Raw genomic sequence first — 57,671 nt, 5'->3', positions numbered from 1 at the left:
CCACCACCGAGTCCTTTTTCAACAACGGGTAATTTTCATCGCGCATGACCGCCCCGCCACCGGTAGCCAGAACCGTTTCCGGCTCTGTCGACAATTCCGCCAGCATAGCCGTCTCGCGTTTGCGGAAGCCCTCCTCCCCCTCCACATCGAATATCCAGGGAATATTGGCCCCGCAGCGCTCTTCTATAATCCGGTCTGAATCCAGAAACCTGTACCCGAGTTCCCGGGCAAGTAACCGGCCAATCGTACTTTTACCTGCGCCCATGGGGCCAACCAGGACTATGCGTTTCGGCAAAGACATAACTTCCGCTCAATAATGTTCAGGCGAATGAGAATATCACAAAAAAACCGCCAGCTTTTCAGATGGCGGTTTTTCTGCCGGATTCCAGATTAGCGGATCAGGTCATTCTTGATGATCTTGGGTGTAATGAAGATCAGAAGCTCACTGCGTTCATTAATATTCTCCGTGCGCTTGAACAGACGCCCAAGGTAAGGAATATCTCCAAGGAACGGAGTCTTGGTGGTTTGTGTCGCAACCTCTGACTGGAAGATACCACCCAGAACAACCGTTTCACCATTGCCTACCAGCACCTGGGTTGTTACCTCATTGGTATTGATAGAGGGGATACCTGCGGTAACCTCACCCCGGGAATCCTGGTTTACCATCAAATCCATAATGATGTTGTCATCCGGAGTAATCTGCGGAGTCACCTCCAGTGACAACACAGCTTCTTTGAACGAAACCGATGTTGCGCCACTGGACGACGCTTCCTGATAAGGAATCTCTTCACCTGACTTGATCGACGCTGTTTGTCGGTCAGCCGTCACCACCCGCGGCTGGGAGACCACTTCTGCCTGGCCGTCGGTTTCAAGGGCCGACAACTCCAGATCCACCAGAAAATCACTACCGCCCCAGCCCAGTGCAAAGGACGATGCCCCTTCACCGGTTACACCAAGATCCACAGCCATGGAGTCGGAGAAGGAAATATCACCCGAGCCGCCGGTAGCCGCATCCCGGGCACTCTCAGATGCACTCTGGGAACCGCCGATAGAAAACACATTATCGCCACTCACATCGTAGGCTGCGCCACCCCAGCGAACCCCCAGATTTTCCGCTACGTTGGTCTGGGCACGCACAATGCGGGCTTCAATAGACACCTGACGCACGGGCACATCCCAGGTGGATACAAGGCGACGGATTTCCTCAAGCTTGGCAGAGGTTTCCCGGACACTGATCGTGTTCGTACGCACATCTGAAGACACAAACCCACGGTCCGTGATCAGCTCCTTGTCCGCCTCGATCAGTGTGACCACATCGGCAGCCTTGGCGTAATTTACCTGAATGATGTCCAGACGAACCGGTGCCAGCTCGGCAATCTGCTTGCTGGTTTCCAGCTCAAGCTTTTCACGGGCGGCAATTTCATCGGCCGGCGCCACCAGCAGAACATTACCAATCTGGCGCTTATCCAGCCCTTTGGTTTTCAGGATAAGATCCAGGGCCTGATCCCAGGGCACGTTCTGCAAACGCAACGTGATACTGCCACCCACAGTATCACTAGCCACCAGGTTTAGGCCGGTAAAATCGGCAATCAGCTGCAATACCGAACGTACTTCAATGTCCTGAAAGTTCAGGGAGAGCTTATCGCCGGTATACGGGAATTTCTCCTCACGACGGGTTTCTGCCTCTTCCTCGCTCAGCTGTTCAACACTGACGGTAAACTCACTGCCGGACTGATAGGCTATGTAGTCGTAATGCCCCTCCGGACGAATTTCCACCACGGCATTTCCGTCTTCCACAAAGGTGTCGATGCGGGTAACCGGAGTTGCAAAGTCGGTTACGTCCAGGCGACGGCGCAGGTCTGCCGGCACTGCGACGCCGTCCATTGTAAGGCGAATTTTGCCACCCAGCTCAGACAGATCCACAGGAGTCTGCGGGCTTCCCAGATCAACAATCACCCGGCCTTCGCCATCTTTACCACGGCGAAAGTCCACCCCGGCCAGTGTATCCGGTGCTGCCGCCGGTTGCGGAGCTCTGGTGGTGCCCGTGGGGCGGGCTACATCTGCATCTGTCCCAGACTCGGCGCCAATGGTCATAACCAGGGAATTGTTCTTACGAACGGTGTCGTATGGCGCAAGCTCAACAAGGTTGAAGATCAGGCGGGTGCGATCCTTTGTTTCAACAACGGTCATGCTTTGCGCGTTGCCCGACCCCAGGGGAATACTGCGGGCATCAAGCCCACTGGTGGTGTCTGCCAGATCAACCGCAATCCGCGCCGGCCGCTCGATGGTGTACCCCGAAGGCTCGGGTGGCTGATCATCAAACTCAAGCGTTACTTCCAGGCGCTCACCCGGCAACGAAGAGAAGGAAACATCTTCCAGTGTGACAGCGCTGGCCAGGCTGGAGAACAACGCAAAAGCAGTCACGCTTAAATATACATTGAGTTTTCTGAACATCGTTAGTCTCGACCCCGAACCTTTTGGTATTTGCATTTTTCTTTCAACTTTCATCCAGCCGCTCCTTAGCCTGCGTCTTCGTTCAGGGTCAGAGAGCGAGGTCGCTCTACCCAGCCGCCCCGGCCATCGGGAACAATTTCTATCAATTCTACCCGGGCTTCACTGATGCCGATAACCCGGCCATAGTTCTGCCCCATATAATTTCCGGTGCGAACCCGGTGAACGCCACCGGAATTATCCCGGATAAGCGCGAACAGGTTGCCCCCTGCTCCCTGGAGTGTTCCCACCATGCCCAGATTTTTCAGATCAAAATTTTCCAGCACTTGCCTGGGGCGATCCAGGTTCGGCTCAACATCACTGACAGGCTTCTGATCAACCATGGTCAGCTGCACATCCATGGGCGGCTCAAACGGTGCGCGCCGGTCTGCCGCGGAATAGCTGAAGGCCTCATAGGCGCTGAATTCCGGTAGCGGTTCCACGTGGCCCCGTGGCTTGGCGCGGGTATCCGCCATAAACTTGTCCAGATCAGAGTAGCCATTGCCCTGGGAGCAGGCCGTCAGGAGTGACACCAGACAAAAACCCAGCCAGGCCTTTCCTGCATGCTTTACCGCCATGCTCATTCTCCAGCCCGGTAGCGGTAGGTGCGGGCAACAACCTGCATATCAAGCTGTTCACCGTCTCCGCCTGTTGGTTTAATGGTTAAATCGTGCAACGTGACAATTCGTGGAAGACTGGCAACACTGCTTACGAAAGACGCCAGCTCATGATAGGAGCCGGATACGCGGATATTAATCGGCAGCTCGGAGTAAAAATCCCGCTTCTGCTCCGATTGAAGCTTCACTTCCTGCAAGGCAAGGCCGTTCCCCAGCGCTGTATTAGTAATGTCCTCCAGCAGCCCCGGCACCTCTGTCTCGCTCGGAAGCTGGCGTACCAGTGCGCCAAAGGTCTCTTCCATCTCAACCATCTGGGATTTGAAAACCTCCAGGTTTGCCACCTGGTAGGCTTTCTCCTCGTACTTTTTGCGCAGATCCTGTTCCGTTTTTTCGACTCTCTCGAGTTGCGCATACTGGTCTTTCACAAAAAACCAGTAACCACCGCCCAGAATCAGGCAGAAAACAATCAGAACCACAATCGCCTTGACTGGCGCAGGCCAGATGCCGGCATTATTGAGATCAAGATCATTGATATCGAATTCATTCAGGCTTTTAAGTGAGTCCGCGAGGCTCATTACTTATCCTCCCCTTCGGGCTCAGGTGTTTTTTGTTGCACGGTCATATTGAACTGGCTGTACCCTGCCCGCCGGCTGCCGGCCGACGATACGTTAGAAAGGTTGGGATCCTTAAACCAGTCAGAGTTTTCAAACTGGCGCATCAGTTCTGAGACCCGGCTGTTCGATTCTGCCATGCCTACAATACTGACCCGGTCCCCGGACTTTTTCAGATCGGTATAAAAAAGCCCATCGGGCAGTGTGCGAACCAGCTCGTCAAAGGTGCGCACAATCACCGGGCGCTTGCCCTGAAGATCCTGAATAACCTTCATACGGGCCAATAACTCATCGCGCTTGCGCTTGAGGTTCTCTATTTCCCGTATCTGGGTATCCAGTTTTTTCGTCGCCGTCTCAATATACGCGTTCCGGGACTGCTGATACGCAACTCTGCTGTCCAGGTCGGAACTCCAGAGAAACGCCAGCCCGGCGGCAATCACAGCCGCCCCAAGAACCATCACAGTGAATTCTTTCTGCTTTTCAGCCCGGAGCTCTTCACGCCAGGGCCTGAGGTTAATCTTTGCCATCAGTCGAAGCTCCTCATTGCCAGGCCACAGGCAATCATCAGCGAGGGCGCATCGTTACTCAGGGCGGACGCATTAACCCGGGGAGCCACCGCCATATCGGCAAATGGGTTGGCTATCACCGTGGGCGTTCCGGTTTTTTCTTCCACCATTTCCGCCAGCCCCTGTATAGATGCGGTGCCGCCGGCAAGAACCACATGATCTACAGCGTTGTACTGACTGGCTCCGAAAAAGAACTGAAGCGCCCGGGCAACCTGCTGAACCACGGCTTCCCGGAACGGCGTGAGAACTTCCGGCTCATAATCATCCGGTAACCCGCCCTGCTTTTTGGCCAGCCCTGCTTCCTGAACAGACAACCCGTAACGACGCTGAATTTCCTCAGTCAGCTGTTTGCCGCCGAAAATCTGCTCCCGGGTATAAACCGTTTTGCCCTCTGCCAGCACACTCAGTGTTGTCATGGTGGCACCCACATCGACAATGGCCACGACCGACTCTTCCTGCTGTGCACCTAACTGAGGTGCAATCAGCACATAGGCCCGCTCAAGGGCGTAAGCCTCCACATCGACAATTCTGGCCTTCAGAGAAGCCATCTCCAGCGCATCTTCGCGGATATCGACGTTCTCTTTCCGACAGGCAGCCAGAAGCACATCGACCTGATTCGGGTTGTTTTCGGCTGGCCCCTGCACTTCAAAGTCAATTGCGACCTCATCAAGGGGATAGGGAATATACTGATCTGCCTCAAGGGCAATCTGATCTTCCATTTCAAACTGGTTCAGAGCACCATCCATCTGGATGACTTTGGTGATAACCGAGGACCCGGATACCGCAATGGCAACCTGCTTAAGACTGGTGCGCGACCGGGAGGCCGCGCGCTTGAGAACTTCACCCACAGCTTCAACATCAGTGATATTCTTTTCCACCACTGCATTGGCCGGCAGCGGTTCTACGGCATAGCTCTCAACCTTGTAGCGGTCGCCCTGCTTTGACAGTTCGAGAAGCTTGACAGAACTTGAGCTGACATCCACGCCCAATACTGCACTGGATTTCTTTCCAAACACGCGCTCACCCTAATACCTGGCAGAATTCACCCGGGCATATATCTTATGTGTTTTTTATTTAAGAGAATTTCTTCATTATTCCGTTTACAATGTCAGCAATTACATGCTGAGAGATCTTGCAACGGTGAAACACTCTTGTCACCTAAAGCAATTCCTCAAATGATAGACTTATCTCCAACAGTTGTCAGAAAAAAATGCCCCATTTGTTGCGTACATCTCGTCTTTTTGCGTGGTTTTTTCTTACCGGCCTGAGCCTCGCAGTTATTGTTGGCTCGGGCTTCTACCTGTACCTCCGCCCCGGCCTGCCCCCCGTTGAACAGATTATGGACATCAAGCTCCAGACGCCACTGCGGGTATATAGCAAAGACAACCGATTAATAGCAGAATTCGGCGAAAAGAGAAGGGCACCGATCACAATCGAACAGATCCCAACAATTCAGTTACAAGCCTTTATGGCCGCTGAAGACTCGCGATTTTATGATCATTATGGTGTTGATATCAAAGGCCTGGCGCGGGCTGCAGTGGAACTGGTCTCCACGGGTTCGATCCAGTCTGGCGGCAGTACCATCACCATGCAGGTTGCAAAAAATTACTTTTTGTCACGTGATCGGACCTTTATCCGTAAATTTAATGAAATACTGCTGGCCATCCAGATAGAGCGGGAACTGGATAAACCGCAGATCTTTGAGCTGTACCTGAACAAAATCTATCTGGGCAACCGTGCCTACGGCATTGCCGCCGCCTCACAGGTTTATTACAACAAGCCCGTTAACGAACTCTCTCTGGCGCAAATGGCCATGCTGGCCGGTCTGCCCAAGGCACCGTCGGCCTATAACCCGCTAGCCAATCCACAGCGCGCAACCCAGCGCCGGGACTGGATACTGGGCCGGATGAAAGAACACGGATACATCAGCCCCGATGCTTACGAACTGGCCATTCAGGCGCCGGTTACCGCTACCTACAACGCCACGGAAACAGAAGTAGACGCGGACTATGTGGCAGAAATGGCCAGAGCCGAGATGGTCCGGCGCTTTGGTGAAGACGCCTACACCGATGGCTATACAGTGACCCTCACGGTAGACAGCGAAGACCAGCAGAAAGCCACAGATGCGCTCAGAGACGGCCTTGAAGCCTACGATCACCGGCATGGATTCCGCGGCCCCATCGGCGAGCTTGACGCCGACACCCTGGCAAACGGCGACCTGAGCGCGGCCATGCTCAACTACCCCAGAGTCGAATCCCTGATGCCCGCGGTGATTACAAAGGTAGACGATGATAAAGGCGAGGCCCGGGCCCATGTGCGCCGCTTTGGCCCGGCGGTTATGCCCTTTGAATCCATGAAGTGGGCCAGCCGCTACAAAACCCAAAACTATACAGGCTCAGAGCCGACCAAACCCTCAGACGTTGTCAGTGCAGGCGACGTGGTTTACGTTCGGGTTGAAGAAATAGCGACCGTACAAGCAACACCAGATGCCAGTGATACTGAAGAAACCCAGGCGCCCACCCTTGACCAACCGGTTCGCGTGTCCCTGATGCAGGTACCGGATGTTGAAGGCGCCCTGATTTCCCTGAAAGCAAAAACCGGGGCCATCGAATCCCTGGCCGGCGGTTACAGCTTTAGCCAGAGCAAATACAATCGCGCTACCCAGGCCCAGCGCCAGCCAGGCTCAACCTTCAAGCCCTTCCTCTACCTGACAGCCCTGGAAAGCGGCATGACCCCCGCCACCATCTATAACGACGCCCCCATAGTGTTTGATGATGCCGGCGCCGGATGGCGCCCGGAAAACTCGGGCGGTCGCTTTGAAGGCCCCACCACCCTGCGAGAAGCACTGTACCGGTCTCGCAACCTGGTTTCCGTAAGACTGCTCAGAGATCTGGGAATTTCGCGAACCTTGGACTATCTTGAACAACTGAAAGTGCCAACTGAAGGCATGCCCAGCGATCTCTCCCTGGCGCTGGGCAGTGGTCACCTGACCCCAATGGAGCTGGCCCGGGGCCTTGCCGTTATCGCCAACGGAGGCTACGACGTTAAGCCTTACCTGATAGAAACCATAACCGATGTTAACGGCGAAACCATTTACCAGGCCCCCGAAGTGGTTCTTTGCGACACGAACTGCGACACAGAAGATATTCAGCCAGTGCCGGCTGACGATCCCGTTAACGCACCGGCAGTAACGGCGGAAGCAGAACCCGAGACCCGGATAATGCGCCGACTGGCCGATGAACGCTCGGCTTATATTCTGCACTCCATGATGCGCGATGTTATTAAGCGAGGTACGGGGCGCCGTGCCCGGGCGCTGGGGCGGGACGACCTTGCGGGCAAAACCGGTACCACCAACAAACAGAAAGACACCTGGTTTGCCGGTTTCAACCATGACATTGCCACAACCACCTGGGTCGGGTTTGACCAGCCTGCGCCACTGGGGCGCCGGGAATACGGCGCCAGCACTGCCCTGCCTATCTGGGTGGATTACATGGAAGTTGCACTGGAAGGAACACCGTCCGCCTTCATGCCTCGGCCAAACGGCATTGTGAATATCCGCATCAATCCGGAAACCGGCAAGCGTGCACGCCCGGGTGAAGAAGGCAGATTCGAGATATTCAAAGAAGAAGATGCCCCGGCCGCACTCGCTGCAGGGGATGAGGGCCGCACCGGTTCAGGCAGCGGCGGCAGCGACCTGTCGCGCCAGATATTCTAACCCGAAGCCCGAAACACAGACACAAAAAAACCGGCGGGATCACCGCCGGTTTTTTTATAAGCCTGCAACATCATCGATCAGATAATGTCATCTATGCTCTTCAGCGGATAATGGGCCGGGTATCCATTGCGGGCAACTCCGGAGTCCACTGCAGCACGCGCCACGGCAGCCGGAACCACCTCCAGCAAACGCACATCCATAGGCTTCGGAATAATGTATTGCTTGCCGAACTCAAAGGACTCAACACCGTAGGCTTCACAGATTTCCTGTGGCACCGGTTCTTTCGCCAGCTCACGGATGGCATTCACTGCCGCCACTTTCATTTCTTCGTTGATGCACGTTGCACGGACGTCGAGCGCACCACGGAAAATGAACGGGAAGCCAAGCACGTTGTTTACCTGGTTCGGGTAGTCTGAACGCCCGGTTGCCATAATCAGGTCGTCACGAACCGAGTTGGCAACTTCCGGGTTAATTTCCGGATCCGGGTTTGAGCAGGCAAACACAACCGGATTAGGAGCCATCTTCTTAAGCTGCTCAGCACTCAGTAGATCTGGACCAGACAGCCCAAGGAACACATCGGCGCCGTCAATTGCTTCATCCAGCGTGCGCTTGTCCGTGTCGTTGGCGAACATCGCTTTGTACTGGTTAAGATCTTCGCGACCTGAGTGGATCACACCCTTACGGTCGAGCATGAAGATGTTCTCGGAGCTGATACCACAGCTGACCAACAACTTCATGCAGGCGATAGCAGCGGCACCGGCACCCAGGCACACCACTTTCGCGTCTTCAATTTTTTTGCCCTGCAGCTCTAACGCATTGATCATGCCGGCTGCGGTAACAATTGCGGTGCCGTGCTGGTCATCGTGGAAGATGGGCACATTGCACTTTTCAATCAGAGCGTGCTCGATTTCAAAACACTCTGGCGCCTTGATATCTTCAAGGTTAATGCCGCCAAAGGTATCTGCAATACGCTCAACGGTTTCAATGAACGCCTGCGGGCTTTCTGAGTTGACTTCGATATCGAACACATCAACTCCGGCAAACCGCTTGAACAGTACGCCTTTGCCTTCCATTACCGGCTTACTTGCCAGCGGGCCCAGATTACCCAGACCAAGAATTGCCGTACCGTCGGAGATAACCGCTACCAGGTTACCTTTTGCAGTGTACTTGTAAGCGTTCTCCGGGTCCTTCGCAATCTCGCGCACCGGCTCGGCAACGCCAGGGCTGTATGCCAAGGCAAGGTCGCGGGCGGTCGCTGTCGGCTTGGTGATTTCTACACTGATCTTCCCAGGCCGCGGCTTGGCGTGATATTCAAGGGCTGCTTCTTTCAGATCTTGAGACATTGCCACTGTTCCGTTTGTCACATTTAAAGTAAATAGCCTTCAGACGAACATAGCCGAGCTGAAGGAGCGCGCCATTATGGCGCGCTCTCGAACAAACGACAAGGGCAAAAGCGAACAATTTTTAATCAGTCAATACGGCCTATTGCGTATAAACTGAAGCCAGGCGCTGTTTCCGGGCCTGCAACAAAAAAAGCGCCCTCAGGCGCTTTTTTTAAACTCTGCAGTAAGATTAGCTTTTCTTACCACCAATACGACCACCAAAACGCTTCTGGAACTTATCGATACGGCCGCCGGTATCCATAACCTTCTGCTTGCCAGTGTAGAATGGGTGGCACTGGGAGCACACATCCAGCTGCAGATCGTGACCAACGGTTGAACGGGTCTTGAGCACATTACCGCAGGAGCAGGTTGCGGTGATGTCTGCGTACTTAGGGTGAATACCTTCTTTCATGGTGAACCTCTTTGGGTCATGCCGCTACCTGATCACGGGGCACCTATAAAAGCCCGGGCGCCAGGCACCGCATGTTTGAATCAATGGAGAAGACGGGGCACAATCATGCCCTGCCGCAAACAGACCGCGAATCTTACTTGCAATCTTTCTGGCAGGCAAGCCTTACAGGCGCATGATTACAGCCTCATCCGTATAATCCATAAGGGAGCCCTCAGTGCTACCAACAGCCCGAATTGCGCTGAACCGGCCACTCAGACGGCTCTTTGACTATCTTGTGCCCGAAGGCCTCACCCTGCAACCCGGCCAGCGGGTAAAAATCCCGTTCGGGCGCCAGCAGGCCATCGGTCTGGTTGTGGAAACAGAGGTTGAACCGCCCCAGGGCATTACCCTCAAACCCATCCAGACTGCACTGGAAGACTGGCCGGCACTGCCGGAAGAAACCTTCCGGCTTCTCAGCTGGGCCAGTGACTATTACCAGCACCCGCTGGGCGAGTGCCTGTTTACCGCCCTGCCGCCAGCCTTAAGGCGCGGCCGCCCGGCAGCAGAAAAACAAGAAGACTGGTGGCAGGCGTGCGGCAGCAGCGCTGCCCTGCCCGCAAACGCCTACAAACAGAAAAACCTGCTGGACTGGATTGCACAACACGAAAAGGGCGTTAAAAGCAGCGCCGTTACCAAAGCTGGCTTTACCCGCGCGCAACTCAAAGCCCTGCACCAGAAAGAGCTGGTGCGCCTGGCAAAGCCCGAAGCCAGCCTGCCCGGGCAGCAAACATACACAAGCACCACAGCTGCCCCGGAATTATCCCCGGCCCAGACCGAGGCCATGGAACAATTACCCACACCGGCGGAAGGCTTCAGCGCCTCCCTTCTATATGGCATTACCGGCAGCGGCAAAACCGAGATTTACCTGCACTACCTTAAACAGCACCTGACTTCCGATGGCCAGGCGCTGGTACTGGTGCCGGAAATCAACCTTACCCCGCAAACCGTCGCCCGCTTCAAACGCTACTTTGGCGAACGCATTCTGGTGTGGCACTCCGCATTGAACGACAGCGAACGCCTGAACGCCTGGCTGAAAATCCGCAACGGTGAACCGGTTATTCTTATAGGTACTCGGTCGGCCGTACTGCTTCCGTTTACCTCACTTGAAACCCTGATTGTGGATGAAGAGCACGACAACTCTTACAAACAGGGCGAGGGCTTTCGCTACTCCGGCCGGGATGTGGCCGTATACCGGGCGCACCTGAACCAGTGCCCGGTTATTCTGGGCTCGGCCACGCCTTCTCTGGAGTCTTACCATAACGCGCTGACGGGCAAGTACCGGCTGATAAAGCTGGAAGAGCGCGCCGGCAAGGCACAATCACCCACCATCAGCCTGCTGGACATACGCAGCCGCCCCCTGGAAGGCGGGCTCTCCCGCCCTGCCCTGAAGGCACTGAAACAAACACTGGACAGTGGCAACCAGGCACTGGTGTTTGTAAACCGCCGTGGCTATGCACCGGTGATGATGTGTTTTGACTGTGGCCACATGGTTGAGTGCCCACGTTGCGACACACGCCTTACCTACCATCGCCGTGACCGGGCCATGCGCTGCCACCACTGCGATTTTCAGGCCCCGGCCACCGACACCTGCCCCAAGTGCAAGAGCGACGCCTTCAAACCCGTGGGCCAGGGCACAGAGCGCACCGAAGACATACTTGCCTCCTGTTTCCCCGACACGCCTGTGGTGCGGGTAGACCGCGACAGCACCCAGCGCAAAGGCAGCATTCAGAACATTCTTGAACAGGTAAACACCGGCAAGCCCTGCATTCTTGTGGGCACCCAGATGCTGGCCAAAGGCCATGACTTCCCCAACGTAACCCTGGTGGTTGTGATCAACGCCGACGGCGGCCTGTTCAGCGTCGACTTCCGGGCACCGGAACAGCTGGTGCAAACACTGCTGCAGGTAAGTGGCCGGGCCGGGCGCGGTACAAAAGCCGGCAACGTGGTGGTACAAACCTGCCACAGCGACCACCCACTGCTGCGAACCCTGTGCAATGGCCGCTATCTGGATATGGCCGACCAGCTACTTGAAGAGCGGGAATCCGGTCAGTTCCCACCCTTCCGCGCCATGGCCATTTTCCGCGCCGAAGCCGACACCATGGAACAGAGCCTGCAGATTCTGGACAGCATAAAACCGCTGACCAACGTGCCTGGCATTGAAACCTGGGGACCACTACCCGCTCTTATCGCCCGCCGCGCCGACAGACACAGAGCGCAACTGGTTCTGAACACAGACAACCGCATGCGCCTGAACAAACTGCTGACCGGCATTTGCCAGACACTGGAACAGAAGCGGTTTCCCAAAGGCGCCAAATGGATGATTGATGTAGACCCGCAGGAAACCGGCTGAACTACAAAAATGGGTCGAACTTCACGGTGTTACAAAGAGTTGCAGAAATGTATGCTAATAGAGATTACACATCAGCAACCTATGCTATGATTTTCCGCAAACTATAATCCTAGCCTGTAAAAGCCCCTCAGCTTGCAAACATAGCGCGGTGAGCATCCGCTCTGGGCTTGTGCTGTAACGGAAACTGGAGACTAAATAATGTCAGGGAAATTTCTTGCGCGTGCGTCGGCGTTATCGTTGGCGATGTTTTTGGCTGCTTGTGGGGGGGATGATGATTCTACGCCTCTTGTTGATACTGGCGGCGATGAGTCGAAGCCGAGCACAGGCACAGGTGACAACTCGACTCCGGATAACGGTAATGATTCCGGAAGCACAGGCGGCGAAGGCAATGCTAACACCTCTCCCACCTACTCGCTTGGCCCAATCTCAGCTGATGGCGTAGAGGGCGAATTCACCCTGACACTCGGTGAAACTACATTAGAATCCGCCTCCCTTAGAGTTACAATTCTTGACGCCGATGGTAACCCTGCATTAACAAACAGCAATAGCGTTATCTTCGGCTCGGTTTGTGAAAATTCGCTGCCTCCAGGTGAATTATTATTTAGCCCCAAAGAAGTGGCCGGCTCAGAAGGGTATGTGCTCACCACCTACACTCCAAGCCCCAGTTGTGTGGAGAACTTAAAAGATTTTGGGGGCAAAGACACTATTTCAGCCCGCTTTAAAGGCAGCGATGACATCATCCGTACCATTGATGTCACTCTAGAAACTCAGGACTCGTCTTCTACACCGGCGATTTCTCTCGGCTACTTCGGCGATGAAGGGCAGCCTCAATCCTTCAAGCCGAACGAGATCGGCCGCAGTTTCCCAAGCGACATTATTACCGTTGAGAGTGGCGATCAAGACAGCGTGAATCTCTGGGTCTCTCTCGTTGATGCTGACAGAAACCTCATTCAGGAAAGTGAAAACCAGATTACTTTCAGCTCTACTTGCTCTGTCTCCGGTTCAGCCAACTTCAGTAAACCAGAAATCACAATATCTGAAGGCAAGGTACAAACCCGCTACAATCCTGACCCTGAATGCCTAGCCGGTAAGCCTGAAAATGAAGATATCATTACTGCACGCCTCAACGACAGCAAAGATGTGACGGCTATTACCAAGGTTAAACTGTCAAAGAGCAAGACAGCCCTCCAATTCTCCGACACTCTCCCCAAGACTATTAATGTTGGAGAAGAGCTGTCCCTCCCCCTGGAAATCATCAACTCGGATACTGGCGACATTCTTAAAGATACGGGCTATACCGTCGCGCTTTCATCCGTGTGCAGTGCTTCTGACTGGGCTACATTCCAGCCTGAAAAGGTCAGCGGAAAAGAAGGACGGTTAGTCAGTGTTTATTCTGCAGCCGCCTCCTGTCACCCCCCCACCTTCAATGGCAAAGATACTATTACCGCACGTCTTCTCGACGGCGAAGTAGTTGTTTCTGAGGCAAGTTGGGATATCACCGTCCTGAACCCAGCCAGCTCCAACAATTTGGCCTTCGGTGCGCTGGATATAAGTATCGACCCAGCAACTTCAGAAGAAGTACGCACCTTCCGTCCTGAGGAAATTACAATTCCCAACAACAGCATCACTGCAAATAGCTCCACGGGAATTTCGGTTTCAATCGTTGACCCCTCCAACAACTTTGCTCTTGTTAGAAACAAAGATCACAGCGTCTCTTTTTCTTCCGTCTGCAGCAAATCTGGCTACGCGACCTTCGATTTGGGCGAAATATCCGGCTCTGAAGGCACAATTTTAACAAAATACACCCCTAACGAAGACTGCGCTACGGAGGCTCCTAATGGAGAGGATGTAATAACCGCAACGCTATCCACGAATGAGGGTGAACTGACAGCTCAAGGCTCTATCAGAGTTCAGAGCCAGGATCTTGCGCCAAAAAATCAGCTTGCCAATTTGGTAGCCACTCCCAACACCATTTCTGTTGGAGATGTCGCCAGCTTGGCCGTAGAGATCGTTGATCAAGAGGGAAATCTGATCAAAAACAGTGAAAACAAAGTTACGTTTTCATCGATATGCTCCGTTTCCGGTGAAGGTAGCTTCAACCAAACAACTATTTCTGGCTCCGAGGGAAAAGTGCTCGCCACCTATAACGCAACAGAGGCTTGTCGCGTAAGCAATGGCGGTTCAGATATCATCACAGCTCGACTCAATGGTAATGACCTAACCGATATAGAGACGAAAGTTACACTTGAGGCACAAAGCGACTCCCAAAAACTTGCTTTTGGTGCTTTTACATCCACACCAAGTGACCCGTTCGTCAGTTTCAGAGGTGGTCGAATCGCCGTAATTGATGACACCCTGATGGCGGGAGAGACCACAGGGATATCCGTATCCATTGTGGACCCCTCGAATGCATTCGGAGTCATTAAAGACGAAACCAATCGCGTGTCCTTTGAATCGATCTGTACAAACTCGGGGGTTGCAAGCATCAGTCCCAGCGATGTTTCCGGCGGCCAGGGGAAAGTCATTGCAGCATACACACCAACCGCAGAATGCGCTGAGCTTCTCAGTGACAAGATTGATGTTATTACCGCAACTTTGACAACAGACACTGTCACCCTGCAGGCGGAAGCGGTAGTGACGCTTCAAAACCAAGCTTGGGCTCCCGAAGCAGCTCTGGCACCTTTGCAGGCAACCTCTTCCAGCCTGACGGTTGGCGAGACCGCGACCATTGACACTCGTATCATCGACCCTCAAAGCGGTGATCTGATAAAGCAAAGCGACAATTCCGTAAGTTTCTCGTCCATTTGCTCTGTGGCAGGTGATGCTTCCTTCAACTCCCCTTCTGTTTCTGGCTCGGAGGGTTTTGTGTACACACAATACACAGCTTCCCCAGCATGTTTGACAAGTAGTGGCGGCCAGGATGTCATTACAGCAAGACTTAATGGCTCAGATGATGTCCGGGTGTCTCTACCCATTGAACTAAACCCTCAGCCGACCACTGATCCCAGTATCGGAACTGGCGCCGGTGGCAACTTTGTTTCTGGCAGCATTGAGGTCTCCCCTTCAACCAGCCTTATTATCGGTGATGAAGAAAAAGGACAAGCAAGCGTTACCCTTTCAATTGTTGACCAGAACAATAGCAATAGTCCGCTAGTCGGTCTCGAACACAATGTTTCCTTCTTCTCTGCCTGTATCTCTTCTGGCTGGGCATCCATGGACAATCGCGATATTTCTACCGAAGCGGGAGAGATTCGCGCAACCTACACCCCAGGTCCCCAGTGCGTCGGCGAAGACACTCTCTTCGCCAAACTGAACGATGACAGTGAAAAGCTGGCACAGGTGACCTTTACCAACACTCCGATTGTTCAGCCCCCTGAGCCTGTCATTAAAGTGGGTTCCTTAGATGACAAAGGAGAATTCCAATCCGGAAAAATCCGCGCCATTAACCCAGCTCTGACCCTGAATGCGGACGGCGAGGCGTCGACCGACCTGATTGTCAATATCCAAATCGATGGTGAGCCAGCAAGTGCTAAACCCTACGATGTTCAATTCACCTCCATGTGCATAGACGCAAACCGGGCATCTGTAACGGGTACGAATAGCACACAAAGTGGCGCCATACTGGCAACCTATAATGCCTCACCCGATTGTTTGGGCACCGACAATGTAGTGGTATTCCTTAATGGCGAGAACACACTGAAGGCTAACGTCGACATCAATGTATCCGACACCAAGCTGGCTATAGGCTCTTACGATGGGTCAGGACGATTCACAGACAGTCTAGCTGCCAGCAGGTCCCAACTGGATTACAACAAAGAACCTGAGCCAACCAGCGAAATCCGCTCAGTCATCGCTAAGGTGGATGATAACGGCACTTTCATTGAGCAACTAACAGGCTTCCAAAGCTCTGTCGAGTTCTTCTCGACCTGCCTCGATTCCGACTTAGCTACCATTGAGAGCACAGGCAATACAGAGTCTGGTGAGCTGATCAGTACCTACCGTGCGCAAGGCTGCGTTGGCACTGACACGCTGTATGGCCGAATCACCGGTACCAACGAAGTCGCATCCGTACCTATCCAAATTTCTCCGAAAGTCGAGCAAGTTCTTCTACTGGGTCATTTTGACACCGGCGAATTTACCCGTGGTGAAATCGGTAAATCGCGAACATCAGACCTTCCAGTTGGTGCGCAAACTAGACTCTATCTCTCTCTTGTGGATGAGGCAGATACACTAAAGCCACTGACAGGAATCCCCCTGTCTGTTGAACTAAGCTCGACTTGCGAAGGTGTGGTAGGGTCTGATAGTCCTTTTGCTGCCACCAACCTCTCATTGAGCAATGGATACGCAGAGGTACTTTACACTGCACAAACATGTGGAACCGTCAAAGAAGACATCGTTAAAGCAACATTAACAGGCTCTGATGGTCCTTTAGCCAAAGCTAAAGCCAGTATCAGCCTCGATAAAAACAGTGTCGCGCACTCCCTTACTGCAAGCCAGCCCGAGCCCAACTCAATTGCGCCGGGCGAGTATGATGGAACCTATGAGGATAGAACGTCCACTTCAGTCATACAGTTCCAGCTAAAAAACAAAAACGGTAATGGAGCTAATCTCGCCAATAAAGAAGTTTCGTTCCGCCTGGATGATCCGGCAGTTTCTGGAATCGCTCTAACGCCTACAATAGCCGAAACTAATGACGACGGTTTCGTAACCGTTACAGTTAAAGCCAAAAAAGGCGCTCAAAATAGTGTCTTCCGAGTCATCGCCAGTCATGAGAACTTGGAGACTTACTCTGCGCCAATTGCGGTAAATTCAAAGCTGCCGTTCGCAGAGCGGTTCTCTCTTAGCACTAGCAACTTTGCTCCGGACACTCAGCCGGGGAAGAATGGTATACAGGTTGAGCTGACAGTGCTAGCTGCTGATGTTAACGGCAACCGCCTCCGAGGCAATACAATCGTTAACTTTAAAACCGACCAAGGGTCTATCGATCCTGAGTGTGTGCTTGATGATAACGGCCGATGCACGGTGATTTGGGAAAGCCTTAATGTCGACGATACGTTTGCAACAATTGAGGCATACACACACGGACGCGAGGCTGACGCCAGCGGACAGCCTGCAGGTACCGGAGAAATCCAAGCGTTCACCAATATGCTGATGTCTAGCTCCGACAATGTGCAGGTTTTAATGGAACGAACAGTCCCAGCCGGAGGTAGCATTGACCCAGAGTCAAATACCTACTGCGCAACTACCTGGGTTAATTTGCCAAATGAAACTGACAGATTCTCTCCGCCTTCTGGCACAGGAATCCTCTTTTCGCTGACTCAGGGCGAGTTTATTAACAACGCCTCATCGAGCAACTCTATCCCTTCTAGCAGCAGCTTGCTGGCTCGTCCTGGCTACACCGCGTGTACCAAGGTACGGCCAGCCGAGACAGTGGAAGAAATAGAAATTCCGGATGGATCAGGCGGAGTTACAATTATTGAGCAAACAACTCTGGATATAGAGCTGTCTGTAACAGTGACACCTCCGGCTGATGCTCCGCTACCTGCAACTGACTACATTAAAGAAACGTATCAGTTCTAGCCTTCATCTCTTTTGAATAAGCCCGGCACCGCCGGGCTTTTTGCTTACAAAACCACTTTCCGCGATAATAGCGCCCATCGAATTTCCGGTGGGCGTTTTTGCTTGCCGCCTCCTCATTTTATTAACCCGAGCCATCTCACAGCATGAAAGAGACCGTATCCGATCTGCTCCAGTCCGCACTGGCAACTCTTCAATCTGAAGGCACTCTGCCAGCCGACCAGGCTTTTACACCGCAGGTGGGCAACACCAAGGATAAGTCCCACGGTGATTACGCCTGTAACATTGCGCTAGCTGCCGCCAAGGCAGCCGGGTGTCCGCCACGACAGCTGGCTGAGGCTCTGGTGGCGGCCCTGCCACCAAGCGATGCCGTGGATAAGGTGGAAATTGCCGGGCCAGGGTTTATCAACTTTTTCATGAGCACCGCCAGTGCGTTCAGCATAGTTAACACTATTCTGGATGAGGCGGAGCAGTTCGGCCGCAATAAGGCTGGCCAGGGCAAGAAGGTTCAGGTGGAGTTTGTTTCCGCCAACCCTACCGGGCCGTTGCATGTTGGCCACGGCCGGGGTGCGGCCATTGGCGATTGCCTGTGTCGTCTGCTGGAAGCAAACGGCTATGATGTTACCCGTGAGTTTTACTACAACGATGCCGGCGCCCAGATCGACAATCTGGCGTTGTCTGTGCAGGCCCGGGTAAAAGGCGTTTCTCCCGAGGATGAGAGCTGGCCGGAGGACGGTTACCGCGGCGCCTATATTACCGATGTGGCCAATGCCTACCTGGCTGGCGAAACCGTGGTTGCGGACGACCGTGAGGTCACTGCCAAAGCAGATCCGGATGACCAGAATGCCATTCGGGCATTTGCCGTAGCCTACCTGCGCCGGGAACAGGATTTAGACCTGAAAGCCTTTGGCGTTGAGTTTGATGTGTACTTCCTGGAGTCGTCTCTCTATGAAGATGGCAGAGTGGAGGCAGTGGTTAAGCGCCTGCAGGAAAATGGTTACACCTACGAAGACGGCGGTGCCCTATGGCTGAAAACCACGGAATTTGGCGATGACAAAGACCGGGTGATGCGCAAGCAGGATGGGGGCTACACCTACTTCCTGCCGGATGTGGCTTATCACCTGAACAAATGGGAGCGTGGCTTTACCACGGTAATCAACGAACAGGGTGCTGATCACCACTCCACCATTACCCGGGTACGTGCCGGGCTGCAGGCTCTGAATGCCGGCATTCCCCAGGGCTGGCCGGATTACGTTCTGCACCAGATGGTGATGGTGACCCGCTCCGGGCAGGAAGTAAAAATCTCCAAGCGGGCCGGCAGCTACGTTACTGTGCGCGACCTGATTGATGAAGTGGGCCGGGATGCCACCCGGTTTTTCCTGGCGGCTCGCAGGGTCGACTCCCAGTTGACCTTTGATATTGATCTGGCCCGCTCCCAGACCAATGAAAACCCGGTGTATTACATTCAGTATGCTCACGCCCGTATTTGCAGTGTGCTGCGCAAACTGGAAGCCGAAGGCGTTAAGCGTGGGTTTAACGACTGTGCAGGAGATCTTTCGCTGCTCACCCTGGATGCCGAGAAAGACCTGGCAAACCAGCTGGCGAAGTACCCGGAGCTGATCGCCAACTCGGCCGCCCAGCGCGAGCCGCATCATTTGTCGCATTATCTGCGGGATCTGGCGGGCCAGTTTCATACATACTACAACGCCCACAAGGTGCTGATTGAAGACACGGCCCTGCGTGATGCCCGTGTAAGCCTTTATCTGGCCGTGCGCCAGGTGATCGCGAACGGCCTGGGCCTGCTGGGTGTCAGTGCACCGGAAGAGATGTAAACCATACAATGTCCCGGGATTACGCTCGTAAAAAACGCTCAGGTGCGCCTTCGGCCACCGCTAAAAAGAAGCCCGCCAAACAGGCACGTACCCCGAAAAAGCGCTCGCAGCCGGCTCCGCCGCCGGCCCGGGCACAGCGGGGAGGCTTGTCTTTCAAGTGGGTTCTGTCTCTGGCCACTGTGGGCGGTTTTATCGGGTTTATTGTGTACCTGAATTCCGTACCCACCGGCGGTGATCCGCAACAGCCACCGGTTGTTGAGAAGCCGGCCCAGCCGCCGGCGGAGCAGACCGCCAGCCAGGAAAAGAAAAAACCCGGTTTCCGGTTTTATGAAATGCTGCCGGAATCGGAAGTGGTGCCGCCGGAAGTGGACGAGTACACCCCTGGCCCGAGCAAGCAGGATTTTAACTACCTGGTGCAGTCCGGCTCTTTTCGCACCAAAGAAGATGCCGAGCGCCAGCGGGCGCAAATTGCCTTTCAGGGTCTGCGGGCCAGTGTTCAGCGTATCGAACTGGACAGTGGCACTATCTGGTACCGGGTGAATGTCGGCCCTTTCCCGTCCCGCAGCCAGATGAGCTCGGCCATTGATAAGCTGGTGTCGATCAACATTCAGCCGCTTATCCGCAAAGTACCCAAGCAGGGGTAGCCACCCTCCCGGGTGGCTTAAACCACTTGAATTCTTCCGGCACGCCTCCATAACTGGCCAATACCGATTTTTAATCCGGCAATTGGAGCCCAAATGACTACCATACTTTCCGTCAGACGCGATGACGAAGTTGCCCTGGGTGGCGACGGCCAGGTTTCCCTGGGCAATACCATCATGAAGGGAAACGCCCGTAAGGTCCGCCGCCTGTACAACGGCCAGGTTATCGCCGGTTTTGCCGGTGGCACCGCCGATGCTTTTACCCTGTTTGAGCGTTTTGAGGCCCAGCTGGAAAAGCACCAGGGCAATCTCACGCGGGCGGCGGTTGAACTGGCCAAAGACTGGCGCACCGACAGGGCCCTGCGACGATTGGAGGCCCTGCTTGCAGTGGCCGATAAAACCGCCTCTCTGATCATTACCGGTAACGGCGATGTGATCGAACCGGAGCAGGGACTGATCGCCATTGGTTCTGGTGGTCCTTTTGCCCAGTCCAGTGCGCGGGCATTGCTGGAAAACACCGACCTTTCTGCGCACGAGATTGTAGAGAAGGGCCTGGATATCGCTGCCGATATCTGCATTTACACCAACCATAACCGCACCATTGAGGTGCTTTCCACCGACGCCCCCTCTAAAACGACCGATTCGGAGTAACCATGTCTGCAATGACACCCCGTGAAATAGTTCACGAACTCGACAAGCACATTGTGGGGCAGCAGGAGGCCAAGCGGGCCGTGGCCGTTGCCCTGCGCAACCGCTGGCGCAGGATGCAGCTGGACAGCAGCCTGCGTGATGAAGTTACCCCTAAAAACATTCTGATGATCGGCCCCACTGGTGTGGGTAAAACCGAGATTGCCCGTCGTCTGGCCAAACTGGCGGATGCGCCTTTTCTGAAGGTGGAAGCCACCAAGTTTACCGAGGTGGGCTACGTTGGCCGGGATGTGGAATCCATTATCCGCGATCTGGCGGATATGGCCGTTAAAATGCTGCGCGTTCAGGAAATGAAGCGCCATGAAGAGAAAGCCCTGGATGCCGCTGAAGAGCGCATTCTGGATGCTCTGATTCCACCGGCCAGAAGTTTTGAAGAAGACAGCCAGAAGCCAGAGGACTCCTCTACCCGGCAGATGTTCCGGAAGAAGCTGCGCGAAGGTGAGCTGGACGATAAAGAAATCGAGATTGATCTGAGCAACTCCGGCGCCGGCGTAGAAATTATGGCACCGCCGGGTATGGAGGAGATGACCAGCCAGCTCCAGAGCATGTTCTCCAATATGGCTTCTGATAAGTCCAAGCGCCGTAAAATGAAGGTGGCCGATGCCCTCAAGCGGGCGAAGGAAGAAGAAGCCGGTAAGCTGGTGAATGAGGAGTCCATCAAGCAGAAAGCCATTCTTGCGGTAGAGCAGAATGGCATTGTGTTTCTGGACGAGATTGACAAGGTTGCCAAGCGTTCAGAAAACACATCGTCGGATGTGTCCCGGGAAGGGGTTCAGCGGGACCTTCTGCCGATGATTGAAGGCAGCACGGTGAGCACAAAATACGGCTCTGTGCGCACGGACCATATTCTGTTCATTGCTTCGGGTGCGTTCCACCTGACCAAGCCCTCAGACCTGATCCCCGAGCTTCAGGGCCGCTTGCCTATCCGTGTCGAGCTTCAGGCGCTTACGCCGGATGATTTCAAGCGCATTCTCACCGAGCCGGATGCGTCTCTGATCCAGCAGTATGAAGCTCTGCTGGCCACAGAAGGCGTTAAACTCAGCTTCAACCAGGAAGCCATTGCCCGCATTGCGGAAATTGCCTGGAAGGTAAATGAGTCTACCGAGAACATCGGTGCCCGGCGCCTGCATACGGTTCTGGAACGACTACTGGAAAGCCTGACCTTTGATGCCGGTGATGGCGTCACCGAAGCCTTTGAAGTAACCGCTGATTACGTAGATGAAAAGCTTGGAGAGTTGGCAGAAGACGAAGACCTGAGCCGTTATATTCTCTGAGATGCCGGTTCCGACCGGAGACCACCGTCTCAGGCGTGTTCGGCACGCCTGAGACGGTTCATTAACCTGCCCTTCCCTGCCTGCTTTTTCTTCAGATTCCTGGCCGCATACAAAGGCAACATTTCACCGTAAAGCGTGGTGCTGATGGTGCGCTCTGTGTCTGCCAGCCGATCCCGCCGCAGCGTAATGCCGTATTTTGCCAGTGCAGGCTCGAGTGTGTCGGCCCGTTTGAGCAGATCCCGGCGTGTCATCTGATACGCGTGTTCGCAGATCATCCGGCGTGACTGAAAACTGAATACGTTGGAGAAAAACAGTTTGGTGTCGTCCCGGGAAGGCTCAAACAGGATGAGCTCTTTGTCCGGGTAGTCGGTGGCGTACTGGGCAATCCCGGAGGTCATGCGTGAATACACCATGGTGCGGAACATCTGTGACAGCAGGTTCGGCATTCCCGAGCGGGTCAGCTCCCCTGGCGCCATGGTACCGGCCCGCACAGCTTTGCTGGCATCTATGGGCACCTGTGGGTTGACGGCAAAAACCAGATCGGCGCCGTCTTCAAAGGCCACGGATGCGTGCAGGCCCTTACGCAATGTGCCATCGACATAGTACCGGCCATCGATCTGCACAGGCACATACAGCCCGGGTGACGCGGTACTTGCCTGAATAGCCCGGGAGATAGGCACATGATCGTATCCGGGGGCACCAAAACGCACAGCCTCGGTACTTTCCACATCTGCGGCAACAATATAAAGGCTGCGCTTTAACTGCCGGAAGTCGTTCGTGCGCCCCAGCATGGAAAAGGCGCGCAGAAGGTACTCATGCAGGCCTTCGTTATCAAACAGTCCGGCGGGCGCCGCCTGGGCCAGCACTGCCAGGGCCTCAAGCAGGCTCTGATCATTGGGGTTGCGGGCTAAACGGCCCATGGCGGTTGTAACCAGCCCGGGTATTGCCATAGCGCGGCTGACTATTTCCTTCAGTGCCGGGCGGTAGAAAACCTCCGGGCGAAACGGGTGAACGTCTGCCTCATTGCGCACAAAAATCCGGCACAGCTGGGCGGTTGTTAACTGGTTTGCCAGATTGGCGGCCACAAACGAGCCGGCGTTAACGCCGACGTACACATCAAGGTTGTTGAAATCCAGCCCATCAAGGGATTCATCCAGTGCCCGGAGTGCACCTATCTCATAGATGCCCCCCAAAGGCCCGCCGCCGCCAAGGGCAAGCCCGATACGAGCTGCAGGTCTGGGACTTGCTGGTGCGTTCATATGCCATCCTTACTCCGGGTAAATAACCACAACGGCCTTTCTGAGTTGTCAGTGTGTACAGTAACAACCCGGTTTAGAGTGCGCACACTAGTTTTGTGACAGAGCCTGGCTTGCCAGCGGCGTGGTGGTGGCTTTGGTCTGGTGTGGCCGCAGATAACGCCCGAAGCCGGCGTTGCGCAAGGCCAGATCCACACAGCTCTTGATCACGTGGGGCGAATCCAGCAACAGCACGTCTTTCAAAAGGCGCACCGCCCACTCCCGACTGACACTGCGGATAACATACTTCACCTTGGGCAGACTCGCGGCGTTCATGGACAGGGAATCGTAACCCATAGCCATCAGCAACAACGCACCTCCCGGATCTCCGGCCAGTTCGCCACAGATGCCCACAGGCTTGCCCGCTGCGTGGGCGTCCTGTGCCACCCGTACAAGGGCCTGCAATACAGCCGGGTGGTATGAGTGATACAGCCCCGCCACCCTCGGGTTGTTACGGTCAACCGCCAGCAGGTACTGGGTCAGGTCGTTGGAGCCGACGGAGAGAAAGTCTACCCGGTCGGCCAGTTCTCGTACCTGGTACACTGCCGCCGGGATTTCGATCATCACGCCCACCTTGGGCATGTGAATCTCAAAGCCTTCTTCCCGCACCTCGTGGTAAACCCGGTAAACCAGATGCAGAGACTCTTCCACCTCGGAGATATTGCTGACCATGGGCAGCATGATCTGCAGGTTATTAAGGCCTTCGCTGGCCTTGAGCATGGCTCTTACCTGTACCAGGAAGATTTCCGGATGATCCAGAGTAACGCGGATGCCCCGCCAGCCCAGAAAGGGGTTTTCTTCTTCTATGGGGAAGTAGGTCAGCGCTTTATCGCCCCCTACGTCCAGAGTACGCATGGTTACCGGATTGGGCGCAAAGGCTTCCAGCTGGTCCCGGTAGTATTGCCGCTGTTCCTGCTCTGAAGGAAAGCGGTCTTTGATCATGAAGGGTACTTCGGTGCGGTAAAGCCCGATTCCCTCGGCTCCGTGGGACAAAGAGCGGACAACGTCGGTCATCAGGCCGGTGTTGACCAGCAGTGGCACCCGGTGGCCATCAGTGGTTTCGCAGGGCAGGTCCCGCAGTGCTTCCAGACCCCGGTCGATTTCACGCTCTTCGTCGCGGATGGTCTGGAAAAATGACCGCAGATCCGGAGACGGGGAGGAAAAAATGCGCCCGTCAAACCCGTCCACAATCAGTTCTTTGCCATCGAGCTGGTTAACGGGAATGTCTACCAGGCCCATCACCGTGGGCACCCCCATGGCCCGGGCCAGAATGGCAACGTGGGAGTTGCTGGCGCCTTTTACAGACACGAGGCCCACCAGCCGCCCCCGGGGCACCTCGCCGAGCATGGATGGCGTCAGCTCATCGCTGACCAGAACTGTTTTTTCGGGGTAGTTCAGGTCTTTCTGCTCACCTTCCTGCAGATACGACAGCAGGCGACGACCAAGATCGCGGATATCAACGGCGCGTTCCTGAAGGTAGTGATCGTCCATCATTTCAAAATGGCTGATGTAGTGCTGCACTACCTGCTTGAGCGCGCCCTGGGCCCAGAAACCTTCCCGGATCCGGCTCCTGACCTCATCGGGCAAAGCTTCTTCACTCAGCATGCGCAGATACACATCAAACAGCGCCAGCTCTTCCGGCCGCAGCCGCGAGGTCAGCCGTTCCGCTACCTGCTCGATGTCTTCACGCACTGCCTGTACGGCGGACTGGAACAGTGCCAGTTCCTGGTCGATGTCGGTGGTCAGCTTATCCGGTACCACATCCAGATCGGCCGCCGGATACACCACCACGCCGTAACCAATAGCTACGCCGGGGGCACCGGGAACGCCGTTGAAGCTGACGTCGTGGGCCTGTTCGCCGGTAAGCGACAGGCCGCTGATGGCCCCGGTTGCTTCACTGTGGGCAATAACGCCGGACAACTGGGCAGAGACAGTCACCAGGAAGGCTTCTTCGCCTTCATCAAAGCAGCGGGTGTTCTCCCGCTGCTGAACCACAAGCACGCCCAGTACCTGGCGGTGGTGGATGATGGGCACCCCGAGAAACGAGCGGAAGCGTTCTTCGCCGGTTTCGGGGAAATACCGGTAACGGGGGTGGGATGGGGCATCTTCCAGGTTGATGGGCTCTTCGCGGGAACCCACAAGCCCCACCAGACCCTCTGAGTGGGCGAGACTTACTTTGCCGACCGCCTGTGGGTACAGGCCTTCGGTGGCCATTAAAATATAGCGGTTGGAGACCGGATCGAGCAGATAAACCGAGCACACCTCTGTGTTCATGGCTTTCTGCACACGCGAGACAATGATACCCAGTGCCTCCGTTAAATCCCGGGCGCTGTTTACCTCTTGTACAAGACTTCGCAGAATGCCTAGCATGGGGGTGTCAGTCCGTCATTTCGCCTGTTCCTTTAAACGCCGGTTCAGCTCGCTCCGGTGCCACTGCTCCATACTGTGGAACAGCCTTGGTGCAAGTTCTCTCAGCGCACGTCGATACACTTCACGCTTGAAGGAAACCACCTGCCCCAACGGGTACCAGTAGCTCACCCACTGCCAGCCGTCGAACTCCGGTGAATTCGTACCATCAACGCACACATGGGCGTCGGGTGATAACATCCTCAGCAGGAACCATTTCTGTTTTTGGCCTACGCAAAGAGGGCGCGAATGATGCCGTACCATTCTTCGGGGAAGGCGGTATCGCAGCCACCCCCGGGTACAACTGATAATTTCCACATCGGTAGCGCCCAGGCCTACTTCTTCCCCCAGCTCCCGGTAGAGTGCTTCTTCCGGCGATTCTTCATCGTTGATGCCGCCCTGGGGAAACTGCCATGCGTTCTGCCCTATTCGCTTGGCCCAGAGAACCTCGCCCCTGGGGTTAGCCAGAATGATTCCGACGTTGGGTCTGAAACCGTCTGAGTCAATCACGGCACAGTCCTCTTTATAAAGTCGGGGCCGATCGGTTATAGACCGGCCAGATTATTTCCAGATTGCACTCATTCTTACAGAATCCCAACACTTCGGCAAACGCAGCTGTACGTATACAGCCATGGTAAGATAGCGGCTTTCACACGCCCGGTATTCATTGGAGGTAATGGCTTGACGCTCGCGATATTTGATCTGGACAACACCCTGCTGGCTGGAGACAGCGATCATGCATGGGGGGAGTTTCTGGTGGAAGAAGGCTTTGTGGACGCCAGGTCCTACAGTGAGGCTAACGACCGCTTCTATCAGGACTACCTGAACGGCGAAATGGATTATATGAAGTACATTACCTTTGCGCTTGAGCCTCTGTCGGCTAACAGTGTTGATACGCTAAAGGAATGGCGGGCTGACTTCATGGAGAAAAAGGTGCGCCCGATGCTGCTTGAAAAAGCAGATGCGCTTCTGAACCGCCACCGGGATCTGGGCCATACGCTGATGATCATTACCGCCACCAACCGGTTTGTGACTGAGCCCATTGCCGAGGTGCTGGGCATTGAGCACCTGATTGCCACCGAGCCGGAAATGCGTGATGGGCGCTATACGGGCAGAATTGTCGGTACCCCCAGTTATCAGGATGGCAAGGTGACCCGCCTGAATGAATGGCTGGACACCTACCGCAAGAGTCTTGAGGGCGCCTGGTTTTACAGTGATTCCCACAACGACCTGCCACTGCTGAAACAGGTAGACAACCCGGTTGCGGTGGATCCGGACCCCAAGCTGGAAGGGTATGCCACCCGCGAGGGCTGGGACGTGATTTCGTTACGGGGCTGACACTGATCAACCCTGCTGCTCCAGGGCCTGAAGCAGCAGGGTCTGGCTGATCTATTCAGCAGTTTCTACATGCTCTGCGTAGGCATCGGAATCCATCAGGCCATCCAGCTCACCCTGATCCGCCAGCCGGACCCGGAACAGCCAGCCCTCTCCGTAAGGGTCTTCATTAACCTTCTCTGGTTCGTCTTCCAGCACTTCATTAATTTCGATGACTTCGCCGGTCACCGGGCTGAACACATCGGATGCAGATTTAACCGACTCTGCAACGCCTGCTTCCTCGCCTCCGGTTACCGTTTCGCCTACCTCGGGAACGCCAATGTAAACCACATCGCCCAGCTGCTCCTGGGCAAAGTCGGTAATGCCCACAACCGCTGTGCCGTCGGCATCCGGGCGCACCCACTGGTGGGTTTCAATGTATTTCAGATCGGGAGGGGTTTCACTCATAACGAAAATTCCTGACAAATTTTTTGCGCAGTGTAACCGAAGACGTTACCGCCAGCGAACCTCTCGTGCCAGCTTCATAAAAGAATCCAGATATTGTACCTCTGCATCCCGCTCACGGTAACCCAGAAATATCTGCTTGGAGATTCCGGCCTTACCCAGCTGCACCGGAGCAATGGCAAGACGGTCACTGTATTCGGCCACCAGCCAGCGCGGGAGCGCTGCCACTCCCCGGCCGGCTGCCACCATCTGCAGCATGATATCGGTGGTCTCGATGGTTTTGTGGCGCGCCGGGCGCATGTTGGCTGGTACCAGCAGATGATTGAACACATCCAGCCGTTCAATGGCCACCGGATAGGTAATCAGGGTTTCCGGTTCCAGATCCGCCGCCTCGGCCCAGGGCTTTTCCGCCAGCGGGTGATCCGCAGAAACGACCAGAACCTGCTCGTAGTCAAACACAGGCTCAAACACCAGCCCGGGGCGGTGCAGCGGGTCGGGGGTAACCAGCATGTCGATATCGTGACCGAACAATGCTCCGATGCCCCCAAACTGGAACTTCTGTTTTACATCCACATCCACGGAAGGCCACTGCTCAAGATAGGGCCCCACCACTTTCAGCAGCCACTGGTAACAGGGGTGACATTCCATGCCAATACGCAGAGTGCCCGCCTGCCCACGGGCAAACTGGCCGATCAGCATTTCGGCATGCTCAAACTGGGGTAACAGGCGGTTTGCCAGGGCCAGCAGATGCTTGCCTGCCTGAGTCAGCCGTAACTGGCGGCCTTCCCGCAACCAGACCGGTGTTTCCAGTTGCTGCTCGAGTTTGCGTACAGAGTGGCTGAGAGCAGACTGGGTGAGGTGCAGGCGGCTGGCCGCAGCTGTCAGAGAGCCCTCGGCCTCCACAGCCCGGAGCACTTCCAGGTGGTTACGTTCAATCATTCGACAATCCATGAGCGAAGTTAATGGGTTTCTGAAATAATACCATTATTATTCATTCACACGGAACGCTAATCTGGCAACTCCTCCAACTGACCCATTAACGACAAAGAGAGACAGGAGTTCCGGATGACAGTTACACACAACCTCGGCTACCCGCGCATCGGCGCCCGCCGGGAACTTAAGTTTGCCCTGGAAGCGCTCTGGAATGGCGAGTCCAGCGAATCCGCGCTAAACGAAACCGCCGCCGGGCTGCGGGCGCAGAACTGGCAGCAACAGGGCAACCTTACCCTGGCGCCGGTGGGGGATTTCTCCCTGTACGATCAGGTGCTGGACATGAGCACAACGTTGGGCAACCTGCCCGAGCGGGCCGCCAGCGATAAGGGATCAACACTGGATGAGTATTTTCGTGTGGCCCGGGGCCGCTCCCCCGGTGACAGTGCCTGCTGCAGTGTGCACGCCGGTGAAATGACCAAGTGGTTTGACACCAACTACCATTACATTGTCCCTGAGTTCAGCGCCGACACCCGTTTCAACCTGGATCCGGAGCGTCTGCTGGAGCAGCTGGCCGAAGCCCGGGCACAGGGTGTCGCGGCCAAGCCGGTTATCATTGGCCCGGTTACCTACCTGTGGCTGGGCAAGGAAAAGGACGATTCCAGGCGCCTCGACCTACTGCCAAAGCTGTTGCTGGCCTACGGTGAGCTGCTGCAAAAGCTGGCCGATGCAGGTGCAGAGTGGGTACAGATTGATGAACCGGCCCTGGTTACCGAGCTGGATTCCGAATGGCGACACGCCTGCATACTTGCCTATCACGAGCTGAAAGTCGCGCCGGTGAAGCTGCTGCTGACTACATATTTCGGCGAGCTGCGGGAGAACCTGCAACTGGCCTGCGAACTGCCGGTGGCCGGCATCCACCTGGATGCCATCAGTGCACAGTCTGAGGTTTCACAGCTGGCTGACTGGCTGCCACCCCATAAAGTTCTGTCCCTGGGCGTTATTAACGGGCGCAATGTGTGGAAATCCGACCTCAACGCTACTCTGGACTGGCTGGAGCCGCTGCGGGATAAGCTTGGAGATCGCCTCTGGCTTGCCCCTTCCTGCTCGCTGCTGCATGTGCCGGTTGACCTGGAAAGAGAGACCTCTCTGGACCCTGAAATCCGCAACTGGCTGGCGTTTGCCCGCCAGAAACTGGATGAGCTGAGCATTCTGGCCACAGCCCTGGATTCAGGCCGCGACAGTGTTGCGAACGAGCTGGACGCGAATCGTGAAGCGATTGCGAGCCGACAGGGCTCTCCCCGTGTTCATAACCCGGCGGTTGCCCGTGCTCAGGCCGCGATTACACCGGAGCTGGGTCAGCGCAAGAGCCCGTTTAGTACCCGCACTAAACTGCAACAGGAACGCTTGCAGTTGCCGAAGTTTCCGACCACAACCATTGGCTCCTTTCCGCAAACCACGGAAATACGCCAGGTTCGCCGTGCCTTCCGTCAGGGGGATCTGGACCAGGACGCATACACCGCGCGCATTCGGGAAGAAATTGCCTACTGCGTTGAGCAACAGGAAGCCCTGGGTCTGGACGTACTGGTGCACGGTGAAGCCGAGCGCAACGACATGGTGGAGTACTTTGGCGAGCAGCTGGAAGGCTATGTGTTCAGCCGCTTTGGCTGGGTGCAGTCCTACGGTTCCCGATGCGTGAAACCGCCCATTCTCTTCGGTGACATCTCGCGCCCGAATGCCATGACGGTGGACTGGATCAAATACGCCCAGTCCCTGACCGACAAGCCTCTGAAGGGCATGCTGACCGGCCCGGTTACCATTCTGAACTGGTCGTTTGTACGTGACGACCAACCGCGCAAGGATACGTGCCTGCAACTGGCTCTGGCCGTGCGCGAAGAGGTTCTGGATCTGGAAAAAGCCGGGGTTGGCATTATCCAGATTGACGAAGCCGCCTTGCGCGAAGGCCTGCCGCTTCGCCAGTCAGACTGGGAAACCTATCTGGACTGGGCCATTGAAGCCTTCCGCATCAGCGCCAATGGGGTGAAAGACGAAACCCAGATTCATACCCATATGTGCTATTCGGAGTTCAATGACATTATCGGTGCCATTGCCCGTATGGATGCGGATGTGATCACCATTGAAACATCCCGTTCGGCCATGGAACTGCTCGATGCGTTCAAGGGCTTTGAGTACCCCAACGATATCGGCCCGGGAGTTTATGACATCCACTCACCGAACATCCCGCAAGTGGAACAGGTGACCGAGCTGATGCATAAGGCGGCGGAACGGATCCCGGCGGAGCGTCTGTGGGTAAACCCGGACTGTGGCCTGAAAACCCGGCGCTGGGAAGAAGTAAAGCCTGCACTGGAAGCGGTGGTGGCTGCGGCCAGAGAGTTGCGCGCAGCCTAGTAACCCGAGCTGTTCAGTTCAAGCTCAAACTCAAAATCCAGGGCCCGGCGGACTTCCGTTGTGAAGCTGCCGGAGGCCTGGAGTTCCAACCAGCGATACCCTGGTGCCTGCTCCTCAACGGAAAAGTTGCGGGAGCCGGAAGTAAACTGAATGCAAGTAGAGGGCGTGGCCATCAGGTGCACGCCCTTTCTTTGTTGCTCCAGGTTTTGATGTATGTGCCCCCAGAGCACCACTTTTACCTGCGGAAAGCGATCAATAACCTGCCAGAAGGCATCACGGTTCCTGAGCCCTATGTCCTGCATCCAGTCGGCACCCACATCAACCGGGTGATGGTGCAATGTGACCAGCGCGGGCAGGTCGGGGTTCTGCTCCAGCCGTTCAGCCAGAAAGCTCAGCTCCGACTCCGCCAGCTCGCCGTATACCTGTCCGGGCACCGATGAATCCAGAAGAATAAACTGCCAGCCCCCCTGAACAATGTGTCGCTGGCTGGCACCATACTCTGCTGCAATGGCATAAAGGCGTGCTGCGTCATCATGGTTGCCGGCAAGCCAGGCAGAGCCGCAGTTAAAAGCTCCGAGACGTTCTCCCAGAAAGCGATAAGCTTCTTGCGAGCCATCCTGGGCAAGATCCCCGGTTGCCAGAATCAGGTCTGGCTGCCCATGGGAGCGAAGAACCTCGGCAATCACCGCATTCAGGCTGTTACGGGTATTCACTCCCAGCAAGGTGCCGTCGGAGCCCGCCATCAGGTGGGGGTCTGTTAGCTGCAAGACCCGGAGCGGGCGGGCGTTTTCCGTGGTGGTCATGGTATTTTCTGGCCTGTTTTCTGTATCGCGGTATCGCCTGTCCAGGCGGCATACTCAAGGGGAAGATGGCCGAACTTCAGGCAGTAATCCAGCCAGTCCGCAAGAAAGCTGTTTACCTGAACCTTTTCATCCGGGTGATGCATAAAGCGGTTGGGGTAATCATTAACCGGTGCAATCTGCGTATCACGATAGCAGCTGATCACTTCCGCCATCAGGGCATCGTGGTAGACCCGCACGGTCATCCGTGGGTTGTTCAGCCAGCGCCCGCTGTTGTGGGTCTGCTCGAGCAGGAGGGTTTCAGTGTACCTTGCGGTTTGCAGTACCTGGATACGAACGCGCCCCAGGTAGGTATCTTCCCGATACAATTCTATTTCGCCCACGGGCTCTCCACCGGCCTTTAGCTGACGCAGCCGACGCAGGCGCTGGTAGTTACCATCACACAAGGCTCCGAATTGTCTCAGATCCGGTACATAGCGTTTGGGTTTCATGACCCACTGGTTCATTACTGCCACCTTGTGCGCAGCGCCGGCCGGTTAAGCTGTAGCCACTGAAGAGCGATAATCGCCGCTGCATTGTTGATGCGGCCGTCTTTTACCATCGTTATTGCCTCGTCTACGGATACTACATGGGCCCGGATATCTTCGTGCTCGTCTTCCAGGCCGTAGAGGCCACCTGCGGATTCTGTGCTGGTCATGCCACAGTACAAGTATACCATTTCCGTGGTGCCGCCCGGTGAAACCAGATAATTGCAGATTTTTTCCAGCCTGCTGAAGCTGAGCCCGGCTTCTTCTTCGGCTTCACGTCGGGCAACGTCTTCGCTGTGCTCACCGTCTTCGTTCATGCCGGCTACCAGCTCCAATAGCCAGGGCGACTGATCCCGCCCCAGTGCGCCGGCGCGGAACTGTTCCAGGAGAACCACTTCGTCGCGTTCGGGGTCGTAGGGAAGCACGCAGGTGGCGTCGCCGCGCACGAAGAGTTCGCGGCTGAATTCCGGCATGGTGCGGCCATCGAAGCGTGGGTGTGTCAGCCAGAGTTTGTCCATTCGGAAAAAGCCCTGAAAGACGGTTTCACGTTTTTCAATGGTGACGTCGCTGGCTTTAAACTGGAACGGTTTGGTCATGGATTACTCTATTCTGAAATAGGGTTTTGCACGATAGCCGTTTGGTGTTGTTTATTGCAAGCTTGCGATGGGGGAGTTGGGGCTGCAGGCATTGGGGGCTGGCTGAATCGGAGCAGGCTGCCCAAAACACGCTCCTTGCGGCACGTCCTTGTGACGCTTGGGCTCCGCCATCCATGGCTCCGCACAGTTTTGGGCAGCCTGCTCCGCTTCACCCGACTAAATGCTGTGCTGGCCGCTTAGTACAAGCTCTCGGTCCTGCGAGCCAGTTCAAACTTTATCGTAAAGCTTACCCCCGGATTCCACGAACTCCCGGGATTTCTCTTTCATGCCGATGTCCACGGCAGAAATCTCGTCAATGCCATGCTTGGCTGCATAGTCGCGGACTTCCTGGGAGATTTTCATTGAGCAGAATTTCGGGCCGCACATGGAGCAGAAATGGGCCACTTTTGCGGATTCCTTGGGCAGGGTTTCGTCGTGGAAGGCGCGGGCTGTGTCCGGATCCAGGCCAAGGTTGAACTGGTCTTCCCAACGGAACTCGAATCTTGCCTTGGAGAGTGCGTTGTCGCGGATCTGCGCGCCGGGGTGGCCTTTGGCCAGGTCGGCAGCGTGGGCGGCGATTTTGTAGGTGATGATGCCGGTTTTCACGTCGTCTTTGTTGGGCAGGCCCAGGTGTTCCTTGGGCGTGACGTAGCAGAGCATGGCGCAGCCGTACCAGCCGATCATGGCCGCGCCGATGCCAGAGGTAATGTGGTCGTAGCCGGGCGCTATATCGGTGGCCAGTGGGCCGAGGGTGTAGAACGGGGCTTCGTCGCAGCATTCCAGCTGCTTGTCCATGTTCTCTTTGATCAACTGCATGGGCACGTGGCCCGGGCCTTCGATCATGCATTGTACGTCGTGCTTCCAGGCGATTTTGGTGAGTTCGCCCAGGGTTTCCAGTTCGCCGAACTGGGCGGCGTCGTTGGCATCGGCTACAGAGCCGGGGCGCAGGCCGTCGCCGAGGCTGAAGGCGACATCGTAGGCTTTCATGATTTCGCAGATGTCTTCGAAGTGCTCGTACAAAAAGCTTTCTTTGTGGTGGGCCAGGCACCATTTGGCCATGATGGAGCCTCCACGGGAGACAATCCCGGTGGTGCGTTTGGCGGTCATGGGTACGTGGTGCAGGCGCACGCCAGCGTGAATAGTGAAGTAGTCCACGCCCTGCTCGGCCTGTTCAATAAGGGTATCCCGGAAGATTTCCCAGGTGAGGTCCTCGGCCACACCGCCTACTTTTTCCAGTGCCTGGTAGATGGGCACGGTGCCCACGGGTACCGGTGAGTTGCGGATGAGCCATTCGCGGGTTTCGTGGATGTTTTTACCCGTGGACAGGTCCATGATGGTGTCTGAGCCCCAGCGGATGCCCCAGGTGAGTTTTTCCACCTCCTCTTCAATGGAAGAGGTCACTGCCGAGTTGCCGATGTTGCCGTTGATCTTCACCAGGAAGTTGCGACCAATGATCATGGGCTCGGATTCCGGGTGGTTGATATTGCTGGGGATGATCGCCCGGCCCCGGGCGACTTCGCTGCGTACGAACTCAGGGGTAATTTCCGCGGGAATGCTGGCACCGAAGGACTGGCCCGGGTGCTGGTCGTCCACCAGGCCCTGTTCGCGGGCTTCCTGAAGTTTCATGTTCTCACGAATGGCGATAAATTCCATTTCCGGCGTGATGATGCCCTTCCGGGCGTAATGCATCTGGCTGACGTTTTTACCCGGCAGGGCACGCAGTGGCTTACGCTCATCGGTGAAGCGCAGTGGGTCCAGTTGTGGATCGCGCATGCGCCGGCGGGTAAACTCGGAGGTGTAATCGGCCAGCGGGGCCGTGTCTTCCCGTTCTGCGATCCAGGCGGCACGGATGGCCGGAAGGCCTTTGCGCAGATCGATGGTGGCGTTTGGGTCGGTGTAAATACCGGAGGTGTCATACACCACCACCGGGGCATTTTTCTCGCCGCCCATTTCCGTGGGTGTGTCCTGCAGCACAACTTCGCGCATGGGTACCCGCAGGTCCGGGCGACTGCCCTCTACGTACACCTTGCGGGACCCCGGCAATGGCTGTATTGCCGCTGAGTCTACACGAACAGAATCACTGAGATAGGCTGGAAGATCTGTCATCATTCGCTCCCGGAGCATTTTTATGGTTTTCGGGTCGCGCATGACGGAGCGGGACACACTGCCGGCGAAAAACTGGCAGCGCACGCTCTTTGATGGTCTGGTCTTAATCCCTACGCCGGCATTATCCGGATCAGGTTTCGGGTTCTGCAGTACAATCTCAGCCGGTTATCTGATACATCAGACAGCCAGCACCCCGTCAAGACGCGAGTCGGTCATTTTCAACACTCAAACTGAGTGTAATCTGCAAGTGTAGAGCTGGGGGCCATTATTGTCCATAATAGGCGATCTGGTTTACTTTTTGTGCCCGGCTAATTACGTGAGCGGGCGCAGGCGCGCACATGTATCAGGAGTATTAATGAAGAAACGACTGCTTTCCGGACTTATTGGCCTCATGGTGGCACAACCTGCCCTCTCACTGGATCTTATCGAGACCTATGAGAAAGCACTCTCTTACGACTCCGGCATTGCCGCGGCCCAGGCCAGGTTTGAGTCCCAGCAGGCTGCCAGTGATGTCAGCAAGAGCTCCCTGTTGCCGCAAATCGGTGCGTTTGGTGATGCCCAGCACATTGATGTTGATGGTCCCAGTCAGGACAACAGCTATCGTGAGTTTAACTATGGCGTGCAGCTGACCCAGCCCCTTTTCAAGGCAGACTCCTGGTTTCAGTATGATGCCAGCCAGTTCCAGACAGACTCTGCACGCGCGCAATACAACCTGGCTCAGCAGCAGCTGATTCTTGATGTGGCTACAGCTTACTTCAATGTGTTGCGGGCTCAGGATACGGTGACCACAGCGCGGGCCAGCGAAGCGGCCATCCAGCGCCAGTACGAGCAGGCCCAGGAGCGTTTCGATGTGGGGCTGATTGCTATTACCGAAGTATACGAAGCCCGCGCCACCTATGACGACAGCAAAAGCATGCGCATTGCCGCCGAAAACCAGCTCAACATTGCCCGGGAACAGTTGGCCCGTTTAACCGGCGAATACTCGGAAGATCTGGAAAATCTGCGCCAGAGCTTCCCTCTGGGCCGCCCTGACCCGATGGACCCGACCGCCTGGGAAATGACGGCACTGGAGCAGAACTGGTCTGTTCAGTCGGCTCTTTATGACCTGAAAGCAAACGAATCAACGCTGAAGCAGGCCAAAGCTGGCCACTACCCGACTCTGGACCTGAGTGCATCTTACGGGAAGTCCGATACCCATGGAATTGAACAGAACCGGCCGACTGCTCCCCGTGATGGCGAAACCACCCAGGGTGTTATCGCTCTGAACCTGAATGTGCCCCTGTATACTGGCGGCGGTACCCAGGCCGGTGTGCGTCAGCAAAGATCACTGGTAACCGTTGCCGAGCAGTCTCTGAACACTGTGCGCCGTGACGTGCGCGTGAATACCCGCAGCCTGTTTCTGACCATCAACAACAATGTGGAAACCGCCTCGGCCCTGGAGCAAACGATTATTTCCCGCCGGAGTGCACTGGATGCCACCCGCGCCGGCTATGAGGTAGGTACCCGGAATATTGTAGAGGTTCTGGATGCGGAGCGGGCCTACTATGTGGCCCTGAGAGACTATGCCAACGCCCGCTATGACTATGTGAACAACACTCTGCAACTCAAGCAGGCTGCCGGCACTCTCAGCCCTCAGGATCTGATTGAACTGAACAACTGGCTGAGTGCAAACGCCCCTGGCATTGAAGCTCTGGCTAATGATGAGGAAACTCTCGACGACCCGGCCAGTTAACACCTGCCTGACAGATCAGTGAAGACAGGGTGAGGCACATGACGCCTCGCCCTTACCCTTTCGCCCCTGAGCAGGGCCGATTCAGACTCTTTCCATAATCCCATCGATTACCTTATCCAGAGCACCCTTGTTTTTATTGACCACGGCCAGGGCTCGCTCGCCGCTGTTCTCACGCTCACCGGAGTCATCAAACAGCACCTGCAAACGGGACGACAGTTCGTCTTCATTGCTGACGATGGTCACTCCTCCGTCATCCCGCAGACTTTGATAGATGGTTTCAAAGTTAAACACATGGGGCCCGGATATAACCGGTATACCCCACCCCGCCGGCTCCAGCGGATTGTGTCCGCCGCGCTCAATTAACGAACCGCCCACAAAGGCCACATCACTGGCACCGTAAAGCATCATCAGCTCCCCCATGGTGTCGCCCAGATACACCTGAGCATCTGTGGGGTCGCTTCCGGACGAGCGCCGAACTAAAGAAAGCCCCTGCTGGCGAATCTGTTCAGCGACAGCATCAAACCGCTCCGGGTGGCGGGGGACAATAATCAGGAGTGCGCCGGGATGATGCTGTAAAAGCCGCTTATGTGCCGCCAGCAGCCGGGCATCCTCCCCTTCATGGGTGCTGCCAGCAATCCAGACGGGCCGTTCAGAAAGCGATTCTTTCAGCTGGCGTGATGCATCCTGCACAGCCGCGGGAATATCCACATCAAACTTTACGCTGCCGGTGACCGCAATTCTGGATGCCGCAACCCCGATCCTGCGAAGCCGCTCAGCATCCTTGTCTGCCTGGGCAGCTACCCAGCTTATACTGCCCATAATAGGGGCAACCAGTCGTTTTACACGCTCGTACCCCCGGGCTGAGTGCTCGGAAAGCCGGGCGTTGATCAAAAAAACCGGCACATGCCGGGACCGGCACTGGCGTATCATGTTCGGCCATATTTCCGTTTCCATGATCACGAGAATATTAGGGTGAACGCGGTTCAGAAAACGGCGTATTGCGCCCGGGGTGTCGTAAGGGGCGTAAGAATACTCCACCTGATCACCAAACATTTTCATCGCCTGGGTAAGGCCTGTGTCTGTCATGGCGGTCATCAGAATGGTAATTTCCGGGTCTCTGGCCAGCAGACGCCGCACCATTGGTGCCGCGGCAATGGTTTCACCTACAGACACAGCATGCACCCACACCACCTTGCCATGCTCCCGGGGCGCAAAGCCCAGGCGCTGCTGCCAGTTAATGCGCAATTCCGGTGCCTGCCGTCCCTGCCACCATAACCGCAGAAGTATAAACGGCAACATCAACCGTATGAGTTGTGAGTAAATAAAATGAAGCACACAGGACTCCTGATAAACCGGTGCGTTATCATATATTAAAGCGTTTGGGTTTGCTTCCGGCAGACCCGGCCGGGCACTATAGCCTGCCAGTAACCCACAGACACAGCAGGATCTGCTTCCAGTGAAGAAGAAATACCGTAAACAGCCGCGCAATACGGATTACTCGGCCTATCGCCATCCTCGCTGGTGGCCCACCTGGGCCGGTATTGCCCTGATGTGGAGCGCGGCCCAGCTCCCTGTTCGTTTTCAATGGTGGCTTGGTAAGGGGGTCGGGCTTCTGGCGTGGCGCTTTGCCCGCAGCCGCCGCCATATCACCGAGGTTAATATACGGCTGTGTTTTCCAGAACTCACCCAGGCACAACAGGGTGCTCTGGTTCGCAACTCTTTCATAGCGAACGGGATTGGTGTGATGGAGCTGGGCATTGCCTGGTTCCGGGACCCGTCAAAGCTGACCGGCATTACTGAGATTCATGGCAAAGAGCATCTGGATAACGCCCTGGCGGAGGGCAAAGGTGTACTCTTGCTTGGCGGTCATTACAGCACCCTTGACCTTGGTGGCAGCCTGGTGACTGAATACATTGAGGCGGACATTATGCAGCGGGATCATAACAACCCGCTGATGAACGCCGTTATGACCCGCGCCCGGGGGCGTCGCTATGGCACGGTTCTGGGTGCACGTGACCTGCGCGGGCTGTTCCGCAGCCTGAAGAAAAACCGCACTGTGTGGTACGCCACCGATCAGGACTATGGCCGAAAAGACATTGTGTTTGCTCCCTTTTTCGGTATTCCCACGGGCACCATTACCGCCACGTCGCGCATTGCCGGCCGCAGCCAGTGCAAAGTTGTGCCCTTCAGCCATTTTCGCCGGGAAGACGGGCCCGGCTACGATATTTATTTCCACCCGCCGCTTGAAGGCTTTCCCAGTGGTGACGATCTTCAGGATGCTACTGAAATCAACCGTGTGATTGAACGTGAAATAAGGCGTGCACCGGATCAATACCTCTGGATGCACCGGCGTTTCAAAACACGGCCGGATAAAAACGCCCCGGGCTTTTATGGCAATAAATAAAGCCACCGTAAGCGCACCGGCTGTCTGGATGCTGACCGACAACAAGCCCGGGCACCGCAATCAATTGAAGGGACTGGGCAACCGGCTACGGGTAAAAGCCGGTGCCAGCCTGTTCTGGATCAACGCCGGGGAAGTAAAAGTTCCGCTGTGGCGGGCGTTGTCAGCCCGCCCCCCGGCACTGGATAGCTCGCTGCCACGTGCGGATCTGATTGTCGCAGCCGGCAGTGGCACTCATAAACTGCTGCTATCCCTGCGGCGCAGCAATGCCAGAACACTGGTTTTGATGAAGCCAGGGTTCCCGCGACGGTGGGTTGATGGGGCCATCATTCCCGCTCACGATGGAGTTCCAGCTAACCGCAATACTCTGATCACGGAAGGGGTGATCAATACAGTGACCCCGGTTACCCACCTGCCCGACAAGCCCGAAGCACTGATATTGCTGGGCGGGCCCTCCCCGCATTTTGACTGGAATAACGAAGCCGTGCTCGGGCAAATTACCTGTCTAATGGAGAACTACCCACAATGGCGCTGGACCATCAGCGGCTCCCGGCGGACACCCAACTCTCTGCGGACACAGCTAGCGCACCTCTCAGCCCCACACATTACCGTGGAAAATCCGGATAAAACCCCTGAGAACTGGCTAAATGAACGTATGGCAGCCTCCCGGGCAGTCTGGGTAACTCCCGACAGCATGTCGATGGTGTGTGAAGCTGCAACATCGGCTGTGCCCACCGGTCTGTTCCAGCTACCCGAGCGCTCCCACAGCCGCGTCGCCTCTGGTGTTCAGCGGCTGGTTGCAATGAACTATGTGGCTCGCTGGGATGATCATGCTACGGTAATGGAAGCCAGAAGCGGTCCGGAAAACGCTCTCTGGGAGGCTGACCGGGCGGCGCAATGGGTCATCCGGCGCTGGCTCTTTGCAAGCGCCGGGAAAACGCAAAAAACACAGAAGAGGACGAACACTTGAGAATTCTTCAGGCACTGCCGGCTCTGTACAGTGGCGGTGTAGAAAGAGGCACAGTGGAATTTGCATCTGACCTGATACGCCACGGCCATGAGTCTTTTGTAGTCTCCAGTGGCGGCCCGCTGGCGACTGACCTTCAGGAGCAGGGGTCGACCCACATCCAGATGCCGATTCACCGTAAGTCTCCCTTGTCTATGCTACAGGTCCGCCCCATGCGCAACCTGCTCCGGGAAATAAAGCCGGACATTGTTCATGTGCGCTCACGCATGCCTGCATGGATTGTACGCCTGGCCTGGAGGGGCTTACCCGAGGATGAGCGCCCTGCCCTGGTTTCCACGTTTCACGGCATGTATTCGGTCACCCCCTACAGCGCCGTGATGGCAAAGTCTGATCATGTCATTGCTGTTTCAGACTGCGTGCGTGGTTACATCACCCAAAACTACCAAGTTCCTGAAGAGCAGCTGACGGTAATACAGCGGGGTGTGGATGTAGCGTACTTTCAGCAACAGGCACTGAGCGAGGACTGGCAGCAATCCCTGTTTGCCGAGTACCCGCACCTTGAGAACAAGCGCATCCTGATGATGCCAGGCCGCATTTCCCGCTGGAAAGGCCAGCTGCAGTTTCTTGAAGCCATGCAAGACATTCTGCGAGAGAAACCTGAGTGCCATGGCATTATTGTGGGCGGCGCGGAACCCGGCAAAGAGCGCTTCCTGCAGGAACTCAGGCACCGCCGGGAAAAACTCGGGCTGGCCGACAAGGTAACGTTTCTCGGACAGCGGAGCGATATGGCGGAGTTATATGCTTTCTCAGACCTGGTGTGTCATATGTCCACAAAACCCGAACCCTTCGGCCGCACCGTCACCGAAGCACTGTCTTCAGGCACGCCGGTTGTTGCCTTCAACCGCGGCGGCGCTGCCGAGACCCTGCAGGCCTGCTTCCCAGACGGCCTTGTAACCCCCGACGACACCCGTGAGTTTGCCCGGGTGGCACTCAGACTGCTGGAAGACCCGAAGCCAGAAATTGAAATACCTTTTCGCTTTCGGCTTCTGGCTCAGACGGAGGCGACGTTGAAGGTTTACCGCAAGGTTCTTGGCATTGAGCCCCCGTTGGCATGAAGGCTTTCGGATACCTTACTATTGTCCAGCTGATCGCCACCCCAGGCGGGAACTGGGGTGGCATGGAAAAACATACAGCCGATCTTTCACACGAGCTTGCACGCCGGGGGCATGATGTTCATGTCCTGGCGCACCGCGCTTATCAGCAGCGCTTTTCCGCCACCGTTAACTTTCACGCTTTACCTGTGCAGTGGGGGCGCCGAAACCCTCTGCTGACGCTGCGATTAAAGCAGACTCTTCGCAAACTCTCACCCGATATCCTTCACGCTCAGGGCAATAAGGCAGCGAGCCTGCTATCAAGGGTGGGAGGGCAGAAATCCATAACCGTGGGCACCGTTCACGGCACCAAATCAAGCCATAAGGATTTCTGCAAGCTGGCTGGTGTAATCTGCGTAAGTAAAGGCATCCTCCGGGCACTTGCACACCCCAATACTAAACTGATTCACAACGGAATCCCGCCCCAGAGTGGCGAAGGTACAACAACTCACCCGCTGCCCCACGCTCAAGCCTTTGCGCTTGCGACAGGCCGCCTCGAACCCGTCAAACAATTTGAACATCTGATCTGTGCATGGGCGGCACTCAAGCCACCGTTACCACTCTATATTCTGGGCTCGGGCAGCGAGGCAGCCAGGCTAAGCGCGCTGGCTCAGGAGCTTGGGGCGGATGATCTGGTGAAGTTGCCCGGCTACGAAAGCAACCCCTCAGCCTGGCTCAGGCAGGCTTCTTTATGCGTTATCAGCTCGGAACGTGAGGGGTTTCCCTATGTACTGGTAGAGGCCTTGCTCGCTCGTTGCCCGGTGCTCTCAACACCCGTCAATGGCGCGCTGGATCTGCTTCCTGCTGAAAGCATTGCCCGCTCAACCAGCCTTGATGCCCTCCAGGCCTTGCTGTCAGAGCACCTCTCGGACCTGGAAAGCCTGAAAGCGAGTCAGCAGCAGTGCTTTGAAAATGCCTCGCAAGAGCTGACACTTGAGGCCATGGCAAGCCGGACAGAGGAGTTTTATTATGAGCTTCTTAGCGGGGGCTCTCCGGCCTGAGAGCTCTAAGTACATGTTCTGCCACAACGTGGTGCCCATGGGGTGTCAGGTGAGTTCCATCATCCATCAGGCACGCCTCGCGATCCCGCCAAAGCTCATCCCACGCATCAATATAGATTGCGTTCTGTTCTTCATCGGCAAGGTCTGAAAGGGCTGCGTTGTATTTTCGGATTCTCGGGTTCCGTGGCGTATCACAGTTCGGGGCAGTAGCTACAAGAACAAACTGACTTCCCGGAGCGGATTTCAGTACCGACCGCACGTTTTCAATGTACTCATCCAAAGGCACTTGCTCGACAGCGCCGAGTCGTTTCTGGAGTCGTAATGAGCGCGCCCACTTCTTAAGCTTTTTAACCAGCTTTCTTGCCAGTTTTCGCCGTGGGTTATCGGGATAGTAGAGCACGTAAGGCGCACCGCGGAACGTCAGCCAGGAGTCCACCAGCCCGTACTGGATAAACACGAGTGCATACTCCGATGGTGGAAATGCCGCCGCATACTGCAGCAGTTCCCGAGTCGTACTCATGGTATGCCCACAGTTTTTTAACTCAAGTCCTAAAACTTCTGCAACCTGCCGGGCCCAGACTGGTCCCTGAAGGGTTCGAAAACCCTCTGTGTTACAATCGCCGAGCGCCAGACAGCGTTTTGTTGATTCAGTCAAGCTCATAACCATCAGGCTCCAGTTGCCAACGGAAAATTTACCAGTGATAGACCTTTCACACCAAACGCCTTTTGCGTCAGGGTATAATCGCCACTGCTACCAGCACCCGAACGCGCCTGACCGCTGCCTGAAAGTGATCCGCCCGGAGAATATAGAAGCCCGGTATCAAAGACAGACTCCGCTCAAGAAACTGCTTGGCAAATCACGGATTAACGACAACAAACAGGAACAGCTTGCACATCAGCAGAGCGCGATAGTATCGCTGATCAGACAGGGCCAGGAAAGCCATGTCTGGCAACACCTCCCCCGGTTTTACGGCGAAACCGAAACATCCCTCGGTGCGGCCAATGAAAGTGAGCTGTTGCTGGAGGAGCACGGAAATCCCGCCCCCACCCTTGAAAGCCACTTGCAGAAATATGGCTTTGACGCCCCCATTCAGGCTGCCGTACAGCGTTTATGTAAATGGCTTGAAAAGACAGGCATACTGACGCGAAATCTCTTGCCGCATAACCTGGTTATTGCCCAACGGAATAACCAACCTGAGCTGTTTCTTGTTGACGGTTTGGGAGCACCAGGCGCCCAGAATATGCTTGCAGCCATTCCCGTATGGCGCAGACGTTATATCGAAAGACGCATTCGTCGTTTCTATAAGCGCATTGCGTGGGAACTGGGCGACAGGCAACAAGCCTGGGAGGAGTTTCAGCGGCTGTGATTACACCTGTTCAACCCACTCCAACTAATATTTACAAGTCTCTGGATGCTCATTGACCGTGAGCTCCCAGAACCAACGAATGATCCCGGAAGCAACTTTTAGCATGAATACACCCAACCGACAGTCACCAGACTGGCACCCAGAGGAGCTATCGTTTCTCAATAAAAATAAAGTTATAAAGACGGTAGCGGCCACTCATGACCTGGCACTCATCAAAAAGAGATGGGCGTATAACACTTTACGTGAAGTGTTTTTGACGGAAAATGGTTACGTGTTAAAGCGTTATACCCACTTTCCCGGGCGCAAGGATTACCGAAAGATCTGGCAGCGAGAGCATGATGCATTAAAGCGACTGGAGGGTCTCAACACACCCGATTCTATCGGATACCTTAATGTAAAACACAGCGCACGAATCTCCGGCACACTTCATTTACGAACCTTTTTGCCGGGATCTGCTGTTGACTGGTCAAATGAACAATCGCTACAAAGCCTCGCTGCATTGATCGCTGGCATACATAAAAAGCACGTAGTCCTTCTGGACCCACAGCGCGAGAACTTCATTTGCACACACAGTCAACCGGTGTCTCTCAGTTTTATAGATTTCGGCCGTGCCCGAGTGTTCCGTGGCATGAACCCCCTAACACTGCTACACATAGGCAAGGACTTAGCAAAGCTCAGGACTAACGGGGAGCTGAGCCGTACGCAACTGGAAATATTCAACAAACGCTATTATCAGCTAATGCAATTTAGCCCATTGCAGAGCTCAGTCATCAACTTCAGTAAAAATTACTGGCTTCGCCGCCGTGTCAAGAAGCACGGCAAGCCGGTTGATTAGCGTATACCACCTGGAGCATATGTTAATATCCGCTTGACCAGCTTCCACTCTTTTCTCTGGATAACCAAAAACCCACATGAGAAAGCTAAAGTATTATACGATCGCCTCATTATTACGCCTGACAAGCATGCTGAGTTTAAGGGGCGCCCAGAAAATCGGACAGTTCCTTGGTGGCCTCGCCTGGAGGTTGCCCACAAAGTCGCGGCGAGTAACCGATATAAACCTGGATATCTGCTTGCCAGAGCTGTCCGGCAAGGAGCGCAAAGCGCTTTCATTCGCATCCATGCAACATACGGGCATGACCGCAATGGAAATTCCTTTAATGTGGGAATGGCCCGTAGAAAAATGCCTGAGTCTGGTGCGTGAAACCCGAGGGCTGGAGTTGGTTGACCAGGCTCTGGCCAGTAAAAAAGGCCTTATCCTGCTCGCTCCGCACCTGGGAAACTGGGAGCTGGCCGGTTTGTACTTCTCGTCGCAGCATGAAATGGCTGCGCTTTACAGCCCGCCAAACATCCCCGAATTCGAAGAGTACATGATCAAGGTACGGGGCCGGCTTGGGTCAGAGCTGGTTCGCGGAGACCGGCGCGGCCTTATCAGAATGATGGAGATTCTGAGAGAAGGCGGCGTCGTTGGCATATTGCCCGATCAGTCTCCGCGAGGGAAAACCAACGTTTTTGCACCGTTTTTTGGGATGGACGTACGAACCATGACCCTGGTTGCAAAGCTGATGCAGAAAACCGGCGCTAACGCCCTTGTGACCTACGCTGAAAGGCTTCCTGACGCCAAGGGCTTCCGGATGGTTGTGGAGGAAACAGCGCCAGGCCTGACCAGCCCCGACCCTGTTGTGGCAGCAACCGCCCTGAACCAGACTGTAGAGCAGGTTATTCGCCAGTCGCCACGTCAGTATCAGTGGGAATATAAGCGCTTAAGGCACCGGCCACCGGGCGAGCCTGACCCTTATAAAGAGAAGCAGTCCTAGCTGTAGCGGGGCTACCTCGCTTCCTTCGTGATTAGCTTGCGGTACAGGCTAAAATAGCAGTCCGCAATGTGGCCCGGGCTGAAGCGTGGTAATTGCTCGCGCGCGCGCTCCGCCATTGCGCTCGCCATTACTTGGTCTTCAAGGGCCTTTTCGATACCTGCAGCCAGCTCTACAGAGTTGCCTGGTGCCACCAGCTGCCCGGTAACACCATCCTCAATCATGTCCGGTATACCACCCGCATCAGCACCAATAACCGGGACACCAAACTGCATGGCATCCAGAACGGTCGAGCCCAGCCCCTCATGCAAAGAAGGAAAGACAAACACATCCATAGCCGCCAGCCAACTACCGACATTGCTCTGGTATCCGACAAAGAACACGTTACCGAGATCCTGGGCCTGTTTTTTTAACTCGTTTTCATCCGGCCCCTCGCCCAAAAACACAAACACCACATCCGGATGTTTACGTTGTAACGCACGGGCTGCCTCGATCGTGACGTGATACCCTTTATGCATCAACAATCTGCCCACCTGGCCGACCAGTTTTTTGCCATGGTAGCGCTCTTTGACAGCATGAGTTTCGCTACTCACAGCTGAAAGTTTCGAAAAGCTTGAGGGAATAACAACCGTAGAAGCGGCAGGTATCCGCTCCTCAACACTGGTTGCGATCGCGTTACTAAGGCATACAACACAACGTGCAGACTGATATGCGGAGCGCGTAAGCCTGCCCTTACCCAGCGGATTGTCTACCCTGCGGGTGATAATATACGGAGTCCTGCGCAGCAACCACTCAAAGTATGCCCAGTAAACGGACCGTCCATCATGGCAGTGAATCAAGTCCCACTTTCCGGATTGGTGGCCTAGAAGAAAGTGCCGACAGAACCGGAATCTCAGTTTTGGAACATCCTGCAATTCCTGGTGTAACCGGCTGCCGGGGCGGGCAACAAGTGTTTGTTTGATGCCCTTCAGCGCAAGCTCTCGAATCAGATTAACTGTTTGTCGCTCACCACCAGAGAACCCACTGGCAAGATTGACGTGGCAGATATGCATACCAACAAAGGCCTTTGGATGGTTAAATACGTGCAGTTTAAGTGAGACCGACCTAAAAGGACATATAACTGTGAAGCTACTCGTTATCAGTTCCTATACTGATACCTGGAACTCGGTTCGCCCGGAAGCTGAAATGCTCATCGGGCTTGCAAAGCTCGGTGTACATGTTGAGCTGATGACGCAACCCGACACAGAATACCATTCGCGCTTTGAGGCAAATGGCATCAAAGTGCACGAGTTCCACCCCCGAAAGAAAATAGAACCAGAAGCGATTCGCAGAATACGCCAGCTTTTGAAAGATGGCCGTTTTGATGCAGTTTACTGCTTTAATAACAAGGCCATTGCCAATACGAACCTCGCAGCCATTGGGCTTCCGGTCAAGGTTCTGACTTATCGGGGCCAGACAGGCAACATCAATCGCTGGGACCCAAGCGGTTACCTTACCCATCTCAGTCCGAGGGTGGACCGGATTGTCTGCGTTTCCAAGGCAACCCGTGATGACCTGCAAAAGCAGGTCTGGGGCAAGAAAAGCAAGGTATGCGCGGTTTACAAGGGTCACGATCCTGACTGGTACCAGGATACTCCAGTGAACCTCCAACAGTTTGATGTGCCAGAAAATGCCTTTGTAGTAGGATCGGTGGCTAACATCCGCCCAAGAAAAGGGCTGCCTATCCTGCTGAAGGCGACCCACTTGCTACCCCGGGACAGCAATATACATTTACTCCTGGTCGGCAGAGGTATGGACAACCCCGAGGTTCAGGCGTTAATACAGGCCAGCCCAATGGCAGACAGAATTCACCTGACGGGATTCAGGACCGATGCTCCGGCAATTATTGCTTCCTGCCAGACATCCGTGCTGGCATCAACCAAACGGGAAGGACTCCCGAAAACGGTGATTGAAGCCATGGCGTATAGCGTTGCGCCGATCGTCAGTGACACCGGGGGGAGCGCAGAGCTCATTGAAGATGGGGTTTCCGGCATACGTGTAACACCAGGAAGTGCAGAGGAGATAGCTGCGGGCATTCAGCAGCTGTATGAATCCCCTGAGCTATGCACCAGCATGGGCAAAAAGGCCCGGGAACGAATCGCCTCACACTTTCACGTACAGCGATCTTCCGAAGATCTTTTAAAAGTACTGGAAGAAACCGTCAACGGCGGGTTTTAATCCAGAGCGCTGCGTATTTATTGAACGCATAAATGGCGGTAGTTACGGCCAGCAAAAAGCCATGCCGGCCGTCGAGAAAGCCTCTTTGCAGCATATACTTCCGGACAAATGCCCCGGCACTGTGGCCACAGGCCGAAAGCAGTGACGCTTTCCTGCCTCGTTGTGCCCGCTCTTCGGCCCAGTCCGAGGCGTAACGTACAGACTTTGTCATGTAACTGGCAAAGTCCGTAGCGGTGTAGTGCAATAAATCCCCTTTCAGGGTATCTACAGCAGCCCCCGGACAGTGCACCTTTTCATGCACCACCGCATCGTTATATCCGTACTCTTTACGCCGGTACAAACGCACTACCTTATCGGGGTACCAGCCAGAGTGCCGGATAAAGCGCCCAAAGAACCAGGATAAGCGTATTACCTGAAATACCTGGTTCTCAGTTGCCTGCCCGATGGCCTGCTGAATAGACGTCGCCAGCTCGTCTGTGACCACCTCGTCAGTATCAACCCAGAACAACCACTCCCCCCGGGCATAACTCTGGGCTCTCTGACGCTGTGGCCCAAACCCCGGCCAGTCCTCAGTCGTGAAAATGCGCGCCCCAAACTGCTCTGCAATCGTCACGGTCTCATCAGTTGACCCGGAATCCAGAACTACAATCTCATCCGCAAATGTCAAGCTTTCCAGACATTTAGCGAACTCCGGCCCAGCGTTTTTGGTGATCAGCATGGCACTGAGTTTCACTGACAGGCCTCCAGAACCTTCTGCACGGAGATACCGGTCAGGCATTTGTAATGGCCAAAACGACAAGTTCGATCAAAGCACGGACTGCATTCGATCGGGTACCGTACAATAGAGGCCTTATCTGTCAGTGGTGGTGTAAAATCCGGGCTGGTGGAGCCGTAAATGGCGACTACCTTCGCACCCGCTGCCGCAGCCACGTGCATCAGGCCGGAGTCATGGCTGACAACCTTCCGGCACTGACTGAACAAGTCCACCGTATCTTCCAGACGGGTTCTCCCACAAAGATTGAATACACCCTTCTGGCCATTAGCGACCTGATCGCCTGCATCCTTATCTTTCGGGCCTCCCATTATCCAGACCTGGTGGCCTTGCTGAACCAGCTTTCCTGCAAGACTTCTATGGTTTTCCAGAGGCCATTGCTTGGAGGGGCCAAACTCGGCGCCCGGACAGATGGCGATAGCGGGTCGTTCCGGGTCCAGCTCCAGACTGGCCATCACACTTCTCACGTTGGCGTCATCAATGGTCAGGGTCGGCTGCGGCACATCAAACTGGTAGACTTCATAATCAGCTTTACTGACCCCAAGCCCCATATAACGCCAAACTGTTTTATCTGTAATCACCGATCCGTTGCGAGTCGAATGCCGGCGCCGGGCATCGGTCAGCAATACAGAACGCCCTTCACCGCTGAACCCTACCCTCTCAGGAATGCCGGCAAAGAAAGGGATCAACGCAGATTTGAACGAGCGTGGCAGAATAATGGCCTTGTCATAGCCTTTCAGGGTTCGTGCCAGCTGCCACTGGGCCTTTAAGGCCAGTTCGCCGCTTTTCCAGGGTGCAGCAATACCTTGATTAACCTCAGGCATGCGGGCAATGATCGGCAGCGACCAACCTGGCGCCAGCACATCAATACTCGCCTTCTGATCCTGCTGTTTCAGGGATATGAATAACGCCTGGGCCATAACCATATCGCCGACCCAGGACGGCCCAACTACCAGATAGTTCATTGCTCAAGCCACTGCAGGTAGTGCTCAACTCCGGTTGCCACATCAGCAAACGGCTCCTGGTAACCTGCAGCGCGCAGTTGCTCAATACTGGCCTGGGTAAAACTTTGATAGCGCCCCTTAAGTTCATCAGGGAACGGGATAAATTCGACTTGCCCTTTGCCGTGGTGGGCAATAACCGCATGGGCGACATCAAGAAACGACTGGGCACGCCCGGTTCCCAGGTTGAAAATTCCGGATTTTTCCGGGTTATCAAAAAACCACAGGTTCACCTTGCAGACGTCGTCTACATACACAAAATCCCGCTGCTGACCGCCATCGGGGTAACCTTCCCAACCTTCAAACAACTTGGGGTTTTCACCGGCGCCAATCTGGTTATGCAGGTGGTAGGCCACTGACGCCATCTTCCCCTTATGCTGCTCTCGCGGACCATACACATTGAAATAGCGAAAACCGACAACCTGGCTGTTTATCTCTGGCAACAGCCGGCGAACATACTGGTCAAACTGCCACTTGGAGTAACCGTAAACGTTCAGGGGCTTTTCACACTCAAACGTTTCCCGGAACTCATTACTGGCACCATACACCGCCGCACTGGATGCATAGAGGAAAGGTACCTTGTGCTCAAGGCACCAGTGCAATAACACCTTCGAGTAGGTGTAGTTGTTTTCCATCATGAACTTACCGTCCCACTCAGTTGTATCTGAGCACGCGCCTTCATGAAAAACAGCGCGGATACCCTCCGGCAAGCCATTCGCCTTTACCTTTTCCAGAAACTCCGCTTTATCCATGTAGTCGGCAATATTCAGTTCCGCCAGGTTACGAAAATGAGTGCCATCGGTCAGATCATCGACGACAAGTATGTCAGTCTCTCCCCGCTGATTGAGCGCATGGACAATATTCGCTCCGATGAAACCGGCACCGCCAGTAACGACTATCATGGTAAGACTCCTGAGAATTCCGTGCGGGCGGGCCTGGAACAGACCCGGGTGAAGGCGTTATCTTAACCTCTTTTGCGCACGCCTAAAACCGTTCCTGTGGGGACATAGCCGGCAACTGGTAGCCCCATGTAAACTTCCGATTACCAGTTGTTTAGTACGGGAAAAGCATATGTGACGCCCCTGACCTCCGTGGTATACTTTTGTCCTTTGGCCGGTGCGCGCAGCCGCACGATACCGGCGCGACCCGAAATACTTCACACCGGAGGCTTCCATGTCCCAGTCAAGCAGTTACCTCGCCACTCTGGAACGGCACCGTAAAACCTTCGCGGTACTGGAACACCATAAGGAATCGGCGGAAAAACTGCTCGAGCTTACCCGGGAGTGTCTGAAAAAAGGCGGCAAGGTAATATTCCTGGGCAATGGTGGCAGTGCGGCTGACTCACAGCACCTGGCTGCCGAGTTCATGGTGCGCTACAAACAAGAGCGTGTACCCCTGGCCTCTATTGCCTTAACGACAGACTCCTCCATTCTGACCGCCCACCCTAATGATTATGAATTCGAAACCATTTTTGAGCGGCAGATTCTTGGCCTGGGCAAGCCTGAGGACCTGGTCATTGGTCTGACCACATCCGGCCAGAGTGAAAACATTAACCTGGCACTGAAGGCCGCCAACGACATGGGCGCCGCTACTGTCGCCCTGACCGGCCGGGATGGTGGCCAGGTAAAAGACATTGCCAGACTGCCCATCATTATCAACAGTGACGAAACAGCACGCATTCAGGAAGCCCATATGTTCATTGGCCACTGGTTGTGTGAAGCCATGGATGAGGTGGTGCTGTCCGGAGGACTTGACTGATGCTTGATCTGGCTCGGCTGGACCAGCTTCAGACAGCTTCTGTTCTGGTGATTGGCGATGTAATGCTTGACCGTTATTTCATCGGCGACACCAACCGCATTTCACCAGAGGCTCCTGTTCCAGTGGTGCAGGTGGCCCATACCGAAGACCGGGCTGGCGGTGCTGCCAACGTTGCCAGAAACATTGCTTACCTGGATGGCAAGGCTTCCCTTCTTGGTATTATTGGTCAGGATTCCGAGGGGCGTTTGCTTGAGAACCTGCTCACTGACGACAAGGTTCACTCGGAATTACTGGCACTGAACGATGTCCGTACCATATCCAAAACCCGCATTATCTCCCGTCATCAACAGATGGTGCGGCTTGATATGGAAGATGCGTTTCTTCCGGAGCAAGCTGAACAAATCAAGCAGCGCTTTACCGAACTGACAAATGACTACAATACCGTCATTATCAGTGACTACGCCAAAGGCACTCTCGCCTGCGTAGGAGACCTTATTCAGACAGCTCGACGTGCCGGCAAGTCAGTCCTGGTAGACCCCAAAAGCAAAGACTTCTCCCTGTACAGGGGCGCCACCGTGATCACCCCCAACCTGTCCGAGTTCAAGGCGGCGGGTGGCAACACCTCATCAGAAGAAACTCTGCTGTCTTCCGCCCGCTCCATGCTCACCAACGCCGGTATCGACACTATGCTGCTGACCCGTAGCGAACAGGGCATGAGCCTGATTACCCAGAATGAGCACCACCATTTCCCGGCGGATGTTCTGGAAGTAAGCGATGTTACCGGGGCCGGCGACACGGTTATAGCCACTCTAGGCACCTTGCTGAGCGCAGGTTTTGAGTTGCATCAGGCCGCGTGGCTGGCCAATCTGGCTGCAGGCATTGTTGTTGCCAAACTAGGTGCTGCCACAGTTTCGCCAGAAGAGCTGGCGGCCCGCGCAAGCAGACAGTGGTCTGCCAAGACCAGCGGCTACCACCCGAGCGTTGAGCAAAGCCTGCTTCACATTGACTACGCCCGCCAGCAGGGTGAACGAATTGTGTTTACTAATGGCTGTTTCGATATTCTCCATGCTGGCCACGTGCGCTACCTGACCCAGGCCCGGGCTTTAGGCGATCGCTTAGTGGTAGGGCTGAACTCCGATGCCTCCGTACGCCGCCTGAAAGGCGAGGGTCGCCCGGTAAACTCACTGGAAGATCGCATGGAAGTACTGTCTGCCCTCGCCTGTACAGATTGGGTAATCCCCTTTGGCGACGCTCCTGAAGAAAACGATACGCCTGAACAACTGATCAAACGAATCAGCCCGCAGGTCTTGGCAAAAGGCGGCGACTACTCCATAGACTCGGTTGTTGGAGCTGACTTTGTTCAGAACAACGGTGGCGAGGTTGCCATACTGCCAACTGTAGAAGGCCGCTCCACTACTGGACTGATCAAGAAAGTTCGAGGCTGACTTGTCTGTACCTCGCTCCATTTGTCTGCTGCGCTTGTCTGCTATCGGGGATACCTGTAATGCAACAGCTGTCGTGCAGTCGATCCGTACACACTATCCCAAAGCCAAAATCACCTGGGTGATTGGCAAGGCAGAAGCCGCGCTGATGGATGGTATGGCGGGCGTGAACCTTGTAGTGTTTGACAAAAAACAAGGGTTTGCCGGCTACCGCAATCTTCGACGCCAACTTAAAGGCGAAAGATTCGATGTTTTAATGGTGATGCAAGTTGCCCTGCGAGCCAACCTTGCCAGTCTGTGCATCTCTGCGAAACGGCGTATTGGCTATGACAAGGCAAAAAGCAAAGAATTGCATAGCCTGTTTATCAATGAGCGCATCAAGCCAACTGATAAACCACACGTGCTGGACAATTTTCGGCAGTTTCAACAAGCGCTAGGCATCCCCCTTGATCCACCAGTGTGGTGCATCCCCACCAACGCAGAAAGCAAGGCGTGGGCCCACGCTCAGATTAAGGGATCCAGTAACAAACGCCTGATTATCACGCCAGCGGCCTCTGATCCTGAGCGAAACTGGCTGCCCGAGCGGTACGCAGCTGTTGCAGACCACGCCGCCAGCCAGGGCTTCTCCGTTTATCTTTGTGGTGGGCCTGGAGAGCATGAGCAGGCGTTGGCGGCAAGCATTCAAGCCCATAGCAAGCACCCCCTGTATAACCTGGTTGGCCAGTCGAGCCTGAAGCAGCTCTTTGCCTTGATTTCCGAGGCAAGCGTTGTACTTGCGCCAGACAGTGGCCCGGCACATATGGCGGTTGCCGCCGGCATTCCTGTTATTGGCCTTTATGCCCACAGCAATCCCAAGCGTACCGGCCCCTATCTCTGGCAGAACTATGTTGTAGATGCCTACACCCCTGCCCTGAAACAGCTACGAGGCGAATCTCCGGAGCAAAGCCGTTGGGGCCAGAGACTCAAGGGCAAAGAACTGATGCAAAACATCACAACGGAGCAGGTTATTAATATGTTCGACCGCTGCGCTCAGGAACGAAACCTATGACCAGGAAGGCCGTATTTCTGGACCGGGATGGCGTTATAAACGTGGACCACGGTTACGTATACCGCAAAGAAGACTTTGAGTTTGTTGATGGCATTTTCGACGTTTGCCGGTACTTTCAGGAGCAAGGCTACCTGCTGATTGTGGTCACTAATCAGTCAGGCATTGCCCGCGGGATGTACACTGAAGCACAATTTCAGGAGCTGACCGAGTGGATGGTGGCACGTTTTGCTGAACAGGATGTAACAATTACCAGGGTTTATCACTGCCCTCATCATCCGGATTTCGGGCCAGAGGAGGCGCGTAACTGTGAATGTCGTAAGCCTGAGCCCGGGATGATTAACACAGGCCTGGATGCGTATGGACTGTCGGCAGAACACTGCATCATGATTGGCGACAAGCGCGGAGATATGGAAGCAGCTTCCGCAGCGGGCATTGGCACGAAAATTCTGGTGACGTCAGGGCAGGCTCTGCCTCCTGAAGACCTGCGTAGTGCGGACAGTGTCTGGGAATCAATCCAGGGCGCAAATCAAACCTTGTACACGTGACTTTAAAGCCAACTTTCAACCTGAACTGGATGAGTCGTGAAAAAACTTGTTGTTGACCTTGATGGAACTATTACTCTTGCTAACACTTCAGATTACCGGGAAGTGTTGCCAAATATCGAGGTAATAAACACTCTCCGGCGCTATAAAGCCATGGGTTACGAGATTATAATCCATACTGCCCGAAATATGCGCACGTATGACGGCAATGTTGGAAAAATTAACATACATACCTTGCCAATCATCACCGAGTGGCTGACTCGACACGAGGTGCCTTACGATGAAATTCATGTCGGTAAACCCTGGTGTGGCTTTGAAGGCTTCTACGTTGACGATCGTGCCATACGCCCTTCTGAGTTCACTCGGCTGTCACCAGACGAAATTCAGCAACTGATTGAGTCCGAGAAGCACTCATGTTCCTGATTATGTCTGCTGATTACATCAGCCTGGAGCTTCGCGCCGAATTCGGTGCTTTGCCCCCGAGTTTTTTGCCCTTGGGCAACCGGCGGTTGTTTCAGCATCAGGTAAATTTGGCCCCTACAGGGGCTCGCATCTTTCTTTCGCTACCCGAATCCTTTGCGGTGGAAGCGCATGACAAGGCCTGGCTTGATCAACACGGGGTAACCCTGCTATCTGTGCCAGATGGCCTTAGCCTTGGCGCTTCGCTCGTCGCTTCCCTTAACCTGACAGAACAGCCACTGGATGCACCGCTTCAGGTGCTGTTTGGTGACACCTTAATCGACCCGATCCCAACGGGTACGGATGTCATAGCGACCGCGAAGGTTGATGACAATTATGATTGGGCCGTAGTAACCGAAGATGAAGACAACTGGTTGGTCAGCAGTACAGAAACACCGGAGCTGGAAAAGTACAGCGTTGTAACCGGCTACTTCAACTTCAGCAGCCCCCGCTTACTGATCCGCTGTATCACCCAGTCTAACTGGAGCTTTCTGAACGGCTTATCGCGATACAACAAAACCAACGGGCTTGAAACAATTAACGTCCACAACTGGCTGGATTTCGGTCACGCCAACACCTACTACCACTCCAAATCTACGTTCACCACTCAGCGGGTGTTCAACGACCTGACCATTACACGCCGCTGGATTGAGAAATCAGGTACTCATTCTGCAAAGATTGCCGGTGAAGCAAAGTGGTTTGAGCAGTTACCGCCCATGATGCGGCAATACACGCCGCAATTTCTGGGTACGACTACATCAGAAGAAAACGCAGACCGCCTCACCTATCGCCTGGAATACCTGCACCACACGGCACTCAACGAACTTTACGTATTTGCAGACCTTCCCCCGCTCATCTGGAAAAAAATCCTTCGCCAATGCGTGGTTTTTCTGAAGGACTGCCTAAAGTACCCGGCGAAGGATGATACGCCCCATTCGTCTATTGATGAGCTCCTGCTGAACAAAACCCGCGCCCGGGTTAAGGTTTTTTGTGAAGAGCGGGGTGTGTCAGAGACAGCACTTTACCTCTATGCGACTGAGCCTGGGGCACAGGACTATCTTGAGTTATCCATCAACGACCTGGTGCGCAAGAGCACGCCATACCTTCCAGCAACTCCGTCTACAGCTACGCTGATGCATGGGGACTTCTGTTTCAGTAACATACTCTATGACTTTCGAACCGACCGAATCAAAGTGATTGATCCCCGGGGCATCACTACGGACAACCAGTTCAGCATTTATGGCGATATTCGCTACGATATTGCCAAACTAAGCCATTCGGTTCTTGGCTTATACGACTGGATCATTGCGGGTACCCATGAACTGACCATTACGGATAACCGGCTTGAGTTCAGCATACCGCATTTCGAAAAGATGGAATCTATTCAGCAACTGTTTCTCAGGCTGATCGAAAAGCATTTTGGCTTAACGGCTGCTGAAATGTATGCCATGCAAATCCATCTGTTTTTATCGATGCTGCCCTTGCACGCAGACCAGCCAGAACGGCAGGATGCTCTTTTGGCAAACGCTTTCAGGCTTTACACCCTATTACCGGAACCAACAGCCCCATGATCATCATTCCTATGGCCGGACTAAGCTCACGCTTTTTCGAGGCCGGATATAAAAAACCCAAGTACATGCTCGAAGCCCATGGCCGCACACTGTTTGAACATTCCGTGCTCAGCTTTGAACGTTATTTTGCCACTCACCCCTTTGTGTTTATCATCCGCAATGTTTTCGACACTGCAGAGTTTGTGCAAACCAAGGCAACAGCCTTGGGCATTTCTGATTTTCGCGTTGTAACGCTGGAAAAAGAAACCCGGGGGCAGGCAGAAACCGTTTACCTTGCATTGAAAAAACTCGGCATTGAAAACGGACCTGTTACCATATTCAATATTGACACCTTCCGGCCTGGTTTCGAGTTTCCGGAACCTTCTCTGATTGGCGATGGTTTTCTGGAAGTATTTGAAGGTACGGGAAGCAACTGGTCTTTTGCACGTCCGATGGACAGCGGTTCCCAACGCGTTGCTGAAACCGCTGAGAAAAAGCCCATTTCAAACCTTTGCAGCGATGGGCTTTACCACTTCACGCATGCGTCTGACTTTATTGAGAGTTTTGAGGACTACGAAAGCCGACCTCGGTCTGAATGGGCAAAAGGGGAGCTCTACATTGCCCCGCTTTACAACTTTCTAATTAAAAACAACCGTGAAATATTTTACAAAAAAATACCTGAGAGCGAAGTTATTTTCTGTGGAACGCCAGATGAATATCAGTATATTTCATCCGGGAAAAGTGTCACCGGCGGCTCACCTACCGTGCTTTTCTCTAAGCGCTATTTAACCTGATTATAAATAATCAACTGAATCTTGAAAGTTAGCGCAACACCAGGTTTTTCGGTTTGATTAAGATAGAACCTAAGGAAGGTCAGACTTTGAAAAGCATCAATAATGTGGACATTACCGTTGTCATACAGGGCCCAGTTCACCATTCATCGGGGACTTCGTCAGAAGAGGGCATAACCAGCCAATCAATTTCTGCTATCCGAAAAAACTTCCCTGGGGCCGTAATTATCTTGTCTACCTGGAAAGGTGAGATAACTGACAACCTTTCGTATGACAAGCTTATTCTTAGTCAAGATCCTGGGCCAACGGTTGTTAAATATCACAAAAATGGCAGCCCTCATACGGTTAATGTTAACCGTCAAATTGTTTCTACACTGGCTGGTTTAGAAGCAGTTGAGACAAAGTATGCTATGAAACTAAGGTCTGACAATATTGTGAACGTGGATTCAACCAATAACCGCAGCACCACTCATTCACAGTGCCCCGGAATATTCACCCCAGAACACTTCTGCCGGTGTCCGGTAGCCCAGCCGTTTTCTGGGCCGGTTATTCAATTGCTC

48 protein-coding genes, 1 pseudogene and 1 riboswitch (1 of these 50 running past the window's edge) are annotated in these 57,671 nt (G+C 54.8%); of the genes and pseudogenes, 26 read left to right on the top strand and 23 right to left on the bottom strand.

Annotation, left to right across the window (positions count from 1 at the left end; translation table 11 throughout):
• The 6 genes from aroK to FFI95_RS14700 all read right to left on the bottom strand — a co-directional run.
• Positions 1–301, bottom strand: the 5' portion of a protein-coding gene (gene aroK / locus FFI95_RS14725) for a shikimate kinase AroK (protein ID WP_144823793.1). The gene continues 266 nt to the left of window position 1, outside the view; only the first 301 of its 567 coding nucleotides appear in the window; it begins with the start codon at positions 299–301; the stop codon falls past the left edge of the window.
• Positions 302–390: 89 nt separating this feature from the next.
• The gene (locus tag FFI95_RS14720; protein WP_144823792.1) at positions 391–2,454 is read right to left on the bottom strand and encodes a type IV pilus secretin PilQ; all 2,064 of its coding nucleotides are present in this window, start codon (positions 2,452–2,454) and stop codon (positions 391–393) included.
• Positions 2,455–2,519: 65 nt separating this feature from the next.
• Entirely contained in the window at positions 2,520–3,068 is a 549-nt protein-coding gene (locus FFI95_RS14715; RefSeq protein ID WP_144823791.1) for a pilus assembly protein PilP, read from the bottom strand.
• Positions 3,069–3,070: 2 nt separating this feature from the next.
• A complete protein-coding gene (locus FFI95_RS14710; RefSeq protein WP_144823790.1) occupies positions 3,071–3,682 on the bottom strand; it encodes a type IV pilus inner membrane component PilO in 612 nt (203 codons plus the stop codon).
• Positions 3,682–4,245 carry a PilN domain-containing protein gene (locus tag FFI95_RS14705; protein ID WP_144823789.1) on the bottom strand — a complete coding sequence of 188 codons (564 nt, stop codon included), beginning with the start codon at positions 4,243–4,245 and terminating at the stop codon, positions 3,682–3,684. Before FFI95_RS14705 ends, FFI95_RS14710 begins: the two co-directional genes overlap by 1 nt.
• On the bottom strand, positions 4,245–5,300 hold the full coding sequence (locus FFI95_RS14700) for a pilus assembly protein PilM (RefSeq protein WP_144823788.1): 1,056 nt from the start codon (positions 5,298–5,300) through the stop codon (positions 4,245–4,247). The genes FFI95_RS14705 and FFI95_RS14700 overlap by 1 nt, the downstream gene beginning before the upstream one ends.
• Before the next feature lie 194 nt (positions 5,301–5,494).
• On the opposite strand from FFI95_RS14700, the gene FFI95_RS14695 reads away from it, so the two are divergent.
• Positions 5,495–7,999, top strand: coding sequence for a penicillin-binding protein 1A (locus FFI95_RS14695; RefSeq protein WP_144823787.1), 2,505 nt, complete (start codon positions 5,495–5,497; stop codon positions 7,997–7,999).
• A gap of 77 nt (positions 8,000–8,076) precedes the next feature.
• On the opposite strand, the gene FFI95_RS14690 is transcribed toward FFI95_RS14695, so the two are convergent.
• Together FFI95_RS14690 and rpmE are read right to left on the bottom strand one after the other, a co-directional pair.
• Positions 8,077–9,342, bottom strand: a complete 1,266-nt coding sequence (locus FFI95_RS14690) for a malic enzyme-like NAD(P)-binding protein (protein ID WP_144823786.1) — start codon at positions 9,340–9,342, stop codon at positions 8,077–8,079.
• Between the two features lie 229 nt (positions 9,343–9,571).
• Positions 9,572–9,793 carry a 50S ribosomal protein L31 gene (gene rpmE / locus FFI95_RS14685; RefSeq protein WP_144823785.1) on the bottom strand — a complete coding sequence of 74 codons (222 nt, stop codon included), beginning with the start codon at positions 9,791–9,793 and terminating at the stop codon, positions 9,572–9,574.
• A gap of 214 nt (positions 9,794–10,007) precedes the next feature.
• Here rpmE and FFI95_RS14680 point away from each other — a divergent pair, with 214 nt between their 5' ends.
• The 6 genes from FFI95_RS14680 (at position 10,008) to hslU (ending at position 22,214) form a co-directional block, all read left to right on the top strand.
• Positions 10,008–12,182, top strand: coding sequence for a primosomal protein N' (locus FFI95_RS14680; protein WP_144823784.1), 2,175 nt, complete (start codon positions 10,008–10,010; stop codon positions 12,180–12,182).
• A 198-nt stretch (positions 12,183–12,380) separates the two neighbouring features.
• On the top strand, positions 12,381–17,762 hold the full coding sequence (locus FFI95_RS14675; protein ID WP_144823783.1) for a hypothetical protein: 5,382 nt from the start codon (positions 12,381–12,383) through the stop codon (positions 17,760–17,762).
• 143 nt (positions 17,763–17,905) lie between these two features.
• Complete coding sequence (gene argS / locus FFI95_RS14670) at positions 17,906–19,591, top strand: arginine--tRNA ligase (RefSeq protein WP_144823782.1); 1,686 nt, start codon at positions 17,906–17,908, stop codon at positions 19,589–19,591.
• An 8-nt stretch (positions 19,592–19,599) separates the two neighbouring features.
• The gene (locus FFI95_RS14665; RefSeq protein WP_144823781.1) at positions 19,600–20,235 is read left to right on the top strand and encodes an SPOR domain-containing protein; all 636 of its coding nucleotides are present in this window, start codon (positions 19,600–19,602) and stop codon (positions 20,233–20,235) included.
• A 93-nt stretch (positions 20,236–20,328) separates the two neighbouring features.
• On the top strand, positions 20,329–20,883 hold the full coding sequence (gene hslV, locus FFI95_RS14660; protein ID WP_144823780.1) for an ATP-dependent protease subunit HslV: 555 nt from the start codon (positions 20,329–20,331) through the stop codon (positions 20,881–20,883).
• Positions 20,884–20,885: 2 nt separating this feature from the next.
• Positions 20,886–22,214: an ATP-dependent protease ATPase subunit HslU gene (gene hslU, locus FFI95_RS14655; protein ID WP_144823779.1), complete on the top strand. Its 1,329-nt coding sequence runs from the start codon at positions 20,886–20,888 to the stop codon at positions 22,212–22,214.
• A 29-nt stretch (positions 22,215–22,243) separates the two neighbouring features.
• On the opposite strand, the gene FFI95_RS14650 is transcribed toward hslU, so the two are convergent.
• The 3 genes from FFI95_RS14650 to FFI95_RS14640 all read right to left on the bottom strand — a co-directional run bounded on the left by FFI95_RS14650 (position 22,244) and on the right by FFI95_RS14640 (position 26,425).
• Entirely contained in the window at positions 22,244–23,473 is a 1,230-nt protein-coding gene (locus FFI95_RS14650; RefSeq protein WP_144823778.1) for a patatin-like phospholipase family protein, read from the bottom strand.
• Positions 23,474–23,560: 87 nt separating this feature from the next.
• A complete protein-coding gene (gene ptsP, locus FFI95_RS14645; RefSeq protein WP_144823777.1) occupies positions 23,561–25,879 on the bottom strand; it encodes a phosphoenolpyruvate--protein phosphotransferase in 2,319 nt (772 codons plus the stop codon).
• Between the two features lie 15 nt (positions 25,880–25,894).
• Positions 25,895–26,425 (bottom strand): RNA pyrophosphohydrolase, encoded by a 531-nt coding sequence (locus FFI95_RS14640; RefSeq protein WP_144823776.1) that lies wholly within the window; start codon positions 26,423–26,425, stop codon positions 25,895–25,897.
• Positions 26,426–26,596: 171 nt separating this feature from the next.
• On the opposite strand from FFI95_RS14640, the gene FFI95_RS14635 reads away from it, so the two are divergent.
• Positions 26,597–27,253, top strand: coding sequence for a histidinol-phosphatase (locus FFI95_RS14635; protein ID WP_144823775.1), 657 nt, complete (start codon positions 26,597–26,599; stop codon positions 27,251–27,253).
• A 51-nt stretch (positions 27,254–27,304) separates the two neighbouring features.
• Here the strand turns inward: FFI95_RS14635 and gcvH are convergent, their stop codons facing one another.
• Both gcvH and FFI95_RS14625 read right to left on the bottom strand, forming a co-directional pair.
• Positions 27,305–27,697: a glycine cleavage system protein GcvH gene (gene gcvH, locus FFI95_RS14630; RefSeq protein ID WP_144823774.1), complete on the bottom strand. Its 393-nt coding sequence runs from the start codon at positions 27,695–27,697 to the stop codon at positions 27,305–27,307.
• A 45-nt stretch (positions 27,698–27,742) separates the two neighbouring features.
• Complete coding sequence (locus tag FFI95_RS14625; RefSeq protein WP_144823773.1) at positions 27,743–28,633, bottom strand: LysR family transcriptional regulator; 891 nt, start codon at positions 28,631–28,633, stop codon at positions 27,743–27,745.
• Between the two features lie 126 nt (positions 28,634–28,759).
• Between FFI95_RS14625 and metE the strand changes: the two genes are divergently transcribed.
• Positions 28,760–31,033 (top strand): 5-methyltetrahydropteroyltriglutamate--homocysteine S-methyltransferase, encoded by a 2,274-nt coding sequence (metE, locus tag FFI95_RS14620; protein ID WP_144823772.1) that lies wholly within the window; start codon positions 28,760–28,762, stop codon positions 31,031–31,033.
• Here metE and cpdA read toward each other — a convergent pair.
• The 4 genes from cpdA to thiC all read right to left on the bottom strand — a co-directional run bounded on the left by cpdA (position 31,030) and on the right by thiC (position 35,101).
• Positions 31,030–31,836 carry a 3',5'-cyclic-AMP phosphodiesterase gene (gene cpdA, locus FFI95_RS14615; RefSeq protein ID WP_144823771.1) on the bottom strand — a complete coding sequence of 269 codons (807 nt, stop codon included), beginning with the start codon at positions 31,834–31,836 and terminating at the stop codon, positions 31,030–31,032. The genes metE and cpdA overlap by 4 nt on opposite strands.
• Positions 31,833–32,339: a DUF1249 domain-containing protein gene (locus FFI95_RS14610; RefSeq protein ID WP_144823770.1), complete on the bottom strand. Its 507-nt coding sequence runs from the start codon at positions 32,337–32,339 to the stop codon at positions 31,833–31,835. Before FFI95_RS14610 ends, cpdA begins: the two co-directional genes overlap by 4 nt.
• On the bottom strand, positions 32,339–32,956 hold the full coding sequence (locus FFI95_RS14605) for an NUDIX domain-containing protein (RefSeq protein WP_144823769.1): 618 nt from the start codon (positions 32,954–32,956) through the stop codon (positions 32,339–32,341). Before FFI95_RS14605 ends, FFI95_RS14610 begins: the two co-directional genes overlap by 1 nt.
• Before the next feature lie 267 nt (positions 32,957–33,223).
• The gene (gene thiC, locus FFI95_RS14600; protein WP_144823767.1) at positions 33,224–35,101 is read right to left on the bottom strand and encodes a phosphomethylpyrimidine synthase ThiC; all 1,878 of its coding nucleotides are present in this window, start codon (positions 35,099–35,101) and stop codon (positions 33,224–33,226) included.
• 90 nt (positions 35,102–35,191) lie between these two features.
• Positions 35,192–35,307, bottom strand: a riboswitch (TPP riboswitch).
• A 149-nt stretch (positions 35,308–35,456) separates the two neighbouring features.
• On the opposite strand from thiC, the gene FFI95_RS14595 reads away from it, so the two are divergent.
• Entirely contained in the window at positions 35,457–36,833 is a 1,377-nt protein-coding gene (locus FFI95_RS14595) for a TolC family outer membrane protein (RefSeq protein WP_144823765.1), read from the top strand.
• Between the two features lie 81 nt (positions 36,834–36,914).
• Here the strand turns inward: FFI95_RS14595 and waaA are convergent, their stop codons facing one another.
• Complete coding sequence (gene waaA / locus FFI95_RS14590) at positions 36,915–38,168, bottom strand: lipid IV(A) 3-deoxy-D-manno-octulosonic acid transferase (RefSeq protein ID WP_144823764.1); 1,254 nt, start codon at positions 38,166–38,168, stop codon at positions 36,915–36,917.
• A 121-nt stretch (positions 38,169–38,289) separates the two neighbouring features.
• On the opposite strand from waaA, the gene lpxL reads away from it, so the two are divergent.
• From lpxL to FFI95_RS14570, 4 genes are all read left to right on the top strand, one after another.
• Positions 38,290–39,237 (top strand): LpxL/LpxP family Kdo(2)-lipid IV(A) lauroyl/palmitoleoyl acyltransferase, encoded by a 948-nt coding sequence (lpxL, locus tag FFI95_RS14585; protein ID WP_144823762.1) that lies wholly within the window; start codon positions 38,290–38,292, stop codon positions 39,235–39,237.
• Positions 39,224–40,204, top strand: a complete 981-nt coding sequence (locus FFI95_RS14580; protein WP_144823760.1) for a mitochondrial fission ELM1 family protein — start codon at positions 39,224–39,226, stop codon at positions 40,202–40,204. The genes lpxL and FFI95_RS14580 overlap by 14 nt, the downstream gene beginning before the upstream one ends.
• Positions 40,201–41,316, top strand: a complete 1,116-nt coding sequence (locus tag FFI95_RS14575) for a glycosyltransferase family 4 protein (protein ID WP_144823759.1) — start codon at positions 40,201–40,203, stop codon at positions 41,314–41,316. Before FFI95_RS14580 ends, FFI95_RS14575 begins: the two co-directional genes overlap by 4 nt.
• 62 nt (positions 41,317–41,378) lie before the next feature.
• Positions 41,379–42,353, top strand: a complete 975-nt coding sequence (locus FFI95_RS14570; RefSeq protein WP_246069529.1) for a glycosyltransferase — start codon at positions 41,379–41,381, stop codon at positions 42,351–42,353.
• Here FFI95_RS14570 and FFI95_RS14565 read toward each other — a convergent pair.
• Positions 42,331–43,014, bottom strand: a complete 684-nt coding sequence (locus FFI95_RS14565) for an SGNH/GDSL hydrolase family protein (protein ID WP_144823755.1) — start codon at positions 43,012–43,014, stop codon at positions 42,331–42,333. The genes FFI95_RS14570 and FFI95_RS14565 overlap by 23 nt on opposite strands.
• 37 nt (positions 43,015–43,051) lie before the next feature.
• Between FFI95_RS14565 and FFI95_RS14560 the strand changes: the two genes are divergently transcribed.
• The 3 genes from FFI95_RS14560 to FFI95_RS14550 all read left to right on the top strand — a co-directional run bounded on the left by FFI95_RS14560 (position 43,052) and on the right by FFI95_RS14550 (position 45,534).
• On the top strand, positions 43,052–43,720 hold the full coding sequence (locus tag FFI95_RS14560; protein ID WP_144823753.1) for a YrbL family protein: 669 nt from the start codon (positions 43,052–43,054) through the stop codon (positions 43,718–43,720).
• Positions 43,721–43,823: 103 nt separating this feature from the next.
• Positions 43,824–44,555 carry a BUD32 family EKC/KEOPS complex subunit gene (locus FFI95_RS14555; protein ID WP_144823752.1) on the top strand — a complete coding sequence of 244 codons (732 nt, stop codon included), beginning with the start codon at positions 43,824–43,826 and terminating at the stop codon, positions 44,553–44,555.
• Between the two features lie 76 nt (positions 44,556–44,631).
• On the top strand, positions 44,632–45,534 hold the full coding sequence (locus FFI95_RS14550) for a lysophospholipid acyltransferase family protein (protein WP_144823750.1): 903 nt from the start codon (positions 44,632–44,634) through the stop codon (positions 45,532–45,534).
• Between the two features lie 11 nt (positions 45,535–45,545).
• On the opposite strand, the gene FFI95_RS14545 is transcribed toward FFI95_RS14550, so the two are convergent.
• Entirely contained in the window at positions 45,546–46,583 is a 1,038-nt protein-coding gene (locus FFI95_RS14545) for a glycosyltransferase family 4 protein (protein WP_144823748.1), read from the bottom strand.
• A 70-nt stretch (positions 46,584–46,653) separates the two neighbouring features.
• Between FFI95_RS14545 and FFI95_RS14540 the strand changes: the two genes are divergently transcribed.
• Positions 46,654–47,748 carry a glycosyltransferase family 4 protein gene (locus FFI95_RS14540; RefSeq protein ID WP_144823746.1) on the top strand — a complete coding sequence of 365 codons (1,095 nt, stop codon included), beginning with the start codon at positions 46,654–46,656 and terminating at the stop codon, positions 47,746–47,748.
• Here FFI95_RS14540 and FFI95_RS14535 read toward each other — a convergent pair.
• Genes FFI95_RS14535 through rfaD form a run of 3 tightly spaced genes read right to left on the bottom strand, consistent with a single transcriptional unit; the run spans position 47,732 to position 50,423 of the window.
• Entirely contained in the window at positions 47,732–48,481 is a 750-nt protein-coding gene (locus FFI95_RS14535; protein ID WP_144823744.1) for a glycosyltransferase family 2 protein, read from the bottom strand. The two genes, FFI95_RS14540 and FFI95_RS14535, sit on opposite strands and share 17 nt — an antisense overlap.
• Positions 48,478–49,485, bottom strand: coding sequence for a lipopolysaccharide heptosyltransferase II (gene waaF, locus FFI95_RS14530; RefSeq protein ID WP_144823742.1), 1,008 nt, complete (start codon positions 49,483–49,485; stop codon positions 48,478–48,480). The genes FFI95_RS14535 and waaF overlap by 4 nt, the downstream gene beginning before the upstream one ends.
• Positions 49,482–50,423 (bottom strand): ADP-glyceromanno-heptose 6-epimerase, encoded by a 942-nt coding sequence (gene rfaD, locus FFI95_RS14525; RefSeq protein WP_144823740.1) that lies wholly within the window; start codon positions 50,421–50,423, stop codon positions 49,482–49,484. Before rfaD ends, waaF begins: the two co-directional genes overlap by 4 nt.
• A 271-nt stretch (positions 50,424–50,694) precedes the next feature.
• Here rfaD and FFI95_RS14520 point away from each other — a divergent pair, with 271 nt between their 5' ends.
• The 8 genes and pseudogenes from FFI95_RS14520 to FFI95_RS15610 all read left to right on the top strand — a co-directional run.
• Entirely contained in the window at positions 50,695–51,279 is a 585-nt protein-coding gene (locus FFI95_RS14520) for a D-sedoheptulose-7-phosphate isomerase (protein ID WP_144823739.1), read from the top strand.
• Complete coding sequence (hldE, locus tag FFI95_RS14515) at positions 51,276–52,724, top strand: bifunctional D-glycero-beta-D-manno-heptose-7-phosphate kinase/D-glycero-beta-D-manno-heptose 1-phosphate adenylyltransferase HldE (RefSeq protein ID WP_425463068.1); 1,449 nt, start codon at positions 51,276–51,278, stop codon at positions 52,722–52,724. Before FFI95_RS14520 ends, hldE begins: the two co-directional genes overlap by 4 nt.
• 1 nt (position 52,725) lies before the next feature.
• The gene (locus FFI95_RS14510; RefSeq protein ID WP_144823735.1) at positions 52,726–53,769 is read left to right on the top strand and encodes a glycosyltransferase family 9 protein; all 1,044 of its coding nucleotides are present in this window, start codon (positions 52,726–52,728) and stop codon (positions 53,767–53,769) included.
• Positions 53,766–54,314 carry a D-glycero-beta-D-manno-heptose 1,7-bisphosphate 7-phosphatase gene (gene gmhB, locus FFI95_RS14505; RefSeq protein WP_144823734.1) on the top strand — a complete coding sequence of 183 codons (549 nt, stop codon included), beginning with the start codon at positions 53,766–53,768 and terminating at the stop codon, positions 54,312–54,314. Before FFI95_RS14510 ends, gmhB begins: the two co-directional genes overlap by 4 nt.
• 36 nt (positions 54,315–54,350) lie before the next feature.
• Positions 54,351–54,734 (top strand): HAD family hydrolase, encoded by a 384-nt coding sequence (locus FFI95_RS14500; protein WP_144823732.1) that lies wholly within the window; start codon positions 54,351–54,353, stop codon positions 54,732–54,734.
• Positions 54,735–54,736: 2 nt separating this feature from the next.
• Entirely contained in the window at positions 54,737–56,341 is a 1,605-nt protein-coding gene (locus FFI95_RS14495; protein ID WP_246069528.1) for a capsular biosynthesis protein, read from the top strand.
• Complete coding sequence (locus tag FFI95_RS14490; protein ID WP_144823728.1) at positions 56,338–57,114, top strand: glycosyltransferase family 2 protein; 777 nt, start codon at positions 56,338–56,340, stop codon at positions 57,112–57,114. The genes FFI95_RS14495 and FFI95_RS14490 overlap by 4 nt, the downstream gene beginning before the upstream one ends.
• A gap of 104 nt (positions 57,115–57,218) precedes the next feature.
• Positions 57,219–57,542 (top strand): annotated as a pseudogene (locus tag FFI95_RS15610) (WavE lipopolysaccharide synthesis family protein); the annotation flags it as partial.
• Positions 57,543–57,671 lie beyond the last annotated feature (129 nt).

Origin of the sequence: Marinobacter piscis, assembly GCF_007671655.1 — a bacterium.
In the GTDB taxonomy this organism is placed as follows: Bacteria; Pseudomonadota; Gammaproteobacteria; order Pseudomonadales; family Oleiphilaceae; genus Marinobacter; species Marinobacter piscensis.
The sequence above is the reverse complement of the archived record's forward strand: the minus strand, read 5'-3'. Positions and strand labels throughout refer to the sequence as shown.

Excerpts from the sequence above, each read along its gene's own strand:
- metE (WP_144823772.1), top strand. The coding sequence starts at position 28,760 with ATGACAGTTACACACAACCTCGGCTACCCGCGCATCGGCGCCCGCCGG.
- FFI95_RS14550 (WP_144823750.1), top strand. The coding sequence starts at position 44,632 with ATGAGAAAGCTAAAGTATTATACGATCGCCTCATTATTACGCCTGACA.
- FFI95_RS14720 (WP_144823792.1), bottom strand. The coding sequence starts at position 2,454 with ATGTTCAGAAAACTCAATGTATATTTAAGCGTGACTGCTTTTGCGTTG.
- FFI95_RS14690 (WP_144823786.1), bottom strand. The coding sequence starts at position 9,342 with ATGTCTCAAGATCTGAAAGAAGCAGCCCTTGAATATCACGCCAAGCCG.
- FFI95_RS14595 (WP_144823765.1), top strand. The coding sequence starts at position 35,457 with ATGAAGAAACGACTGCTTTCCGGACTTATTGGCCTCATGGTGGCACAA.
- argS (WP_144823782.1), top strand. The coding sequence starts at position 17,906 with ATGAAAGAGACCGTATCCGATCTGCTCCAGTCCGCACTGGCAACTCTT.
- FFI95_RS14580 (WP_144823760.1), top strand. The coding sequence starts at position 39,224 with ATGGCAATAAATAAAGCCACCGTAAGCGCACCGGCTGTCTGGATGCTG.
- hslU (WP_144823779.1), top strand. The coding sequence starts at position 20,886 with ATGTCTGCAATGACACCCCGTGAAATAGTTCACGAACTCGACAAGCAC.
- FFI95_RS14705 (WP_144823789.1), bottom strand. The coding sequence starts at position 4,245 with ATGGCAAAGATTAACCTCAGGCCCTGGCGTGAAGAGCTCCGGGCTGAA.
- FFI95_RS14650 (WP_144823778.1), bottom strand. The coding sequence starts at position 23,473 with ATGAACGCACCAGCAAGTCCCAGACCTGCAGCTCGTATCGGGCTTGCC.
- FFI95_RS14625 (WP_144823773.1), bottom strand. The coding sequence starts at position 28,633 with ATGATTGAACGTAACCACCTGGAAGTGCTCCGGGCTGTGGAGGCCGAG.
- gmhB (WP_144823734.1), top strand. The coding sequence starts at position 53,766 with ATGACCAGGAAGGCCGTATTTCTGGACCGGGATGGCGTTATAAACGTG.
- FFI95_RS14695 (WP_144823787.1), top strand. The coding sequence starts at position 5,495 with ATGCCCCATTTGTTGCGTACATCTCGTCTTTTTGCGTGGTTTTTTCTT.
- ptsP (WP_144823777.1), bottom strand. The coding sequence starts at position 25,879 with ATGCTAGGCATTCTGCGAAGTCTTGTACAAGAGGTAAACAGCGCCCGG.
- FFI95_RS14715 (WP_144823791.1), bottom strand. The coding sequence starts at position 3,068 with ATGGCGGTAAAGCATGCAGGAAAGGCCTGGCTGGGTTTTTGTCTGGTG.
- thiC (WP_144823767.1), bottom strand. The coding sequence starts at position 35,101 with ATGACAGATCTTCCAGCCTATCTCAGTGATTCTGTTCGTGTAGACTCA.
- cpdA (WP_144823771.1), bottom strand. The coding sequence starts at position 31,836 with ATGACCACCACGGAAAACGCCCGCCCGCTCCGGGTCTTGCAGCTAACA.
- rfaD (WP_144823740.1), bottom strand. The coding sequence starts at position 50,423 with ATGATAGTCGTTACTGGCGGTGCCGGTTTCATCGGAGCGAATATTGTC.
- FFI95_RS14675 (WP_144823783.1), top strand. The coding sequence starts at position 12,381 with ATGTCAGGGAAATTTCTTGCGCGTGCGTCGGCGTTATCGTTGGCGATG.
- hslV (WP_144823780.1), top strand. The coding sequence starts at position 20,329 with ATGACTACCATACTTTCCGTCAGACGCGATGACGAAGTTGCCCTGGGT.
- FFI95_RS14710 (WP_144823790.1), bottom strand. The coding sequence starts at position 3,682 with ATGAGCCTCGCGGACTCACTTAAAAGCCTGAATGAATTCGATATCAAT.
- rpmE (WP_144823785.1), bottom strand. The coding sequence starts at position 9,793 with ATGAAAGAAGGTATTCACCCTAAGTACGCAGACATCACCGCAACCTGC.
- FFI95_RS14570 (WP_246069529.1), top strand. The coding sequence starts at position 41,379 with ATGGAAAAACATACAGCCGATCTTTCACACGAGCTTGCACGCCGGGGG.
- FFI95_RS14665 (WP_144823781.1), top strand. The coding sequence starts at position 19,600 with ATGTCCCGGGATTACGCTCGTAAAAAACGCTCAGGTGCGCCTTCGGCC.
- FFI95_RS14490 (WP_144823728.1), top strand. The coding sequence starts at position 56,338 with ATGATCATCATTCCTATGGCCGGACTAAGCTCACGCTTTTTCGAGGCC.
- FFI95_RS14555 (WP_144823752.1), top strand. The coding sequence starts at position 43,824 with ATGAATACACCCAACCGACAGTCACCAGACTGGCACCCAGAGGAGCTA.
- FFI95_RS14545 (WP_144823748.1), bottom strand. The coding sequence starts at position 46,583 with ATGCATATCTGCCACGTCAATCTTGCCAGTGGGTTCTCTGGTGGTGAG.
- FFI95_RS14605 (WP_144823769.1), bottom strand. The coding sequence starts at position 32,956 with ATGACCAAACCGTTCCAGTTTAAAGCCAGCGACGTCACCATTGAAAAA.
- FFI95_RS14520 (WP_144823739.1), top strand. The coding sequence starts at position 50,695 with ATGTCCCAGTCAAGCAGTTACCTCGCCACTCTGGAACGGCACCGTAAA.
- FFI95_RS14565 (WP_144823755.1), bottom strand. The coding sequence starts at position 43,014 with ATGAGCTTGACTGAATCAACAAAACGCTGTCTGGCGCTCGGCGATTGT.
- FFI95_RS14495 (WP_246069528.1), top strand. The coding sequence starts at position 54,737 with ATGTCTGCTGATTACATCAGCCTGGAGCTTCGCGCCGAATTCGGTGCT.
- FFI95_RS14610 (WP_144823770.1), bottom strand. The coding sequence starts at position 32,339 with ATGAACCAGTGGGTCATGAAACCCAAACGCTATGTACCGGATCTGAGA.
- gcvH (WP_144823774.1), bottom strand. The coding sequence starts at position 27,697 with ATGAGTGAAACCCCTCCCGATCTGAAATACATTGAAACCCACCAGTGG.
- waaF (WP_144823742.1), bottom strand. The coding sequence starts at position 49,485 with ATGAACTATCTGGTAGTTGGGCCGTCCTGGGTCGGCGATATGGTTATG.